We start from the raw sequence: 57,671 nt of genomic DNA, 5'->3' as shown, positions 1-57,671 counted from the left end.
CCGAATTCGGCTCTTGTCTGTGCAATTAACTCCTCCGTTATCGTCGGAACGCCTTGCGCATGCAGCACGACCTCCGCCGGTTCCAGTGGGGAGAGATTAATGAACGCAAAGGTCAAGAATGAAGTGACGATCAGAAGCGGAATTGCGAGCAGAAGTCGTTTCCATATATATCCTCTCATAAGCTATTCCATGTACATACTCTCGAAAGGCAGTTCGAATTGCGTCTGTTTAAAGGTTATATTTTGCAGCCCGCTTGCAGCGACCACGGTTACACTCCCGTTCGTGATAGGAATAAACACGGCCTCCTCGTGCACAATGCTCAAGATGTTGGCGTACATCTCATTCCGCTTCTCTTCGTCTGTAGACACCATGACGTCTTCTATGTTTTGGTACAGCTCGTCGGCATTCGCAATTCCCCTTGTCGTATGCAAGTAAGAGGATTCCGATGCGAAAGCTGCAATCGTGCTCTGCGGGTCGTAAGCCAGCCCCCATGTCTGGTTGAACAGAAGATCGTATTCACCCGTGGCCCGGCGGTTGGCAATCGAAGAAGACTCTTCTCCCGTAATGGCGATCTCGATGCCGATTTCTTTCAATGCACTCTGCAGGTATTCCGCCTGCGTCTTCTGCGAAGCCGAGGCGACATCGTAATAAAGCTCCATAGACAGCGATTGGCCTTGCTTGCTCCGCACAACAGCTCCCTCCTGCAGCAGCCAGCCCGCTTCCTCCAGCAGAGCTCTTGCCTTGTCCGGATCGTAGTCTCTTCCGGCAAGCTCCACATTCGCATAGTTGACATTGGAGGAGAATAGCGTATGAGCGGGAGTCTCTGTCCCGTCGAAAATCTGTTCGCTAATCGTTGTGCGGTCGATCGCATGCCATATCGCTTGCCGCACCGGTTTCTCGCTAACCGCGTTATCCGAACGGCTGCTGTTGGCTACGATCATTTTCGTATTTATAGGATCGCTTCGCTCAATCCGGAACTTGCCTGAAGCGGCCAGTCGCTCCATGGCATCTACATCGAGACTGTCGGCGCCGCGATCATCCGTGAACACCATGTTTACCTCTCCTGTTTGCAGAGCGAGGAACGTCGTCTCTCCTGCAGGCAGCACTTTCGCCACTATTTGCTGAATGGCGGGTGCGCCTCCCCAATAGTCCTTGTTGGCTTGGAACACCGCGTACTCATCCGTTTTATGCTCTGCCAGCTTATACGGACCTGTTCCGTGGTAACCCTGAACGCCATCCTTCGTTCCTCCGTCGATGAAGTCGGCGGGCGATAGAAATACGTAGGGGCGTGTCATGGACAGCTCCACCAATGCGGGGTAATACGGCTCTGACAGCTTAAGCTCGAAGGTGTCCTCATCGATAGCCGTCATGCCGACAATTTTGGAGGACAATTTAATCCAGGAGTGTTTTTTCGCATTCTCCTGCACCGCCTCCATATTTCGCTTCACCGCTTCGGCGTTGAATGGGCTGCCGTCATGGAAGGTGACATTGTTGCGCAGCTGGAATGTATATGTCATGCCGTCCTCCGAGATGTCCCACGATTCGGCTAGCAGCGGCTTAATGCCCTCTGCCGTATTTTCCACGAGAGATTCGTAGACCATGCCTTGCGCGTGCATGGAGCCGGTATAGAGGTGGGGATTCATATCGTTAATATCCTTGGATACGGCATAAATGATTTCTTGTTTTTTGTCCGCTTGCGAAGCGTTTCCAGCGTTTCCTGTTGCCTGGCTTCCGCTCTGCTCGCTGCTGCAGCCGGCAGACATCGCCATGATGAACAGGCATGCCAGCAATAACGTAGTTGACGCTATCGATTTCACTTTTACTTTCACTTTAGGTCCTCCTAGGTAGGGATAGATGGTAATTTAACGGCGCAGCCGCCATTATCGAATTCGGAGCAGATCATGTCAATATGCTCCTTGTAGCTTCGTACCGCGAAGGCGTCCGACAGCCTCTTGTCCAGCTGTCGCTTGGTAGTCTCACGAATTTTGCACTCATACCGTTGGATAAACGTGTCAGTCGTCGGACATTTCACCCCCCAGTAACGCGCGATGCCCTGAATCACTTTTATGCGGTAATAGTCCTCTTTCGGCATTCTGGGGATATCCAGCTCCTGTTCCCGATTTGGAAATACTGTGCGAATAGGTACGGCTGAGAAATCAAAATATCTTCCTGCCTCATCCGGCTGGGAGAAGGGATCGATCAATAGCGAGGCATACCTCACATACAACAAATATTGCTGATGAATGGCGTCCAGCTCCGGAAATCTCTCGATATCCTGAGGAGACAGGCTTTCTTCCCTAACGGGATAATTGTCGGCAGTCATGAATTGGAGCAGGTTTATTTCCTTGATTCCCAATTGCTTCAATACCAGCATGACCTCCCGCCAATATGCCAGCATTTCGCCGATTAGCCGCTGCGTTATCGGCCCTTCGGGGAACAGCTTATACACGTACTTCGCATTTGAACTCTCGTCAAAAACAGCTCCTAGCGAATAGTCGTTCATAAACAGCGGAGGATGCACATAAAGCGATATGTTGCGTGACTCCGTCTCGATCGGCGCGTCCAACACTTCAAGCGCAATACCCAGTGTCGCGCACATCTTCCCTATCGCTTCAACGGCTTGCGACGGGGAATGAGTAGACCCCATGTACAACTTGCGCTTGACCGCTGTAGTAAGAATACGGTTGACAGGCTTCCCCTCTGCCCAGCGCGTGTCGCCTAAATAGGTAGAAAAGCTGATGACTTCACATACGGGCTGGATGGAACGGAGGTAATGACGCACCAAGCTGTTGGAGCCAAGCGTAGGCGAGAGCAATATCACCCGCTTGAGCAGGTGAAGCAGGCGCTCATCCAATTGCTTCAATACATCGATATAAGCATCCGTCGTAACTGCCAATACAAGCGTATCCCAATCGCCCTTCACATCTTCGTAGCCATGGAACAGCTCATCGATATGGCATTCTCCTGCCATGCTTCCATGCTTCTCATTCTGAACGGCGGCGTATATGCGTCGGTCATTCCGCTCCATAGCTGAGAAGAATAGTGCCGATCTCGCCGACCTTCTTCCCGCAATGCCGATACGACTATTGCAATGTCTCTTGAAAAGCAAAGCCAGCTGCAATGCGGCTGGGCCAGTGCCCAATAACAATACTCGTTGAAACAGCGTCATATCAGCATCAGCCTCCCTTTCCATACTTGATTCCAGATGTGGCGAATCGATCTTCTCCGTCTCATACGCGTCTATAATAGATAATGTCGAAAACTAGCTCCTGCTGCAGATGAGTCCCTTCTACCTTCCACTTGCGCTTATCCACATCTTCAGACGGATAGTTGAAAATGGACTTCAGACGATCGCCGAAGCGCATAGCTACAGCAACCTCTCCTCTCGTCAGATCATATAGCCGATCCAGGATGCGGTACTTCTCCTTCACAGTAGAGCTGAAGACAACATGTGTTATCGTATCCATGCCATCGAGTTCCTCTATCGTTGCCCGTTCCAGACGAATGGACAATTCCGGTCCTAGTCTGGCCACGACCTGCCTCCCCAGCGAGACAGCTTCGTCATCAATGTCGATGCCTACAACCGAAGCTCCCGTCTGTCTTGCAATATGCAGCGGCGTCATCGGGAAGGCTCCCGAGCCTACGAGCAGTACGTTGGATTCCGCGGTTACATTGAAGTGTCGGAACTCTTGCAGAATGCACGCTTCGATATTTTGGAAGTAGGAGCTCTTAGCGTCGGCTTCATCCAGAAGCTTAATCGCCCGATTTTTTTCCATGATTGCTACGCAGCGCGCGGAATCGGTGCGAAGTGCATGTAGAATGGTCTGGAAGCTATCGGAGTCGAGCTCTTCAAACCCGTTCCATGCTTCCTTATTGCTCTGATTCGTAACGAAGCCGGAATAATCGCTTATGACGGCTTCCAGTTCCTCAATATGGGAAGCACTGCCCTGCTCAGCCAGCCTGGATAATCTTTTCGAATATTCCACCAACTCGTGGCGTATGTCATGCAATACTTTCATTAACATCCCCCTGCTTCCTAATAGTCGTCCAGATCAACATAAGCTTTGCCATGAGCCACAATTTCAACGACGCCTTTAATGGTCATTTCACTTGGAGCACCGTCATGCCAATCCGCCTTCACCTGGATGATTCCTCCCGGTTGCTTCACCTCTGCGGCAATTCGTCCTTTCTGCCTCCAGGCCAGACAAGCGCCGATGGACGCCGTTCCCGAGCCGCAGCCCCGCTCCCATACCAGGCTGTTCAGTCCCGGAACATAGATGAGCGGCGCAAGCTCCGCATGATTCGGACAGTACAGCATGATGCCAATCAGGTCCGTGTCTAGCGTGGCACCCAGCAGCTTGGCTATCGCCTCGGCCTGATCACGCAACCGCTGGTGAATGCAATCCGTCTCGATGATCAGATGAATGCACGATTCATATCGAACGATAACGATGTCCAGTTGCTCGCTTTCGTATGTAATGACTTTCTGCTCAATCGACTTAGGCATCGGCATTCCCGCTTCACACACATACTTGTCGTTCACTCTCGTTACGTGGCATGTAATAAGCGCTTCTGTCCCTGATGCTTCCAGCACGATAGGCACTGTGCTTTCCGATGGCAGATCCAGCTCGGTTGCCAGATGTACAGCCAGCGCCATACAGGCGTTGCCGCAATACTCGCCGCCCGCCATATACAGCTGCGCCGCTGCTTGTTGGCTGCGGGGTTCAAGGATAAAGCCGACTTGCTCTGCATGGATACTGCCGTAATTCATCATCTGCGAAGCTATGACGCCATATTGACTGGCTGGGTGCTTGGTTTTCACGAGAATCGTCATATTTTGAGTAGGGCTGCATTTTACAAATTCGACCACCTGCCGCATTCTTCACCTCTTTACTCGCTGACTATTCCGCGATCATCATACCGTTTTATTAATCGTAATAATAACGATTACTATTTACAAATCCAGTATAGCGTTATTTTGGAAGCTGTCAACAGCAATTTCAATGTGAAATACGCCTGACGGCGTCCTTCTCGCTTCCTGCACATGACCTAATGGAGCTCTAGTGCAGGATTATGCACTATTTCGGCTCACACGCCCCTTTTCGGCGCTCCAGTGTAGGATTCATACACTATTTCGGCACGCACGCCCCTTTTCGGCGCTCCAGTGTAGGATTCATACACTATTTCGGCTCACATGCCCCTTTTCGGCGCTCCAGTGTAGGATTCATACACTATTTCGGCTCACACGCCCCTCTTCGGCGCCACAGTGTAATTCTTTCCTACACTGAGGTAAAAATAGAGGCGACGAGCATGCTGCTGCTCGTCGCCTCTTGCATTGGCGCTATATGCTGTATTATTCCGCTTCAGCTTCCCCCATCTGCTCCTCATACCAGTCCCATCCGACGCCTACATGCTCCGGCTTGTGGGAGTCGGAGCCGTATACGCAGGAGATACCCATCGTGCGACACTCTGCGAGGAACCACTCCGGCACATAAGGCTTCCCGCATGTCGGTACACGCAAGCCTGCCGTATTCACATCTATGCCGACACCCGACTTCGCAAGCAGGGGCAGAATGCGCTCCAGCCGCTGCCGGACAAGCGTTTCGTCAATCGGCGGCAGCTCGCGGCGGAACTTCTCAATCAGGTTGATATGGCCAAGCCGCTTCCTCATCGGCAGTTCGGCTGCGAAGGCAATAGCCTCCTCCACATGGTCGTAGTACGCATTCACCACATTGTCCATGCTGCCGTAATGGGCGAGCAGATTGACGCGGAAGTCCTCTGGCGTGAAGTCTATACAGCGCATGCCGCCCACACCCGGCAGGTAGTGAACCGAATAGACGACATCCTCCAGCTCATGCTGCCACTGCTCGACGATCGCTTCCGTGTAATCGAGACCGCCCTGCAAGTAATCCAGCTCCAGGCCTACCGTAACCTCCAGCTTCCCTTCATAACGCTGCTTCATAGCCTTCGCGTAGTCCATATAGAGCGGAAGCTCATCCTGTGGCATCGCCAGCTCTTTCCATAACGGCAGATCCACGATCCAGCCCTCTGGCAGAGGAGGATGCTCGCTGATCGTATAACGCTGGAATCCCAGCTCTATAGCGCGATCCAGGTACAGCTCCTGCTCCGCATCGCTACCATGATAACAAAATTTCGTATGTGTATGTCCATCCCATTTCATGCTCTGTCGCATCCCTTCTCGCTCGTAAGTACAGTCAATCGCAACTGTATCACTCCTAAGTTTAATGTACCATTATTCCGCCAATATTTCACCGGAATGAAGGAAAATGCGGGTTATTGTCGAATAGTTATGAGTTGGAAATTGGAAAAAACCTGAAAAATGCTCATCAATCAAGGAGGAAATGCATGAATTGGATGTCGAAACACTTCACCTTCGTCATCATACCGGAAGGCAATCAATCGGTTAGACGATACCGGTTGAACCGCATGATGCTGGTCCTCACCGTATCCTGCATCCTTCTGCTTGCGATATGCTCCGCATTATTCATCTACTTGTTCTGGGATCGATCCGATCGCATTCAGAAGCTTGAAATCCAGCTGACGGCGACCGAAGCGGATTACGAGCAGCAACTTCAATCCAAGAGAACTCACATTACAGCCCTGCAGGGCAATGTCTTGCAACTAACGCAGCAAGCGCAAAGCATCGAGCGGCAAATGTCCGAGATCAAGCAGCTGGAATCGCAGCTGAAGGAAATCGCCGGCATTAAAGAGCCTGCCGTGCGCATCTCATCAAGCGCTTACAATGCCGAGACGAGCGGACAAGGCGGAGAAGAAGTGCCTGTTCCTGTGCCGGCAGCTGCCAGTGATGCCGGTGATGCCGTAGCCGCCAAGACGATGGACAGCTACTCCGATATTCAAGCCAATATGGAGGAGCTTGGCCCCAGCTTGAAATCTACCATTAGCGCTCTGCTGAAGCACCAGCATACGATGAGGATTACGCCGACGATATGGCCCGCCGATTCGCGCAAGATGACGTCCCAGTTCGGTTACCGCAGGGACCCCATCTCCGGCAGATCTTCGCTGCATAACGGCCTGGACATCGGCGGCCGTCGAGGCGATCCCGTCTACGCGACCGCCGACGGAACCGTTACCTTGTCGGAGCGTTCCTATCCGCATGGCAACAACATTCTGATTGATCACGGCAAAGGCATCGAGACCCGCTATCTTCATCTGAACGCAAGAAATGTAGAGGTAGGCGATCAAGTCGTGAAGGGGCAGCAGATCGGCGAGCTAGGTAATACAGGACGAAGCACAGGTCCTCATCTGCATTACGAGGTCATCGTGAACGGGAGCCATGTGAACCCTCTGCCTTATATCCAGGATGCCAGTAAAGATGTAAGCGAAGGAGAAGATGAACATGTTCAAAACTAAAAGCGGCAAAGTCAATCCGGATACGACCGACACATTAATCGGTGCGGGAACCGTGCTGGAGGGTACACTGAAGTCCCAAGCGGGAATCCGCATCGAGGGCACCGTCATCGGCGATATCGTATCCAGCGGCGACGTTATTATCGGCGAAGGCGGCCGGGCGCAGTCCAATATAACCGCACGGGATCTGATGCTTGCCGGACAGCTGGACGGCAACGCTGAAGTGTCCGGCAAGCTGACGATATGCGCGACCGGGGTATTGAACGGCAACATTTCCGCGGGTTCGCTTATTATCGAAGCAGGCGGCGCCTTCAACGGAAGCAGCAAGATGGCTGCCGCAATGAATCAAGATACGAAGGCAGTCAAGCAAGAAAAATCCGCTAGTTGAACAACTTTTAACATCGCGCTTACATTGCACATACAATCTTTGTCTATACTAGGGCTATATCCCTCAGGAGGTATAGACAATGAATGGATGGCAGCGCAATATTGCGTTAATGATAATGGCAACTCTCACCTTGCTCGGCTCCCTAGTAAGCAAGCCGGTGGCGAATGCCGCTAGCGAAAGTCTCGCGCAATCAAGACAGAAGATAGAAGCAGTATCGAATGAGAATATGACTCCGGAGCATGAGCGTATCGTACTGAAGGATGCGAGTTTGCGCGGCAAGCAGCCCTATATCGCGCTTGATGCGCTTGTGAAGCAGACGGACGGCTTCATCTCTTACAACAAAGAGAACGACACCGTCGACATCGTCATTAACGATATTCCGTTCTCCCTGCTGCTCAGGGAGCAGTCCATAATGAGCAACGGCTATGAAATTTCCGGCGACTTTTATATCACCGACAACGGCGACGTGTACTTGTCCGTGGAGCAAGCCGCCAAGCTGAGCAAGCTGGAGTTTGCGCTGGAGTAAGGGGCGGAGCTTCTGGAGCTAGGAGCCGATTTTGAGACGGGGCTTGCGGTGAAGCTAAACCGGGGATGGACCCATTGCTGACAACTGTTAGCGACTTATCGAGAAGCCGCATTTCGCTAACGGGTGCCAAGGACGCTATTGGGGCGAATTTTGCAACATTGGTATTTTAACGGTTGTCACCGCGGCTAAATGGACTATTCATGCTCAAAGTAGTTGATTCCATGCCTATTAAGCTCCACTACACCCGTTACAATTTACTCCACCCTCCCTCCAACCAGTTAAGCTCGCTCGCAACCGTTAGCGACTTGATGACAAAAAAACCATGACTGGCGAGTAATGCAGCAGCATTAGCCCCGGTCATGGTTTTTACTATTACGGCAATGCCTCTATGAAGGGGATAGTCAGTTCCTTATCACAAGTCTTCCGCGTTCTTCAGCGCGTGATCCCAGCTGGGAAAGTAGAACAGCGCGTTTTTCATTAGCTCGGGATCGTACTGCTTGACATATTTTTTGCTAAGCGATCCTCCGGCAGTACGCATTTTATTAATGCGCCGCAAGACCTCATCCGGACCAAGAGTGTTTTCCATCGCTATGACTCCTTTCCTTAGATGGTGTCCTCAACAGTCTTTCTTTATCCTGCGACAATATACCTCTACCTGGAGTAACGATGAAAAAATACTGTTGACGGGTTGAAGCTGTTATTGGTGCATAATCCGGCAATGTCCTGAGGCATTAAACCAGTTCGGTAGAAGAAGCAGCAGCCAGCAGTCGCATAACAAACGCCAATCCGAATAAAAAATCAGCCCGCCCCTTCAAGAGGACGAGCTGATGTCTTGCTTCTCTTATTGCATGAGCTAGCCAATCAGCATGCCTCCGGCGGCTCCCGCCAGCACAACGGCCCATGGCGGAAGCTTCCAGTAGACCAGCAGCAAGAATAGCGCAAGTGCCATAACGAAGTCCACAGCTGTCGTCACCGAGCTCGTCCAGATCGGGTCATAGAATGCCGCCAGCAAAATGCCGACGACCGCAGCGTTCACGCCCTTCAGCACGCCTTGCACCTTAGGCAAGCCGCGCAGCGCGTTCCAGAACGGCAACGTGCCGACGACGAGCAGGAACGCCGGAAGAAATATCGCGACGGTGGCAATAAGCACGCCCCACCATCCGCCGGCAACGGCGCCGATATATGCCGCGAATGTAAACAGCGGGCCGGGAACCGCCTGCGCAGCGCCATATCCGGCCAGGAACTGCTCTTCCGTCACCCAGCCGGCAGGAATCGCTTCCCGCTCCAGCAGCGGCAAGACGACATGACCGCCCCCGAATACGAGCGAGCCAGAACGATAGAAGCCTTCGAACATCGCCAGCCAGCCACTGTCCGGCGCCCATGCTCTGGCCAATGGAAGAACGATCAACAGCAGAGCGAATACGAGCAGCGCAATAACGGCAGCACTTCGCGTAACCGGGACGGCAGTCCCAGGAGCCGCAGCAGACCCAGATGCCCCAACAGCAGCAGGCTCTCCCTTCTGTCCCCGGTACAGCCATAGTCCGATCAATCCCGCTGCCGCAATGACAGCAATCTGGGTAACTGCCGTCTGCCATAGCAAGGCTGCCGATGCTGCCATGACCGCTATCGTCATCCGGCTTCGGTCCGGCGTCAGCTTCTGCCCCATTCCCCATATCGCTTGCGCTACGATTGCGACCGCCACCAGCTTCAAGCCATGCAGCCAGCCTGCGTGCTGAAGATCCAGCCCTTCTACAAGCAAAGCGAACAGCGCCAATGCAAGCACAGACGGGAGCGTGAAGCCCACAAAGGCAAGCAGCCCGCCCAGCATTCCGCCGCGCATAAGCCCGATGCCAATGCCGACCTGGCTGCTGGCCGGTCCGGGCAGGAATTGACAGAGCGCTACCAGATCGGCATAGCTTCGTTCATCCAGCCACTTGCGACGCTTCACATACTCCTCATGAAAGTAGCCCAGATGGGCGATAGGTCCTCCGAAGGAGGTCAACCCTAGCTTCAATGACACTCCGACGATCTCCAACAACCGCCTGCCAATCGCATTTCCCAAAACTTTCTTCCCCCAATCTATCCCCATAGTAAAGAGGATGCCCGCATTCGGCGGTCATCCTCCTTATAATCAACAGCTATATCCTATTGTAGCTCAAATACACTCGGCATGAAAAGTAAACGTTCCGTAAATGCTCGCACTTGAAACAGCAGATTCATCCGCATCAGCAGGGAGCACTGTTACTGTCGTTTTGCTGCGGTCGAAATCTAACATCCATCTCCCCGGCTTATATTGCATGCACTATCTTCTGTGCACTTCTGCTATCGTCTTCACCCACAGCTCCAGAGCGTCCGTGCATATCAATGCGTCGGGATACGCCAGAGCCAACTTTCGCATCGTCACTTCATCGTTCACCGTCCACAGAATCGGCTGTATGTCCTCCGCCCTGCATTGCTCCATGAACGCATCTGTCACATAGCTGTGACAGACGGACAGATATCTCGCTCCAATCTCCTTCATGAACGGGAACACGGATCGGCTCGCTCCCTCAATGACGAGGCCGAGCGCAATGGCAGGGTCCAGATGGCGCACTCGTTCTATCGCATAATGGTCGAAGGAAGAGAGGAACACTTCCTGCATCATGTCGGTCGAGCGCACGATATCGAGCACCCGTTCCTCCAGGTTGGGATACAGCCTGCCGAACTGCTTCAATTCGATCATGACCATTGCCCGGCTCTTCAGCAGCAGCAGCACTTCCTCCAGCGTCGGAATCTTCTCCTCCTCCGCAATGCGCAGCTGTCCCAGCTCCCGCAACGTATAATCGCGAATAACCCCGTGCCCATTCGTCATTCGGTCAACCGTTGGATCGTGCATGACGACAGGAATGTCATCCCTCGTCAGATGGACGTCCAGCTCGATATGGCTGAAGCCGCACTGCAACGAAGCCTCGAATGCGGCGATCGTATTCTCCGGATATTGGATGGAGTACCCCCGATGAGCCATTCCTCTGATCATATACTAATCCCCGCCTTTATCCCACTTGGGACCTTCAGATTCATATACTTGCCATTCATGCGTTCCCTTCACTTCCTCATCATCCACTTCATCATTCACTTCGCCGTTCATCATGCAATCACAAGCCGCAAAATCTCTCCATCGCTTCCACGACGCCGTCTCCATAGCTGCTGCTGCATATATAGTCGGCATGCCGCTTCAATTCGTCGGGGCTATTGGCTACCGCCACGCCAATTCCCGCGTAATGCAGCATGTCCAGATCGTTCATCTGATTGCCCAGCGCCATAATCTCCTCGCGCCGGATGCCCATCCGCTCCGCCAGCTTGCGAAGCGCCGCCCCTTTGCTCTGGCTGCCGGGAATGATCTCCCAATAATTGCTTTCCGACTGCAGGCCCGTGAAGGTCCCATTGAAGTCCGGAACATGTCTGTCCCACAGCCTTCGGCTAATGGAGACATCTCCCATCAGAATGACCTTCTGCAGGTCAAGCGCCTTCCACTCCTCCAAGCCGCGGTCCAGCATGCGGCAGGCGGTGCTCTCCTTCCTCTCGAACGTGCGCACCCCTTCCGTTACCCGGAATACGGACACTTGCTTCTCCTGGAAGAGCAGCACATCCAGTCCCGCTTCATCGGCTTCCTCCAATAGCGGCAGCAGATCGCCGCCCTGGAAAATATGGCTTTCGATCATCTCGCCCTTCTGCGCGATGATAGAGCCATTGCACAATATGTAGGGGAGTCCCAGCTTAAGCTCCAGTTCATAGTCCGCCGCTGTCAGGAACGGCCTACCTGTCGCGAAGGTGAATAGTCCGCCCTTCTCTACGAATTGCCGGACCGTCCGCTTCACCGATGGCGACAAGGTATGGTCCTCGGACAGCAGAGTCCCGTCCAAATCACTAACAACGAGTCGAATTGCACACATCTCCATGTTTCTCCCCTCTATACAACAAAAGACGAGAACGCCTCGGCAAATACAATGCAGCTTATGCGGCATTGTATGGCTTACCAAGGTTTTCTCGTCGTCTCCACCATGGATTTGAATTTAGTTGTTCCAGAACTTCGGATGCCCGATGGACACATAGTCCGCGCCGCTGTTCAGCGCTTGCTGAATTTCCTCCTCGTAGCGGATCAGCCCGCCTACGATAAGCGGCTTGTTCACCTTCGCCTTCACTTCGCGGATAACGCGCGGCATCAGACCCGGCATCAGCTCCACCTCATCCGGCTTGCTGGTGCTGATCATGCGGGCTGCCGTCTCAATCGCTGCGGAGTCGATCGCGAATACGCGCTGAATGCTGCGGATGCCCGCCTGACGCGCAGCGGCGATCGCGTTGCTCTTCGTCGTCACGATGCCGTCCACGCCGAATTGCTTCGCAATGAAGCTGACAGCCGACGCATCCCTGCCAAGACCGCTTACCATCTCCATGTGGACGAACACTTGCTTGCCGGCCTCGTGCAGCTGCCGCACCACTGCGCCCAGTGTCGTAATATCGCCGCACATCAGGTTCACTCGGGTAACCGCGCTGTCCATCACTTTGGACAGCTGCTCTTCATTCGTGATCGATGCTATTATGGGACGTTTCATTGCAATTGCCTCCCCATCTGGAATTATTTAATGCCGGAATGAATAAAGCTGCTCATGAACTGGCGCTGGAACACCATAAAGCCCAGCAGCAGCGGCAACGTCACGATCATCGTGGCTGCCGTTACCTCGCTCCATTGCGCTCCCGTCTCGAACGATTGGGCGAATATCGCAAGTCCTACAGTTAGAGGCCGATTCTCCACCGAATTCGTCACGATCAGAGGCCACAGGAAGTTGTTCCAATGGTAGCTTACCGATACGAGACCGAACGAGACATACACCGGGCGGGACAACGGCACATAGATGCGCCATAGGATTTGCCACAGATTGCACCCCTCCATCCTTGCCGCTTCGTCCAGCTCGAACGGAATCGACTTGAACATCTGCCTGAGCAGAAATACCCCGAAGGCGGATGCGAAGTACGGAATCATAATGCCGACCTTGGAGTCCAGCAAGGACAAGTCGCGAAGAATTGTATAGTTCGGGAAGATCAGCACGTCCGCCGGAATCATAATTTGCGCCAGGAACAGCATGAACACGATGCCCTTGCCCCAGAACTCCAGCCTTGCGAAGGCGAACGCCGCCATCGTCGCGGTGAAGAACTGAATCGCGAATATGCCGATGACGATGAACAGGGTGTTGCCGTAATACGTCGCGAACGGCGCCGCTTGCCAGACATGGCTGAAGTTCGCCAGCGTAAAGTCGAATGTGATCGAAGATGACAGCGCCAGTCCCTTCGGACGAAATGACGTCCAAACCGTCCAGATGAGCGGAATAAGCCACACTGCCGCCAATATATACATGAAGCCATAGCTAATTTTCTTAGTCATCTTGCACTCCTCCTAACGATAGTGAATTTTGCGGTCAAAGCCAAAGAACTGCAGTGCCGCTATAATCAGCAGGAGAGCAATCATGACGGTCGTAAGCGCGGAAGCCATGCCCTGATCCCAGAAGCTGAATGCTGTCTCGTAAATATAGAACAGGAGCAGGTTGCTGGCATTCTCCGGACCGCCTTTGGTCATAATCCACAAATGATCCACGAGCTTGAAGGAATTCGTAAGTGCGATAATGGATACGAACAGCGTCGTCGGCATAAGCAGCGGGAACGTAATGCGCCAGAACACGTTCCATGCCGGGATGCCATCCACCTTCGCAGATTCATACAGCTCTTCCGATATATTCTGCAGGCCGGCCAGATAGAAGATCATGAAGTAGCCCGCTTCCTTCCACAATACCATGATAATCATGGCCCACATGACGAGGCCCGGCGAGCCCAGCCAGTTCTGACCTTCCAGTCCGATATTCTCCAGGAACCGGGTCAGCAGTCCGTAATCGGGCGTGTAAATAAACAGCCAGATGTTGCCTATTGCAATCATCGGGATAACGGTGGGATAGAAAAAAGCCGTTCTTACCAGCCCTTTGGCACGCATCACCTTATTGGCGAACAGCGCCATCAAGAGCGATAACAGGATGCTTGTCGGCACCGTTCCGATCGCAAACCAAATATTATTGACCATAACCTTCCAGAATACTTCATCTTCCGCCATGCGTACGTAGTTATCTAACCCTATGAAGTATGGCTCCGGGGTGCCCAAGTCAGCCTGATACAGGCTGAGCTTGAGCGATCCCGCAACCGGGTAGAGCGTGAACAACAGCAGGAAGATGAGAGAGGGGCATAGAAGCAGCCAGGCGAACAGATTCCTCTTCCAGGCTTTGCGTCGTTTTCCCACGTTAATTCCTCCCTCATCCGATACTTAATGAATTACTTGTTGAACGGTTCCAGCGCCTTGTCCGCTTCCTCTTGCGCCTTTTTCAGCGCAGCAGCGGGATCGGCAGAGCCGGTAAGCACCGATTGAATCGCATCGTTGAAAATTTTCGTAACTTTGCCGTTGTTATGCGTAGACAGCTCGGCAGACGCATATTCCAATTGATCGCGAGCAACGAGTGCGGATGGGAACTCCGCCGTGTAAGCTTTCATCGCTTCTGTCTCGTAAGCGGATTTGCGAGGCGCGACATAGCCGGTCTCGATGCTCCAGTTCGCAATGTTCTCAGACGATGTCATGAACTTGACGAATTTCCAGGCCGCTTCCTGCTTCGCTTTGTCGATGCCTTTGAAGATATAGAAGTTGCCGCCGCCTGTCGGCGTGCCGTATTGCTTGTTCTTCGGCAGCATGCTGACGCCGAAGTCGAACTTCGCATTGTTCTTCACATTCGTCAGATTGCCCGTCGTATGATACATCATCGCTGTCTTGCCTTCGATGAAGTCGGACGGAACAGTTCCCCATTCAATCGCACCTTCCGGCATCGCCTTATTCACCTTCGCCAGATCGGCCCAGTATTGCAAAGCCTCTACGTTCTCAGGCGTATCGAAGAATACCTTTTTGCCGTCCTGGCTCATCACGTTGTCGCCGTTCTGCAGAGCAAGCGTCTGGAACATCCAGTACTGGAAGCCCGTCGAAGGAATCTCCAGTCCCCACTGACCGTCCTTCGTCAGCTTGGTTGCATATTCGGCCAGTTCGTCCCATGTGCCCGGAGCCTTCTCCGGATCAAGTCCCGCTTCCTTGAACATTTCCTTGTTATAGTAGAGGACGATTGTGCTGCGCTGGAACGGAATGCCCCAGATCTTGTCGTCCGTGATCGTATTCTCCATGAATGCCGGGTAGAAGTCGTTAACATACTCGTCTCCGCCGTCTGCAGCAATCATCTCGTCAAGCGGCTCGATCGCATTCATATCCAGCAGCGTGAACAGCTCCGTGCTCAATAGAACGGCTACGTCAGGAGGCGATCCGCCTTGTACGGCCGCTTGCGTCTTGATCATCGTATCCGCGTAGCTGCCCGTATAGATCGGCTTCACCGTAATATTAGGATTTTCATCCATGAACGCATTCGTCATGCTCTCCACGACTTTTGTAATCGGACCGCCTACGGCAACCGGGTAGTAGAAGTTCAATTCCACTTTTTCATCGCTGGTTTTATTGTTGGCTGGTGATTCCGTTGCTTGTGACTTTCCATTCGCATTACCGTTTGTGTTAGTTGAATTCGTTGCGCCAGGCGCTCCCCCGTTGTTTCCCGAGCATCCCGCCATGACCATTGAACAAGCACCGATTAACAGCAAGGATTTCATCATTGAACGCATTGGATATAGCCTCTCCTTTTTAAGTAGCTTTTTGAATATATAACATGGCATCCGACTCGCTTGATCGTCAGCGCGCTATCCTATCTACGGACAAGGCAGCCCATACCAGTGTTAACCTAATGAATGCAAAATACGGGACGACAAAAAGAGAAAACACCTTGTTGGAGCAGATGAAATCCGAGACAATCCGCAGCTTGAAGGCATGCGAATGCCGCATATCGATCTCTTTCCAGACAAGGGTTTTCTCATATTCTCAACCCGCAAGCTTATTCGTATTTCGTACCTTTACTATATCGCGACACTGTTACTGCAATATCAACGAATTGTAAGACGAGTGTTAAATATTCAATTTCACAACAAGATTGTATAGCGCTTGAGCACTCTCCGCACGTGTGGAGATGCCTTGAGGCGCCAGCTTGTTCTCCGAACGGCCATTGATCAGTTGAAGCGCCACGGCTTTGTTCAGCTCGGCTTCGGCCCAGCCGCTGATCTCGTCGCTGTCGGTGAACATCGTGCTTGCTCCGTCACCGGAAGCCTTGCCTGCGAGATGCTCGTATGCCCGCACCAGCAGCACCGCCATCTGCTCTCTCGTCAGTATCTCCTCCGGCTTGAACTGATCCGGCGTCAATCCCTGGATCAGCCCGGCTTCATAGGCAGCCGCAATCGCATCCGCATGCCAGTCGTCTGCCGCCACATCCCGGAACGGCGCTTGCCCTTCCGCTTGAAGCCCCAGCATTCTTGTCAGCAGCGCTGCGAATTCCGCTCTCGTGATGGCATCCTGCGGCTTGAACGCATGCTCGCTCTTGCCGGTGACGATATGCTTCGCGCTTAATCGCCGAATCGTCTCGTGCGCCCAGTGCGATTGCGGCACATCGCGATAAGCTTTGTCATACGCCAGCACCGCGTAACGTCCCAGCTCGGCGACTCGTACTGTGATGCCGCCGTCAGACAGCTTGCCTTGCAGGTACGTGTAAGACCCATCTTCTTGAATACGATAGACACCCGCAAGCCAAGGATCGATATCGGACTGCAGGGACAAGCGCAGCTCCACCAAGGCGGCATCGCTCAGCGCATCCAGCTTCGTACGCTCCCCTTCCCCATCGACCAGTGCCAGACCAAGCTCTATCGCCTCTCCTGCCGCTGACACATGGATGGAAGAATGAGTATGAAGTCCTTGTGCCGCTTCCTCCGCCGGTATCGTCCGATAAGCGAGCTCGAAGCGTCCCTTCTTCCTCTGCTCCTCTGTCAGCTCCGATACTGCATCGTGCAGCAAGTCAGCCGGCAGAGTCGCTTCCCAACCGTTACCCAGCAGCTTCAACTGCTTCAGGGATAGCCATGCGGCTGTATCGGCAGACAGCATCAGGACAGTCTTGTCTTCCTGCAGCTCAAGCTTTCCGTCAGAATCTTTCAGCTGTTGAAGCGTTGGCTCGTAACGTTCGGAATCCTTCTCCCCGTCCGACCCGCCCGTTCCGCCGCCAGTCGAAGGCGTCTCCGGCTGCTCCGGCTCCGGTTGTTCGGGCTCCGGCTGTTCATAGTCGCCCTGGAACACCGGCTGACCTGCCTGGAAGTCCGCCGAAGCGTCTCCCGTATGAGCAATCCGCTGAATGCTGTTGCCGTCCCCATCCGCTGCAACCGTGACTCCTTTGTAATATACACCCCTGTAAGTAACGTCTTTCAGATAGGGAACGAAATCCACAACGTCGCCTTCCGCGTTCATCAGCAGCAGCTCGTCGCCGCCATTGGCCAACTGCACCATGCCGGTCGACCAATCGCTATTCAGCATATCCGGAACGGACGCATCGTCCTCCAAGCTGAATCCGCCATACCACGGGAATTCGAATTGCGCAGACTCTCCGTAAGCTTCCTTGAATGCAGCTGCGGATTGACTGACAATCAGCTCCTGTCCCGGCCCAATGACTGTCCCGGCAGGGAATTCCGCCATGCCTTCGCCTCCGTCTTGCTGAATGCCGTCTCCGAGCCGGTATCCGCCGATATCGATAGCCGTATCGCCGTAATTGCGGATGACGATATATTCCTTGCCGTCGTCAGAGCCCGGCGCGTTGTACATGAACTGCGAGATGCGCACGTTCGGCACATCCTTGCCCGGCTGCTCCGGTTCACGACCGTCCCAAGCGAGCGTATCCAGCTTCAGCAAGCGGTCTACGATGAACGATGTCGTGTAGCGGTATTTGTTCGCCCCGGATTCCAGCAGCAGATACAGCTCATCCCCTGCCAACGCGATGCCCTCCGCCATCGGCACCGTCACCAGAATCGCATTGTCCGCCTTCGCCGATTGTCCGTCCAGGAACCATAGCGGCACCGATTGTCCGTTCACCTCTACCGTCGCATGAGGCTCTTCCTGCAGCGGATTGTCATACCGGTACAAGACGCTGTCATTGCCACGGCCATAAGACGTACTCAGGTAGATCGTCGACTCGCCAATCGCCGCTCCCTGCACCTTGCCCGTAATGGACATCAAGTATTGAGGTGTAGCTGCAGCCTCGGAATCGCCGTTCCGGCTATCGGCGGACAGCTCGCCTGTCGTCTCATCCACGCGATACCCCGCCATCCATGCGTACTGCGTCTCGTTATCCCGATTCGTCAGGTGGTGAGAAGGATCAGTCGGATATGCCTTCGCTTCATAGAATTCGCCAGCCCACAGCACGCCGTCCTTATAGGTGACGAATGCGGCCTGCACCGGCAGCGGAATGCGCTCCTGGAACTTCACTTTTCCTCCGTGCATAGCTGCCTCGACATCCGACATGAGCATCCGGTACAGATACGTCTCGGACGCCATCCACAGCGATTCTCCGGTAACGGCAATGCCTCCGGCATGTCCCAGGTAAGGCGAACTGTCTTCCTCATACAGCGACAGCGACTTCACGAGCTGCTCCGTGGATGCATTCAGCACCGCCAGCGATCCCGGCCGTCCGTCATCCAGATAAGACACCGTCAGCAGCCAATCGCGGCCTTCATCGTATGCGATGCCTTGCGGTACGACCCACTCCTCCAGCCCGGGAATGACAGGGCCGGGTTCGCTTATCGCCCAAGTGGACGCATACTGCTCAGGCTCGGTCCATAAGGCCCGCTCGCTAACGGTAAGCTTCTCGTGTCCGGGAGTAACGATGAGCGGAGCCGTAAGCTCAGACTCCTTATCCGACGTATTCACGGCGCTTACCTGAAAGCCGTAGTCGACGCCGCCTGTCAGAGCGTAAGCCGTGTAGGAGTAGGTGGACGCCGCAACAGTCGTGGCAAGCTGCCCGTTCTTATAAATATTGTAATGGTCAATATCACCTTCCGCATTCCCCTTCCAGCTGATGCTTGCCGTACCATCGCCCGCGAAGGCGACCGCATCCTCCGGAGTCGCCGGCGGCATCGGATTAAGGACATCTCTGGCAGGCGCCTGTCCCGGAACCAAGCTACCCGGCGTCGCCGGCTGGAGGCCGTTCATGAGCCGCATCTCCACGCTTCCCTCTTCAGGATACTGATAGACGATCGTCTTGCCGTCCGCCACAAGCTCAGCGCTATACTCCGCCACCGCGACGTCTTCGCCGGATGCGTCCGTCACGCGCACCGTCTGCGTGCCGCTATTCACCAGTCCACCGATATTCCCGAAGATTTGGAGCTCGCTGTCCTCCAAGTACTCGCTCTTGTGAGAAGTGAAATAATAGCTGTTGAAGGCATCCTTCCCCAGAGGCGCAACCTCCGCCCTTCTCGTCCAGAATACCATCGTCTCCCAAGGTGCCATCAGGAGCGGCTGCTCGATCTTCACACTCCAGCTGCCGGAGCTGACGGTGAACCCTTGCAAGTTGACCGGCGTACTCTCCGCATTGTAAAGCTCGACATATTCGAATGCATCAAGACCTGCGTAATTCGCCGTATTGGGAATAAGCTCGGTAATAAGCAGCATCGGCGGTTCTGCCGGCTCTACCGGGGGATCGACGGGAGGATCGATCGGCGGGTCAGTGGGATCGGCCGGCAGTTGACCTTCAATGAGCGCACCCGGAGTCGGAAGCTCGTTATTGCGAAGCCTCGTCACCTCCGCCGACTCGCTCGCCGTATAGATTACGCTGCGATCGGCGATGCCGTCCGCTTCTCCATCGTTAATGAATGCAGCGCTGACGACCGTTCCGTCCGGTCCAGCTATCGCTACTTTCCGCATGCTGCTATCGTGCAGCCCTTGCTTGGAAGTCGTCAGCATCACCTGGAACACTTCATCCGGCGCCAGATTGACGCTGTAGTGGCTATTGAAGTCAGGCAGCGTCACATCTGCGTAATCTTTCTTGATCAACCACAGCACCATCGCATCGCCCGCCGGAACAGTCACATTGGCAATGCCCCATTCATTGGCTGGCTGCTCCATGCTGCTGGTGTAATATTGAAGCTTGTAATTGTTCAGGGAGATGTCGCCGCCCGTCGTATTGTAGATTTCCACATACTCATAAGGCTGACCCTGACCGCTTGAAGCTGGAACAATCTCGGTAATCATCAATTCAGTGGCTGACTGAGCTGCAGTTGCATTTGCCGTAGCGGCATACGCTTGGCCCTCAAGCCCGATTGCCGTCAGCTGCGTCGTCGCCATTGCTGCAAGAAGCATGCGCACTGTCCATTTCTTTACCTTTGCAGACACTACTTTCCCTCCCGGTCTCGACACTACTTTCCCTCCCGGTCTCGACACTTCTTTCCCTCTCGATCTAGACACTTCTTCCCCTCCCGATTGCGCTGTAATGAACGGATAACTGCGAAGCGAACTTGCCGGTTCCAGCTTGCGAGTCAACAAAAAAAAAGAAAACCCTGATTGAACGAGCAGCTATAGCGCGAATGAAGGCGCCGCTTTCGTATCAAACAGGGTTTTCTCATCGTCTCGACCCGATTGTCCGATGCAGTTGTTACTACAACTGTAACCGGTGAATGTCATGACTGTGTAAACGGAATATGGAGAACTTGTAAAGACGCTTCGTCCCTATTGGCTCAAAACACCCCTGACTCCCCCTTGCGAAGCAGCGGCTTGAACAGAATGAGTATGCTACAATGGGCATAGAGTAGACTGGAGGATTCAGCCTTCTCGGCAGATGGCCGGCGCTCCAGTGTTGGCAGCATACACTAGTTTGGCTCGCGCGCACAATTTCGGCGCTTCAACTCACTTTACTCCAATTGGAAGGGGAGAACGATTATGACGAATAGCATACATACAGACCGCACTCTTGAGAGAGATCGCTCATTCACCATTGAAGTTACGGGGGAAGGAATTGCTTCTGCAGCTCCCGACAGAGCCGTCATCGTGCTAGGTACCGTCACAGAAGGCGATTCACTCAAAGAACTGCAAGAGAAAAACGATGCCGCTATTGCGGCGATTCAACAGGGATTGCAAGCACAGCACATACCGCAAGAACAAATTCAGACGGTTACTTACTCCATCCAGCCTCAATACGACTACAAGGATGGACAGCAAATATTCACAGGCTACAAAGTAACGCATCTGTTGCGCATTACACTGGATGATCTGGAACAGATAGGACGTGTCATTGACGAGGCTGTTACCAATGGAGCAAACTCTGTATCCGACATTACGTTCGTCAACCGCGATACCGAGCAAGTGCAGCAAAGCGCCCTTGCGGCAGCTATGAAAAATGCAGAAGCGAAAGCAATGACGATTGCGGAGTCGCAAGGCTTGTCATTATCCTCCATCCCCTGCCAAATTCAGGAGCTAACGGACTCTGCGCCTCCCGTCCTCTTCAAAGCCAGTATGGCTATGGAAGGTGCCGGCCCCTCCATTCAACCGGGCCAGCTAACCTACAATGCCGCCGTTCGTGTATGGTACGTATATGCTTAATTGCAGCCAGGGGCGATATTTCGCCCTTTTCAAGCTATTTTCGGTTCGCGATTATGGGTAGGAATCGTACAATGTGAACAAAGCGCTAAGCTGTTAAGCCGCCTATTTGCGCAAGGGCCATTTGTCGCCTTGGCAGCTTACAGATGGAGCATTGCCTTTGGCAGTACTCTCGGCCATTTTGTTGTCATCGTAGAAGATGCGGCAGGTAATGAAACTGGCCGAAGCGGATGCTGCCGCTGAAATTTCAGCGGACTTGAAGTTGAATGGTTTATTATAGTTAACCGGGAGCTCAAGAATATAGGGAAGCGCTATGTCGGCTTCTTCTCGCGAGTCAGTACCGTCACGTGTTGTCAATTTGACAGAGACACGTTCCGCAGTAGGTGCATCACTCTCAATGACGTACTTCACGGTACCGCTTTTGGTCGCGGAGCTGCTCCTGTCCCCTGGCCAACCGCTGCATCCAAGCAGTGAGATCGCCATCATAATCGTAATACTCCACCTTGCCGCATAGCCAATCCTATACATCGCTTTAGTCATACACGCTGAATTTCTCATAAAATCAGTCCTTTCAGGAAATAATCGGCTAGTCGATATCGCATCTATTCCCTTCAGGTAATTTGTGATGGACCACTATTAAGTGTCAGCAGTCATCCGTTTTCAATGGACAGGCGCTTTTTTGGGCCAAATAAAATAGGCGATGGCGATTAACAGATCGATGCCCAATATCCGTGTCCACCAGTGTATCGTACTCGTTAGCGCTGCACTTCTTTCCGGCTCCTGAACGAGGTATGTGAGTCCGAACAGACAGGCTATGCCAATTGCGTAGGCAAGAACATGCTTAAGCCAGCTCTTCAAATATTGCCGCGCATAGTCATAGCCATATCGTCTCATCGGTTTATCGCCTTGCTTGACGATATAGTAGCGGAATCGTTCATCTGCCCACGCAATTATGCTCTTGCCGAACACGATGGATACACCGATATATACAGCAGAAATCGCATGCGCGGATGTTGCAACAGCACCACGATACAGGTCAAGGCCTGTAATGGCAAGCAAGACTACATCAATTAGTGGAGTAAGCGCAAGCAGAAGGAATCCTAATCGTTCCTTGCGCAGCAGGTACCGTGTTATCAAACCTGTTACGATAACAACCCAGAAAGCAATCTCGCATGCGACAATCATCCAGGCAACAAAATTCATAAGACCCCCCATAATACAGCTGTATTATTTTAATCGAGAAAAGTATATCACCTGCGCCAATATAATACAACTGTATTATCTCATTGTGTGCAAGGGGAAGCTTTGCTACAATGGAAACATGACGAAAATCGTAGATCATGATCAAAGAAGATTACTTATTGCCGAGGCGGCTTTACGTGTCATAAGACAGATGGGCATGAAAGGAGCGACCGTTCGAAATGTTGCCCGTGAATCGGGATTGTCGCTTGGCGCTTTGCGACATTATTTCTCAACGCAAGATGACCTGATCGACTACTCTATGAGGCTGGTCAAGGAGCGAGCGACTGCCCGTGTTACGGAGCTGATCAACTTAGACATACCGCTGTTTCAAAAGGTGCTGCGAATATTGCTGGAGCTATTGCCTACAGATGACAACAAGCTGGCGGAAATGGAGGTGTGGTTCGCATTCACAGCCCATTATAGAAGCAACGGCACTGTATTTGACGCGCAGCACGATGGTATTCTGGATCTGGTGGGACGTATGGTTCGCAGCATGAAGGAGTCAGGAGTACTACGACCTGAGCTTGACTGTGAACTGGAGATAGAACGGTTATACGCTCTCATTGATGGCATAGCGCTGCACGCATTTCTGGATACGAAACGAGTAAGTTATGAGCAAATTGAAAACTTGGTTGCTTATCATATGAAATCTATCTGTACGGAAGAGTCCTTCTCATAATGGATTAAGAAAAACGCCTAGCGGCGTCCCGCTCTCTTGCTGCGCACGCCCCCTTTTCGGCACTCTAGTGTAGGATTCCTACACTATTTCAGCTCGCAAGCCCCTTCTCGGCACTCTAGTGTAGGATTCCTACACTATTTCAGCTCGCAAGCCCCTTCTCGGCACTCTAGTGTAGGATTCCTACACTATTTCAGCTCGCAAGCCCCTTTTCGGCGCTCCAGTGTAGGATTCATACACTATTTCAGCTCGCAAGCCCCTTTTCGGCACTCTAGTGTAGGATTCCTACACTATTTCAGCTCGCACAAGTCGTTCCTCTTGCTTCTGTTATTCAACTTGAACTTTATAATTTATATCATTAAAAATAAAAACCCTGCCCGGATGAAGAGACGAAACGCCTCCTTCATCCGGCAGGGTCTATGTGCAGCCTTAGAACTGCCAATGCGAATCTGAAGCAGCTTACTTAAAGTACTTCACGCGATCTTCAAGCGGCTTGAATTCCTTCACGCCAGCTGGCGCTACCGGCTTGCCGAAAGGCATTTGCGCGATCAGCTTCCAGTTGGCCGGGATGCTCCATTCCGCTTTCACCGCATCGTCAATGAGTGGATTATAGTGCTGCAGCGTTGCGCCGTAGCCCTCCAGCTCCAGAGCCGTCCACACCACGAATTGATGCATGCCGCTGGATTGCTGCGACCAGATCGGGAAGTTGTCGGCATAGAGAGCGAACTGCTCCTGCAATCCCTTCACGACATCCTCGTCCTCGAAGAACAGCACTGTGCCGTATCCCGCACCGAACATATCCATCTTCTGCTGTGTCGATTCGAAATTATCCGCAGGCACAATTGCCTTCAACGCATCCGTTGTCATGCTCCACAACTTCTTGTGATGGTCGCCCAGCAGAACTACGACGCGAGCGGTCTGCGAGTTGAACGCAGATGGCGTATGCTTGACGGCATGATTAATGATTTCATGAAGCTTCTCATCCGAGATAACCTGCTCATTGCTAATCGCGTATATCGAACGTCTTCCTTCTACCGCTGTGTAAAAATCTTTTTGCTTCTCCATTACTAAAAATCCCTCCATCAAAATGTATTATTGTACGGATAACTTGATCGCGATACGCCATGGGCTGCTTGCCATCCAACCGTCCCCGTCCCCGAACGGCTCCACATGGACATCCATGCGCTGCAACCGCTCGACGGTTTCCTTCAGCGCCGCATCATCCGGGAACAAAATCGTAAAGGAAGAAATGCCCGTCGCATGGTCCGGAACAGGCGGTGCATGCACGCCTGCCCAAATATTCAATCCGAGATGGTGATGGTAGCCGCCCGCCGCAACGAACAGAGCACCCATGCTTCTCATCATGTCCGCTTCTACGGAAAAGCCAACTGCGTCACAGAAGTAGCGTCGCGCCTCAGCCATATCTCCCACATGAAGATGGACATGGCCGATCGTCGTGCCGGAAGGAAGTCCTTCCCACTGTTGCCCATTCGCCTCTTCCAATAAGCTTTCCCAATGAATCGGATCCGTACCCATCTTCAGACCGCCTTGATCGTCATATTTCCATTCGGATCTCGGCCTGTCGCGATAAATTTCAATGCCGTTGTGATCCGGGTCCGACAAGTACAGCGCCTCGCTAACGGCATGATCCGCCTGGCCAATGGCGACGCCTCGCTCCATCAGATGCCGCGCCGTCACCGCGAGATGCTTCCGGTCAGGCAGCAATATGGCGAAGTGATACAAGCCGCTGAACGATCTGGGAGGCGTTACGGTTGCGTTCGGAACGGCTTGCAATACGACTAACGTTTTCCGGCCATCTGCCGTCAGCCGGACACTGTCCGCATCCTGTTGCAACACCTGAAGACCGATAATGTCCTTATAGAATTGAATTGAGCGCTGCAGATCGCTTACCCTCAGTTCAACCTCGCCCAACGCAATTCCGGGATGCAGCTTAGCCGACACGATTCATCACCTCAAACCTAAATTTAATGTTACTTACTATTTGTAATTAAGTATATATTCAAATACAACTATCGTCAAGTATGTTGTTGAACTTTTTTAAAAAGAAAAAAAGCGCCACACCGCATCATGCGATTAGACGCTTCACATCTAGCATGCTCTGAATTGAAATCCATCATGCAACGCTAACTTTCTCCACTATATTCCCTTCCTTCACCTCAGACATATGATCCTGCTAATCACATTTAAGGTTGCAGGGTAACAGGCTTCCCCGTTCACGTTTCGGCCATTACGTTCGCCGTTCGATTTCGGATGCTCCATTCGATTTCGGATGCTCCATTCGATTTCGAATGCTCCGTTTGCCGCTTTTACGGTTGTCATCGAGCTTATTGCAGCTCAAATCCCACTTTTTTGCTGTAACGGGCGCCATGAAGCCTATTTCTCGCCGTGATGCCCGACAGTGCATTTTCCGGGCTTCATAAGCTCCAAGGCACCCGTTAGCCAGTAAATACGCCCATTTCGAGCCAATTAAGCGCTGTGGCAACCGTTCCGCCCCTGCGCCACTTCCCATTCCACCTTAGTTGCCTACAGTTGGGACTAGAGCAGCATTTCCATAACAATAAAAAAAACGCCAAGCCCCCGAATCGAAAGGGCTTAGCGTTGAAATATGCTTTGCTACTATAACAAAAGACCTATCCCGACGCAATGACCATCTGCGACACTTGCTTCTCCCATGAATCGGAACCGCTCAGCTCGACCTTCAAGTAGCCGCTCCCTGCCGGCAGCAGGTGCTGAGGCGCGTATATCTTCCTGTACCACTGGCTGCCCATATGAACGCCGGGCGTACTCACATGCGTGACGGGCGTCCAACTCACTCCGTCCGGCGACGTATAGAACGCGACTCCATTCCAGTTGTTGTAATGATATAATGTTGCGCGGAAGTCTCGCATATCGGGTATCGCATAGATGAAGCTCTCCGTTCCGGAAGCCGACCGCTTCACTCTCGAAGTATCCCCGCTGAAGTATTGGCTGTTCGTGGCATCCAGCATAAGACCGCTAGTATGCGAGCTTGTATAATTCCAGTTATCCAGCGGATCGGTCAGCGTCGTGAGCGGAGCAGGGGCGGGGGAGCCGTTCTGGCCGACAAATGTCACTACGCTGCGCGGAGGAATCAGCGTCTCGAAGCTGCCGCCGGACATCAGCACGGGGTTGCCTTCGGCAAGGCTTACGCTCGCATTCGTCGTATACGGGGTGAGACTGCCTGCCGCGAAGCCGCTTGGCGTCATGTTCAGCTCGGCTGTCGTATCGCTGTCATTGATGGCGACGATCGTGAATTCGCCTGTAGCCGGATTGCGGTAAGCCGAGGTGAACAGCCCGCTCTTGGGATTGGCCGGCATGCCGATGCGCTCATAACCCGGCCTGATGAACTTGCTGTAATTGCCGATTGCATAGAACCTCTTGGTCAAGTTGTATGTGCTGTCATTCAGATTCACATTAATAAGGCCCTCATCGTTGTCGCCCGGTATCGCGCCGGTCCAGTACAGCCACGCATTCACGCCTGTGCGGGTCAGGAACGTATGCATCTGACGGGCGAATTTCAGTCCGGAAGTGATGCCGGGGTCATAATTGTTCACATGGGACACTTCCGTCATCCATACCTTCTTGCCGTAGGAGACCGCTGTATCGAACGGATCAGGCGGCATCTCCACGTTCAGGATCGGAATCGGATAATTATGCCCTGCCACAATATCGATGCGCTCTTCCGAGCCGGTATCGTTCAGCGCATCCTTGATCAGATCCTCCGACCACCATGAGGACTCGCCGGCGATCACCTTCGTATCCTGAACGCCTTCTGCGATCATCGCTGCTTTCAGATGATTTTTAATAAAGACCATGAAGTGAGTCGAATTCCATTCGCTGGAGTCCCAGGACAGGAACGTCATGGAATTGGGCTCGTTCGCTATCGAGACGGCATACAGATCGATGCCGTATTGCTGCTCGTACTCCTTAATGAATTTCGCCATCAGCGCCGCATAATCGTCGTAATTCTCCGTCTTCAGGAATCCGCCGTTCGTGGTGGAATTATTCGTCTTCATCCAGGCGGGAGGACTCCACGTTGTCGTCATGATCTTATCTACTCCTCTGGCTGCGGCTTGCTGCATAATCCACACTTGATCGGGACGCGCACCGAAGTCGTACTGGCCTGGAGCCGGGTTGAATGCTGCGAACAATTCCCCTCTGAAGATCGACAGACCGATGCCGGTGTCCTCCCGGAACAAGTGATCCATCACCTCACTCCGCTCCGGTTCATTCAAGTCGTAGATCGCATTCGACCAATCCGCCTGCGACACGCCGAAGCCGTCAATCTCCTGCAACACATCGTTCCAATCGATTGTGACATTCGTTGCGGCATGCGCTTGCTGGCCCCCATGCGAGCCCATAAACAGCGCGCACGCAAGTACTCCTCCTGCCATTCCTCTTCTCAGCTTTGCTGTCAACACTGGCATTCCACCTTTCCCGTTCCATATTGGGATGTAGCCATGACAAAGTCTGAACCTGACCTATATGTACCATAGCGGGAAGAGAAGCGGTATAGAGACAATTGCATAGCTGAACCACATCGCGAGCGAGTACCAATGTGCAATGGACAATCATTATGAATAATTGTACATTGACAGCGATTGCCCTCCATTCGCTCGTCAGAAAGAGTCCCGCAACAGCAGAAAGCCGCCCTGCACATCGCCATAGCGATTATGACAGGACGGCTTCCATGAGAAGGACCGATTTACTCTGATAGTGACGAAATCCGCAGCCGGGTAGCTTCTACGAATTTGCATGCAAGCCGGGGAGCAAGCTTGGCCAATCCCGGAAGGAGCCGCGAAGCGGCCGGATGGCGCAGCATGCCTTCGACAGCCTTGCCCCACCTCAGCGGGCCGCTGAATTGCGAACTGATTGCCCGGGTATACGCCATGCGCCATTGCTCATACGTCCATTCCCCCGCCAGATAGCGATGAGCGTATGCAGCGCATAGCTGCGCCGATCGCAAGCCCATCGACATGCCGTCGCCGCATAGCGGAGGAATGCGTCCAATGGCGTCTCCAATATGGGGAATGTTGCGCCATGGCGCGGGATGCTTGCCAATCCGAACCGGGGCGACTGCCGCTTCCGTTCCCTGAACAAGCTGAGCGTCCCGCATTCGTCTCTGCAAAGCGGCATTCCGGCTTGCAGCCTCCTTAAGCATTCCCTCAACAGTAGTATGACTTCGCGGGATGTCCTCTCTGTCCAGCAGTGCCGCCACATTGCATCGTCCGCATTCGATTCCGTTAATGCCCAGATAGCCTCCCGGGAAGAAGTACAGCTCCACCGCATCACCCGGCGAGTCTGTACTTCGAGGCCATACAAAATGCGACTTCACCCCAACCGAGCTGCGTTCATGCGCCAAGACGGAACGCTGCTTGCGCCTGCCTCCGCCTTCGACTTGATTGTCATATCGCCCAAATAGACGCCCTTGTCCGCCAGCGCCCCAGGCAGCCACAACGATGCGGGCCGTGACCTCGATCACCTCTCCGCCTTGCCTCACATGAACAATATAGCCATGCTCATAGGGGATGACAGCCGTGACAGTCCCCCCTTGCAGAAGGAGTGCCCCTTCCGCAGCGGCATGTCGCTGCAGCGCTGCATCCAGTCTATGCCGGCTAACCCCGATAGCGGTTCCCGGCAGAGGCAGCTCAATCGGCCCGCCCCTGGCCAGAAATAATGAAATACGGGAGATGACATGCGGCTCAAGCGACTCCACCTTCTCCGTCAGCCCCATAGCCGACAGCATCAGCCGCGACTCCGGCGACAGAAATTCCCCGCATACCTTGTGCTTGGGGAAACGCTGCCTGTCCATTAGCGCCGTTGACCAGCCTTGAGCCGCGAGCATCGCCGCCATACTGCTGCCTGCTACGCCGGCGCCGAGCACCAAGGCGTCATAATCCGTCCGCATAACCGTCGCCGCCCTTCCGGATCATGACTGCGTAACGGAACAGGGGGCGCCAGCAATAGCGGAGTTCCCCTTCCCCAGCCGCATTCTCAAGAGAATGCCAGTCAGAGGAGCGGAAGCCCTTGGCCACCGATAGCGGGCCGTCATGACGAATGTAGCGGTTGCGCGACAGCAGGCGCGCAGCCAGCCATACGGCAATCCAAGCCAGCCAGTGCCGGTGAATATCGTTAATAACCACGCCATAACGCGATGCACGCACCATGCTGCCGACCACTTCATGAAGCCGCTCGCCCTGGAAGTGATGGAGGAACTGCGTACCGGTCACGATATCGGCACAGCCTCCAGGGAGCTTCAGCACATCGCCCCTTCTTACTTCCACACGAGGCTCGTCCTTGTAATACAGAGCGGCTTCCTCGCATGCCTCTTCCGTCACATCCAATAGCATAATGCGCATTCGTACCCCATGCTCGGCGCCCCAGCCCAGCAATCGCCGATTCACATCGCCCGATCCGGCGCCTACATCCAGTATGGACAGCTCGTCGGGACAGCCGGCTTTCCGCCATAGCCGATTCACGCCATACAGTGTAGGCGCTGATGCGGCGAACAGCTTGTTCAATCTGCGAAGATGAGCATGGGCCTCCCGCAGTTCCTCCCCCCCGCTTGCGAGATCATCCATCAGCTCATCGGCCTCGGCGCGATGGCGAAGCCATGGCCCCTCAAGCATAGCTGCCCTCCCGGCAATCGGCGGAGGCAGCAGCATTGCGATCAGCGGAAGCCGGAGCATATGAGATCTCCAGCAGCTCGGCCGTAATGCCGGGTCCGAAGGCGAGCGCCAGCCCGCTCCGCCGCTGCGGCGCGTCGTGCGACCGAAGCTGCCTTCTCATCTCGGCAAGCACGAACAGAATTGTAGCCGAAGACATATTGCCGTAATGACGCAGAATAGAGCGACTGGCAGAAGTCTGCTCGTCACTCAGTTGGAATACGTCCTGCAGGTTGTCCACGATTCCCTTCCCTCCCGGATGAATCGCCCACAGCTCGGGAAGGGCGGCGCCTTGAGCTTGCGCCCCGATCAGCCGCTCCACCTCGCCAGGAATAATCCGGCCAATCAGCCCCGGGATCGAGGGAGACAAGTAGAGATCGAAGCCGCGATCGCCTACTTCCCATACCATCTCGTCCCGGCAATCCGGCAGCAGCACGGTATGCTCCTTGCCCAGCAGGAAGCAATCCCCGCTCTCTGCATCCACTTCGCCCACTACGCAAGCGGAGGCGCCATCGCCGAAGAAGGAAGCGCCGTACAGCTCTTCCTTGCCGCCCGAAGGCTGGATGTGAAGCGTGCACAGCTCTACGCAGACGATTAAGGCATGTGCGTCCGATCGCCCTTCCATGAGTTGTCTGGCCACGCACACCGCCTTCAACCCCGCCGCACAGCCAAGGAATGTTAACGGAATTCTCGTCACATTCGTACTCAGCCCCAGCTCCCAGACGAGCGACGCATCGAGGCCGGGCAGGAACTGCCCCGTGCAGCTGACTGTAATCAGATGCGTAATATCGCCGGGAGCCAATCCGCTGTCCTGCAGAGCGGAACGCGCAGCTTCCACGCCTAACGGCACGGAAGCCTCCTTGTATAGCGACATGCGCTCGGCCGTCGTCGGCACAGTCCCCTGCGAATCCTTGCTGGGGAAGTAGCGGCAGGTCTCTGCCGGCTCCAACAGATTCGGCTCGCATGTATAACGGGTCTGAACCCCGCATTGCTTGAATATGCGCTTCGCCCAGCGCGCCGAATGCTGCTCGCCTGCGCGGGACAATGCTTCCGTCAATCTGGCGGAGGTGTCCTCCTGATCCATTCTGGCGAACGGCACTGCGGTGCCTATCCCCTTAATGGCCGTTCCCTTCATCCGCTCTTCCGTCAGTTTCCTCTCTATCATCGCCAGCATCCCTCTTCCTGCGAATTCTCGCTCAAGGCAAGATCGAGACAAGCCTCTAGCTACCACCAGTCTATTCGCGAGAAACTGGAATTATGAGCGCCTGCAACAGAAGAAAGCCGTCCTGCATCGCCATTGCGATCGTGACAGGACGGCTTCCCGATTATACATCCACGTAATCTACCTTGCGGAAGGAGAAATAAGTAAGCAATATACCCAATATACCCAGCGATAACGGCACCGCGATAATTTGGCTCAAGCTGAACCCGTTGCTGTTGGAGACGACAACTGCGACGATCAAGATGGACGAGACGACGGTCGTGGCCACCGATTTGGAACGCATGCCGAAGGCAAGCGGCAGCAAACTCATCCCTGCGGCGCCGAACGATTGCATCAGCACGTTCAAGCCCTGCTTCTGCAGCAGCTCGGTCGTCACCACATCGTCCACATAACCGACATTTGTGTTCACGGCGACGACCAGCGCTCCAAGCAACACATTGAGAATAATAAGATTCACGAACGTCCAGCTGAACACCATCGCCAGCTTCGCGAATATGATCTTTTTGCGGCTAATGGGATAAGCGAACATCAGCGTCATCGTCTTGTCCCGGAATTCGGAGATGATCAGCTTGGACAGCATGACGGAAGCGTACACGATGAACGTCGCACGCCCGATCGTATCGACGAGACTGAACATATCCCCATAGCTGGTAAATACCGGTTCATCCCCGCTGGGCGCCTCCACAAAGTACATCAAGAAGAAGAAGGCCGCAATGAGCGCGTAAGCGATGAGCGATCCCCACACATAACTGATCATCTTGCCCTTCTTAAGCTCCAGCTTGATAAGATGCAGCATGCTGATCGCCCCCTTTAATCAGAGAGATGAAGTATTCTTCCAACGTATGCGCCTTCCGGTCGATGGAAGTAATCGACACATCGTTCATGATGAGCGCCTTGGACAGCTCCTCCTGCGTCCCCTTCCAGTCATAGATGCGCAGCATGCGCTCGCCCATCACCTTGAAGTTGCGGATGCCGAGCGTTTCCTCCAATACATATACAGCCTTCCGCACGTCCGGCGTCGTCAGTTCCACATAATCGGGTCTCGATCCCCGAATCTCGTCCATCGTCACTTCCTTCACCAGCCGCCCGCGGTTAATGACCCCGATCTTGTCGGCCACCTGTTCAATCTCGGATAAAATATGGCTGGAAATGAGCAGCGTCATCCCGTATTCATCGCGCAGCCTGCGGAACAGTGTCCGCATCTCCGCAATGCCGGACGGGTCCAGACCGTTAATGGGCTCATCCAGCAGCAGCAGCTCCGGACGGGTCGATATCGCTCTGGCGATGCCCAGCCGCTGCTTCATCCCGAGCGAGAATTGCTTCACCGGCTTGTTCTCGACGCCATGGAGCTGTACCAGCTCCAGCGCTTCCTTCATCATCGCCTTATTGTAGCTGCCCATATACTCGCCGTGCAGCTCCAGATTCTGCTCCGCCGTCAACTTCTCATAGAAGATGGGATTCTCGATCATATGGCCGATCCGCTTCAACGGTTCAATGTCGCCGGGCAGCAGACGCTCCCCGAACAGCTCAATTTCACCGCCAGTTGGCTTTACCAGATTCAGAAGCATCTTCATAATCGTGGATTTGCCGGCGCCGTTAGGACCCAGGAATCCGTAGATTTCTCCGCTTTGTATATGCATCGTGACGTTGCTCACCACATCCGCCGATCCGTAGGTTTTACTTATCAGCCTCGTTCGAATGACATCCGACATGCTATGGCCTCCCTTTGTTTCATCGCTATATTGCCATTGTAAGGCCCACCGTTCTCTTTTTTGTTTCGGGAATCTTACTTATTTCTTAAGCAGCCCCTTCATCCGGGGAATAACGACGGTGAAGGTGGTCTGTACCCCCGGCTCGCTGGCCAGCTCGATGCATCCCTTCATCCGCTCCGCCAGCCGCTTCGTAATGGTCAGCCCCAGCCCGCTCCCCTGGAAATTGCGGTTGCGCGAATCGTCCAGCGTATACAACCGCTCGAACACCCGGTCCAGATCGGACTCCTGAATGCCTCTGCCGCGATCCGTCACCTCGATACGCACCTCTTCGCCCGTCAGCTTGACGAGCAGCCCGATATAGCTGCCGTCCGCACCGTATCGAACGGCATTGGAGATAAGATTGTCCAGAATGCGAAGCAGCGCTTCTTCATTGCCGTATACATAGGCCGCCTCATCCGGAATGCCGACATCGACGGTGAAGCCGCGCGACGTCAACAGCTCGTAATAAGCCAGTATGCTGCGCCGGCACAGCTCGGACACCTCCAGACGCTTCAGCTCCAGTACGCTGTCCTCCGCTTCCAGCTTGGCGAGATCGAAGAACTGCTCCATCAGCGTCAGCACTTCCAACGTCTTCTCATGCACCTTGCCAAGCAAGCGGCTGCGCTCCTCATCCGTCAGATTCGCCTGCTGATGCAGCATCTCCGCATACCCCATGACGACGGTTAGCGGCGTCTTCAGGTCGTGGGATACGTTCGCCAGCATTTTGCGCATCGCTTGCTCGGTCTTCCTGTAGTCCGATTGCGACCGCCTCGCTCTCTCCTGGAGCTCGTTGACCGCCCGCAGCAGCTCTCTCAGCTCCTTGTCGGATGCAATCAGTCGAAGCCTTTCCCCGGAGCCGTCCCCCCTCTTCGCAATCTCGTCAAGCTTCCCTGTCATATAAGTGACGCTTCGGCTTAGCCGGCGGTTGCGCAGCCATTCCCGCCCATAAAGAAACAGCAGTACAACACTTGGGCCAATCCATAGCCAAGTCATACTACTGTTCCCCCAATTTATAGCCAATGCCCCACAGTGTCTTGATATAACGGGGATTGGACGGATCATCCTCAATCTTCTCGCGCAGCCGTCTCATATGCACGTTAATGACATTCTCATCGCCGTAGTAGGAATCTCCCCATACCAGCTCATAGAGCATCGCTTTCGTATAGACGCGCGTCGGATGCTGCACGAACAGCTTCAGAATGTTGAATTCCTTCGCCGTCAGCTTCAGCTCCTCGCCCCGCTTCTTCACGGAGAAATTAGGCGGATCGACATGAAGCTCGCCTACTACGAGCGCTTCCGTCTCTCCGCCTTCGCTCTCTCGGACCGCCGTCGCATCGGCCGCATATTGGGTCGCCCTGCGAATCGACGCCTCCACACGTGCGGCGAGCTCCAGCAGGGAGAACGGCTTGGCAATGTAATCGTCGGCGCCGAATCGCAGCCCAAGCGCCTTGTCCACCTCGCCATCCTTGGCGGACAGAATGAGGATCGGCACGCGGCTGGTGCTGCGGAACTGCTGAAGCAGCTCCAGCCCGCTTATGCCGGGAAGCATCAGATCCAGCAGCACCAGATCGTACGCGCCTTCGCGGAATCGCTCCAGCGCAGCCGTCCCGCTCTCCGCCAGCGTAATATGATAGCCTTCCTTCTGCAAGTAATCGGACACCATCTCGCTGATCGAGGCATCATCCTCGATCAGCAGTATGTTCCCCCGCATGGCCGTTATTCCCCCTGCTCCGTCGGTCTGGCCATCAGCAGCAGCACCGTTATCACAATAAAGCCGATCAGCGCCAGGAACGGTATAGTAATGAATCCCAGCCAGTTAATATAGGCGACATCGCAAGGAACGCCTTGCGCACATGGCTTAATGGCGGCAAAACCCGGTATTTTCTGCTCCATATAATGAAAGGTGGAGACGAAAATGCCCAGTATAGACAACGGCAGCGCATACTTGCGAATGGAGTGCTCGCCGTGGAAGGCGGCAATGCCCAATATGATGCTGAGCGGGTACATCAGAATGCGCTGATACCAGCACATCTCGCATGGAATAAACCCTCTGACCTCACTGAAATACAAGCTGCCAAGCGTGGCGACTACCGCCACCAGCCAAGCCAGATTCAATGCGTTCCTTCTCATTCGTTCGCTCCCCTACTTGAGCTCTGACTCGATAGCCGCCTGGATGGCCGCGTAGTCAAGCGGATTGGCAATCATCTTATCGTTCACCATAATCGTTGGCGTCAACTGCACATTGAATTTATTCACAAGCGAAATGTCCTGATTGACAGCGTCCGCCGTCGCATCCGCCTTGATTGTGTCGAGGAATTTCTGCTCGTCCAGCTCCGGTATGGCCGCCTTCGCAATCTCCAGCATGCTATCCTCGGATACCCATGTATCGTCATGATTCTGCGGCTGTGCGTCGTACAGCGCCTTGTGGAACGTCCAGTACTGGTCCGGATGCAGCTGCAGGATCGTCTCGCTGGCAAGCGAAGCCATGCGTGACTCTTCCCCGTGGAACAGCACGTTCACATGCGAGAATTTCACTTTGCCCGTATCAACGAACTCCTTCTTCAGCTCCGGCCACAGAGATTCGCCCCAAGCTTTGCATGTCGGGCACTTGAAGTCTCCGAATTCCACGACCGTCACAGCCGCATTCTCGTCTCCCATCACCGGCTGGCCTTCGATGGACGGCGCTTCGCCCATCTTCTTGTCGGTATTCTCCTTCTTCTCCTGAAGCTGGTTCACTGCGAATAATGCGACGATTAATGCGACTACTATCGCTGTATAGACAACGAAGGAGCGCGATCCTTTCTTCTTCTTGTTCATGATCCACCTCTTCAATAAAGTTAGTATCTGTACAAATCGTAACATATGACGACTCATTGCTCCATAGCCGCCTTGGGGGAAATCGCACAATTTGTTCAAAATTCACGATTAATTGAAGCCCCCCATCAAAATTGGGTTTGACATCCTGCGATAAAAAACATATTATATGAACAAATATTCATATGTTGGTAAGGAGTGACTGTCACCATGAGCGCCGACGTGAAGGAATATCGCGTGCAAGGATTGACGTGCGGGCACTGCGCAGGGAAGATGGAGCAGGAAATTAAGAAGCTTCCAGGCGGAGAAGACGCTCGACTTAGTTACAACAGCGGCATATTGTCCGTCCATTCAACCGTCTCGATGCCTGAGGTGGAGAAGATATTGAAAGAAGAAGGCGCCTCGCTCGACATGAGCGGCGAATCCGGCGAATCCGGACACGAGACACCCAGTACGGCAGACGGTGGAAGACATAGGCGAATGTTCGCTATCGTTGCCTTCTCCGCCGCGCTTTATGCGGCAGCTCTTCTATGGAGCGACGAATTGGCTCCTTGGGCCGGGCTGACGCTCTACCTCATCCCTATGGCGCTCAGCGGCTATGTAACGTTCATGAAGGGGCTTCGCAATATTTTCAAATGGAAATTTACGATGGATACGCTCATGACGGTTGCGCTGATCGGGGCTGTCGCGATAGGAGAATGGAAGGAAGCGACGCTGGTCGCCATCCTGTTCGGCTTGAACGAATGGCTGGAGGGGCAGGGCATGGAGAAGGCTCGCCGTTCTATGGAAGCCCTGCTGCAAGTCGCGCCGAAGGAAGCGGTCCGCCTGGTGAAGGGACAGGAAGTCGTGGTACCCATCGAGACGCTGCGGGCGGGAGATATCGTCGTCATCAAGCCCGGAACCAAGATCCCGTCCGACGGCACCATTATCGAGGGAAGGAGCTCCGTGAACGAAGCGGCGATTACCGGCGAATCGATGCCCGTCGACAAGGAGGAGGGCTCCTCTGTCTACGGAGGGAGCGTGAATAACGAGGGACTGCTGCACATTGAGATCGACAAGGCCTACAAGGATTCCTCCCTGGCGCGTATCCTCCATCTCGTGCGCGAAGCGCAGGAGACGAAGACGCCGACGGAGCTGTTCATCAACCGCTTCGCGCAATACTACACCCCTGTTATCATGGTTATCTCCGCCCTAGTTACGGTGCTGCCTCCCCTGCTGTTGCAGCAGGAGTGGCAGACGTGGCTGTATCAAGGGCTGGCGGTGCTCATCGTCGGCTGCCCCTGCGCGCTTATACTGGCCTCGCCGATCGCCATTGTATCCGGCATCTCGCGCAATGCGCGTGGCGGCATACTGGTGAAGGGCGGCGTCTATCTGGAGCAGCTCGGCAAGCTCGACACGCTGGCCTTCGACAAGACCGGCACGCTGACCAAGGGCGAGCCGCATGTCGCACAGCTCGAAATCTATGACGAAGAGCGCTTCTTGACCGCGGCGGGAGCGATGGAGCACGGCTCCTCCCACCCTCTGGCGAAGGCGATTATGAAGGAAGTGCTGAGCCGAGGCACAGCTGTGAAGAAGACGGATTCGCTGCAGACAGTAACAGGGAAAGGACTGGAAGCCCTGATCGACGGGCAGCGCTACTGGCTCGGCAATGAGTCTTGCATCGCTCATCTTGCCGTACCCGCCCATGTGCAGTCGCGGATCGACGAGATGAAGGCGGACGGTCTCACGATTGTCATTGGAGCCGATGAGCATAAGGTGCTTGGCTTATTCGGCATACAGGATGAAATAAGGGAAGAGAGCGCAGCCGTCATGTCCGCTCTGCACGCTCTGGGCATTAAGCGTACCGTCATGCTGACGGGCGACCACCCCCGAACGGCCGAGAAGGTGGCAGCCGCTGTCGGCGTATCCGCATTCGAAGGCGGACTGCTTCCGGAGGATAAAGTGCGCCGCGTGAAGGAGCTGACCGCAGACGGCCAAGTGGGCATGGTCGGCGACGGCATTAACGACGCGCCCGCGCTGGCGTCCGCCCAGCTTGGAATCGCCATGGGCAAGGGCACGGACAGCGCGATCGAGACTGCAGATATCGTGCTAATGCAGGATCATCTGGGCAAGCTGCCAAGCGCCATCCGAACGGCGCGCAGCGTGAACCGGATCATCCGCTTTAATATCTTCGTCGCTCTGGGCTTGAAGATTTTCGCGCTCCTGCTGACGATTCCCGGCTGGCTGACGTTATGGATCGCCATCCTGTCGGATATGGGCGCGACAGTATTCGTCACGCTCGTCAGCTTGACGCTGCTCCTGCCGCGCAAGGAGGAGGACTTAGCAGCGGCGCGCGCGAACTCGCCGATTCCTTCAACTAGTAAATAACTAATGCGGTGTATCATTAGCGACATGAAGGCGACCGGAGTCGGTCGCCTTCATGTCTTGCATTGTATGAACCCTCCTGCCCAAAACGAAATATCGTACAAAGCGTCCTCCCCGCGAGTCAAAGAGGCAACGTTTGTACGATTAATCGTATAAATCTCATGCTCACCGAGCGCTTCACGCCACTTTTATACGAAAAATCATACAAAACTCCTACTACCCGGGTGCTTCACGCCACTTTTATACGAAAAATCATACAAAACTCCTGCTACCCGGTGCTTCACGCCACTTTTATACGAAAAATCATACAAAACTCCTGCTACCTGGGTGCTTCACGCCACTTTTATACGAAAAATCATACAAAACTCCTGCTACCGGGGTGCTTCACGCCACTTTTATACGAAAAATCATACAAAACTCCTGCTACCCGGGTGCTTCTCGCCACTTTTATACGAAAAATCATACAAAACTCCTGCTACCCGGGTGCTTCTCGCCACTTTTATACGAAAAATCATACAAAACTCCTGCTACCCGGGTGCTTCTCGCCACTTTTTATACGAAAAATCATACAAAACTCCTGCTACCTGGGCGCTTCACGCCACTTTTATACGAAAAATCATACAAAACTCCTGCTACCCGGGTGCTTCACGCCACTTTTATACGAAAACAACCATGACCTACAAAGGCACTCGGTTCTACCGGTTCTCTCGCTTCTCGCTAATCTGAGCTAGAAGAAGCCGGCGCGAGCTATGCCCGCGCCGACTATTCACCCTATTCCGCCAGTCCGCTGAGATAACGATAGCTGATGGCCAGACTTTCGAACGGATCGCCGGGACATACGTCCTGCTCGACGACATACCACTCCACTCCCGTCTCGCGGCAAGCCTTCAGAATCTCACGGAAATTCATGTTCCCTTCACCAATCTCAGCGAACACCTGCTTATTATCGACAATGGCCATATCCTTCAGATGAATGACGCCCATGCGCCCTTTCACCCCATAGATTGCTTCAACGGGATTGGCGCCGCCCGCCTGCACCCAATACGTGTCCAGCTCAAACCCGAAGGCGCCGGGATCGCTCTCTTCACGGAGAATATCCATCGCCGTTCTCCCCGCATACTTTTGATATTCAAATGCATGATTGTGATAAATAAACTGCAAGCCTTGCTCCTTCAGCTTCCTTGCCTGCTCGCTTGCCTCGTGCGCGAACCTGACATAACCCTCTTCCCCTTCGCGATATGGCACCGGTATGCCGCCTATACCTACGTAGCTGCACCCCCACAGCTTATGCTTTTCCACTGTTGCCTCGAAGCTGTCCCGAATCTCATCGAAGCTGACATGGGTAGCGCATATGCTGACTCCCGCATCATCTGCGGCACGCTTCACCACCTCGGGTGCAATGGGGCCAATTCCCGATACCTGTACCGTCTCGTATCCGATTTCCCTTACTTTATGAAGCGTTCGCTTCAACCCCTCTTCATCCTTGCAATAATCTCTAAGCGTGTACAATTGAGCGCCGATCGTCGATTTTTCCATCGTTTCCCGCCTCGCTTCTCACATAATTAGTAGATAGCATTTAACCTCCCAAGTATAGCAAATGACGCTGTAGGCAACTTGTCTGTCGTTTGCAAATATGTTTCTTTGTTTAACTCGTATTGCGATATTCTCCGACCAGGGTCACATCGCCTGCAGCTCATCATTCGTACACTTTTCTACCTCCAACCGAGGTCACATCGCTTGCAGCCAACTATTCGCACACTTTGCTACCTCCAACCGAGGCTACATCGCTTGCAGCCAACCATTCGCACACTTTGCTACCTCCAACCGAGGTCACATCGCCTACAGCTCACCATTCGCACACTTTTCTACCTCCAACCGAGGTTACATCGCCTGCAGCCCGCCATTCACACACTTTCCTACTCCCAACCGAGGCTACTTCGCCTACAGCCCGCCGTTGTTTATTAATCGAATTTTCTTATTGCTATATTGTCGAAAATTGAAAGGCAGCTTAGAGCCAGGAGTATTCTCTATGTTTGCAATAAAAAAATACGCAAGCATCCCCGGCCGCCGCCAGGAACACTTGCGTATCTCGATCTTTGTCCTTGTCCTAATCAGCTGTGGAAATCCAGCCCGGATTCCACGGCTTTAACATAGCCCGCTCGAATAACAAAATCGCCGAAATGCTCGCCTTGCTCCCGCTCTGACGCATAGTGCTTAATAATCGGAGACAGCGTATCTATAATGTCTTCCTCGCCGATGTTCTCGCGGTACAGCTTGCTCAGCCGATTCCCGGAGAAGCCGGCTCCCATATACATATTGTACTTGCCCGGCGACTTGCCGATGAACGCAATCTCGCCAAGCGCAGGCCGCGCGCAGCCGTTCGGGCAGCCTGTCATGCGGATGTTGATCTCTTCATCGCGCAAGCCCGCCTCCTCCAGCACCGGCTCCAGCTTGCCGATGAGATCCGGCAAGTAACGCTCCGCCTCCGCCATCGCAAGACCGCATGTCGGCAGAGCGACGCAGGACAAGGAGCTGCGGCGAAGGGCCGAATGATGGCTTCCTTCAGAGATGCCGTATTGCTCCAGCAGCTCTTCGATCTTCGCCTTCTTCTTGCTGCTTACGCCGGCTATCATCAGATTCTGATTGGCCGTCAAGCGGAAATCGCCCGTATGCAACTTCGCGATTTCCCGCAGCCCTGTCATCAACAGCCGATTGTCCTGATCGACGATGCGCCCGCTGGAGACGTACATGGTGAAATGCCACTTGCCGTTCTTCCCTTTCACCCAGCCATAACGGTCTCCCGTGTTGTCGAAGTGATACGGACGGGCCTCTTCCAGCTTCCACCCCAGACGCTCATGCAGTTCTTCTACGAACCAATCCAGCCCATGGCGGTCGATCGTATATTTGAACCGGGCATACTTCCGTACGGAGCGATTGCCGTAATCGCGCTGAATGGTGACGGCCTTCTCTGCCACGTCCAGAATACGGTCAGGCTCGCAGAAGCCAATCACTCTTGCAAGCTGAGGGTATGTCGCGGTATCGCCGTGCGTCATCCCCATGCCGCCTCCGACAGCTACATTGAAGCCGATCAGCTTTCCCTTCTCCACAATTGCGATAAATCCAACATCCTGGGAGAACACATCCACATCATTGGATGGCGGCACAGCGATGCCAATCTTGAACTTGCGCGGCAGATAGACTCTCCCATAGATCGGTTCCACCTCCGTAGCGGAAGTATCCGTGACGGCAGTCTCCTTATCCTCCGAAGCAAGGAATTCATTCATATTCACCTTCTCGCCGTCCAGCCATATCTCGTGATAGGCGGGCGTACGAGGCGCAAGATGCTTCGTCAGCTGCTGCGACCATTGGAATACTTCGCCATGTATATCGGACTGATGGGGATTGGGATTGCACATCACATTCCGGCTGACGTCCCCGCACGCCGCCAGTGTCGTGAGCATGGCATCGTTAATCGTCTTGATCGTTTCTTTCAAATTCCATTTCAGCACGCCATGCAGCTGGAACGCCTGTCTAGTCGTCAGCTTGATGCTGCCGTTCCCATACTTCTGGGCAAGCTTGTCGATCTCCAGCCATTGCTCCGGAGTCGCCACGCCGCCCGGCGTGACCACGCGCAGCATGAATTGATATGCGGGCTCCAGCTTCTGCTTCTGACGCTCATTGCGAACGTCCCTGTCATCCTGCATATAGCTGCCGTGGAACTTCATCAGCCGATTGTCCAGCTCCGACATGCCGCCTGTAATCCGGTTGGCCAGCGTCTCTACAAGCGATCCCCGCAAGTAATTGCTCTCCAGCTTCAATATTTCCACATCGCTCGGCGGTCCGCCCACCGGTTCAACCTTTCTGTCCTTCGCCATTATCGTCCAGCCCCTCTCCTTGACTTCCGCCTGCGGCTATCCGCTCAATTGTATTCAATACACGTCTCGCTGATAACGATTGTGCGCAATGAGTTCGTTCACATACTCTGCGGCTTCTTCCCGGCTTCTTCCGCCCTGCTCTTGGACAATGGTCAGTAGCGCATCATGCACATCATGAGCCATATGCTTCTCGTCGCCGCATACATAGATATGGGCGCCTTCCTGGAGCCAGCCGTACAGCTCCACAGCATGCTCCAGCATCCGATGCTGCACATACACCTTCTCCTCTGTATCCCGCGAGAAGGCGACTTCCAGCTTCGTCAACACGCCATCCTTAAGCATCCGCTGCCAATCCGTCTGGTACAGGAAGTCGGTGACAAAGCGGCGATCACCGTAGAACAGCCAGCTCTTCCCTTCCGCTCCCAGCTCTTCTCTCTCCTCCAGGAACGCCCGGAATGGCGCCACCCCCGTACCCGGCCCGACCATAATAATCGGAGTATCCGGATTGGTCGGAAGCTTGAAGCCCGGATTATGCTGGATGAAGATCGGAAGCGTCTCTCCTTCCTCGAGACGCTCTGACACATGAACGGAGCATACGCCGTCCCGCTTGCGGCCGTGCGCATCGTATTGCACCTTGCGGATCGTCACATGCACCTCGTCCGGATTGGCCCGATTGCTGCATGCGATGGAGTAGAGACGCGGCGGCAGCTTCCGGAGCAACGCAACGAATTCTGCTGCCGTCAGTCGCCAAGGAGCGAAGTCCGTCAGCAGGTCCAGCACGTCCCGCCCTTTCACATAGCTTCTCAGCTCATTCTTGTTCTCAGCCTGCAGCAACTGGGCCAGATCGCCACATTCGGAGTATGTCTGAGCCTTCTCAAGCAGCGGCTTGGTCAATACCGTGATCTCCACATGCTTCAGCAGAGCATCGTACAAGTCGACTTCCTCTCCCGCCTTGCCTACGACAACGGGATCGTACGCATTCCAGTTCATCTTGTTCAGAATCGCTGTCACCAGCTCGGGACTATTCTGCGGATAGATACCCACGCAATCGCCCGGCTCATACGTTAGTCCGGAGTCCTCAAGCGACAACTCCAGATGTCTCGTCTCCCGGTCCGAGCCGCGGCCATTCAGATTCAGATTCGTCAACACTTCGGCCTGGAAAGGCGTGGTACGGGAATATGTCGTCTCCTGATCTACAGGGGAAGTAGCGCCACTGACATTCGCTAACGGAGCCGCGCTTCCCTCTGTCTGCTGTGCAGCTGCTCCGTCTCCTTGAAGCGCATTCACGACATTCGTCATCCAGTCCGCGGCAGGCTCCTCGAAGTCAAGGTCGCAATCGACGCGATCGGTCAGCCGCTTCGCTCCCAATTCCTCAAGACGCTGATCGAAGTCCTGTCCCGTCTTGCAGAAGAACTCATACGAGCTGTCTCCCAACGACAATACCGCATATTGCAGCTCGGTCAGCTTAGGCGCCCGCTTGCTGTACAGGAATTCGTGGAAGGTAAGCGCATTATCCGGCGGATCGCCTTCCCCGTGCGTACTGGCCACAATAAAAAGATGCGTCGCCTTCTTCAAGCCATTCGTCTTATAAGCGTTCATCGCCGACAACGTAACCGCAATGCCCAGTTCCTTCAGCTTATCCGCCAGCTTGCCAGCAAGCCGTTGGGAATTGCCCGTCTGCGAGCCGAATAACACTGTTGCCTCGGCAGGCAGTTGCTGCTGTACAGCGTCACTTACCGCTGGCTCAATCGCTACTGCGGCCGCCTGCTGCGAAGCGCCCTCCGCCAGTGATTCCGCCTGCGCCGCCCTTCCCCGATAGAAGCTCAAATAACCATTAAGCCAATAAATTTGCGTCTCCGTCAATGTAGGCAGCAGCTGGTTAATCAGCTCTGCCTGCTTTTCCGTAAACGGACTGTTCGTCACTTCAAGTCGCATCCGTCTCCACCCCATCCTATGAGCAATCAGTTCAATTCCTAGTTTTCCACCCTGATTTAAGTTACTGTTAATAAAACTACCACAGTACCCTTCCATGGTCAATAAATATAGTCATTTTTTGTCTATAAGGATAATTGAACGGTAACCGGCAATTCGCTTATAAGCGCATAAAATAACCCCACAAAGTGGGGCTTCTCTTCGAAGCTTACCCAATTACTTTGCGGGGACCCCGGAACTTATAAATTCTAATAATGTAAAAAAACTGCCCCTTCTCAATAGAAAGAGCAGCCCGTCATCCTTTATTTTTTGGCAGCCAGCCAATTGGTCAGCGCATCGATCTCATCCTTGCTTAGCTGATCCTTGTAAGCAGGCATACCGCCACCGCCGTTGCTGATTCGGGTATGAATTTGCTCGGTCGTCAGCTTTGCGCCGACCTTCTGCAAGTTCGGCCCCGCTTTGCCGGCCAAATCGACCGCATGGCAGCCAACGCAATTTTGCTTGTAGACCGCTTCCGCTTCGGCCGCATCCACGGCGGCGCCGTTCTGTTCTCCGGTATTGGTTCCCGCGCCGTTATTTGCCTTATTGTTGCCTCCGCAGGCAGCGATTGCAAGCAAGAGCGAGAGTATGGCAATGGCCCAGACCACTTTGGACACTTTCATTCCTGCACCTCCTTCCTTGGTAGAAAAGCACTCCTTTATACCTTTCCCGGGGCGCTGTCACCCTATGCAGCCTGACAATCCAAAAGAGCTCCCTGCGATTATAGAGCTCTTGTTACATGCGATCGATTATGCGTAATCGATCGCTATCTCGCGAATGCAATCGGGAGATTCATATTGATCGTTGCGCACTTGATTCGTCACAGGATAGGAACGCATCAGATGTCCGTCCAGCCCTTCCAAATGTCTTCGCAGCACGGTTACCTCCGTCACTGCAGAATCAAGCCATGCCTCTACGCCTTCTTCGTCCAGCACGATCGGTACCCGGGACTGCCAAGTCGACATGGCTCCGGAAGCCGCTGCAGTAAGCATAGTGAAGGCTCTCACCTCCTGGCCGCTGGCGTTGCGCCAGCAGTCATAGATGCCGGCTACGCCGAACAGCGGTCTGCCTTTCACGATCGTATGCATTGCCCGGGGGTCCCGCTCCTGGCCGAATTGCTTCTGACCATAGAAACCGCTGCAAGGCACGATGCAGCGCTGCCGCTTCAGCATCCGGTGAAGGAATGGCTTCTCCCCCAGCCTCTCATGATCCGCATTGACAGAATCCTTCGCCCAGAACGGGAAGAGGCCCCATCTGGATTCTGCGACCACCCGCACATTGTGCCGGTCGTTCATGACGATCGACAAGCTTTGCGTCGGCGCTATATTATACCGGTTGGCATAACCGTCCATCACTTTTCGTACATCGAACTTTTCCATAATCTGTCCAATCTCCGCCGTTAACGAAAACCGTTCAATCATCGCTGTCGCTCCTTTGCATTAGCTTGCGCAATTGAATCCAGTTTTTGTTAGTTGGCGAAAAAATATGCACGAAAAAGTGAAAAAGCTTAAGTCGATCGGATGAACCGGAGGAACGATTACAAATTCGAACCGAAGATTACGTTGTAAACCGCTTGCGGAACTTCAGAGGCGGCATGCCGGTATGCGACGCGAACAGCCTGGAGAAATGGGGCGTCTGACGAAATCCCGTCTCTTCCGCAATGCGCGCGATATTCCAATCGGTCTTGATCAGCAGCAACTTCGCCTGATCCAATCGATAATAGAGCAGGTATTGCTGCGGCGTGCAGCCGAATACTTCCGTCATGCAGCGGGTAATGTAATTAATATGAAGCTCCAGCACGTCGCTAAGCATGGAATTGGTAATAACGCTGCGGTAATTCAGCTTCAAGTAAGCGGCAGCACGTTCCGCTACCGATACGGAAGCTTTCGCCGCATCCGATCGCCATCCTTCATCCAGCATTTGCAACAAGTGCAGAAATCGTTGCTGACGATCCCAGAAGGCGCCATGCGAGCAGTTCTTCGCCGCTTCATGCAGCTGTGAGAAGATCTGCTTCGCCTCATCGGGATAAGTTAGCCTCATGCGCTTGGGGAGGCGGATCGCATAGGTGTAATAGTCCCCCCGCAGCGTGCCTTGCTGTTGATTCTCCGTCTCTTCCCAAGCGCCTACCGTCTGGAAGTGAAGCCAATCGAACACGGTCTCCTCCGTGCAGGGCTGATACGCATAATGCCAGCGGTCCGGCCTTAGAATAAGCACGTCTCCCGGCTCCAGCGCCCATCGGTGGTTATCTTCCGCTACATACAGCGTTCCCTCATTCACGAATAGCAGATCGAATACGCCGAGATTGGTCCGGTTCGGATGCTCTTCCCCCGGCTTGTAGGTGATTCTGTTAGACTCGACAAAGAATGGCAATGGCGGTGAACGAAATGTGAGCAATAATTCGTCTGACAAGCTGATCTCTCCTCGATATATAGCCTCCACACAGGGTTGCTATCAATCAGTTAAAGACATGTTACTTGATTGCCCATTCTTTGTCTATTGGAAATATTGAAGGCTTACAGAGATGAGAGTTCCATTCTCTGAATGCCTTGAAACAATGTGGCCATATAAAGCTGACCGTCCATAATGTCAACGTCGGTGACAGGAAAGCCAAGCTTTATAGATAGCAGTGTCAAATGATTCACCACATAGGCTAGACGGTACAACCCGCGATCTGTGCAGACATAAATGTCCTTGTCTATGGCAACGACGGAGAAAATGTGCATTCCTCCATATGCAATCCGTTGAAACTTCCCTCTCTTGTCGCCAACCAACAGTTCTCCCCGATCACTTGCCCCAATCAGATGACCTCTGAACACCGTTAAGCTTGTAACGGCTCTGTTCAATTCGAACTCGCTCCACTCGTCCATGAACCGGTCGTAAATCGATACTCCGGTGTTATGCGCCACAATGACATATTGAGGCAGATTGATGAAGTCGTAGATGCACTTGCCCGCACATGCGAGAAGATTCCAATTGCTGCCCGTCTTCATCCACAATCCGTCGCTGGTCGATGCATAGCTGCTCCCCCCGATTCTTCGGTATTGATGGCACGGCAATGTAATACCGGCTTCTTCCCAACGATTGTCTTTCCATTGAAATAAACCTTTACTGCTGCACGCATGCAAGTGGTCGTGCTGCAACTGAAGCCGATAGATATTCGTTCCGTCCGGCATGCCTTCATTCAGCTTGCCCCAGTTGGCATTGCTATCCATCTCGTATACTCCGTATCCGTAGGATGCGGCGAATAAGCCGCTGTCGCCGGCTTTCACTGAAGAGAATGGAAACAAGAGCCAATTCCAAGGCTTTTTCGTCTCCGTTCGCATGACAAGTCACCTTTCTTTCTATATAAATGAATTCCTCCAACAAGCCTCTCTCGTCGTTCGATCAGGTTAGGGATATGTGAAAATGATTCTCAACTACTCATTAATGATAACCATTCTCATTTCAAGTGTCAACACGGAACCATCGCCCATTTTGTATAAAATGGGGCTTTGCCCACCCAATAACCCCTGCCGCACCCAGTCAGGACGGAACATTCGCCCGTATGATATAGAAATTATGGAGGAGGTGCCTAGTTTGGTTAAGTCCAACCGTCGTCGGAAGCATGGCCGCACAATTCGCAGCCGCCCTGTTTCCATCAAAGCATTCAAACCTGCGTCATCCCGTCGGAAACGGTCCCCTGCCAAAAAAGAGCGCATTATCGTCGAATCATCTCGCAACCGATCATTCGATTCATTTACAGAGGATATCCTCGGTCCAGTTGGCCCGGCCGGTCCCGAGGGAGTTACAGGTGCAACTGGCGAGCGTGGAAAGCGCGGCGATCGCGGCAAGAGAGGCCGGAGAGGCGAGCCTGGATCCACTGGCGCGACCGGTGCAACTGGTTCAACCGGTGCAACTGGCTCAACTGGTGCAACTGGTGCAACCGGAGCCCCTGGTGCGACTGGAGTAACTGGGGTGACCGGTCCTTCCGGAGGCCCTCCTGGCCCTGCCGGGCCGCAGGGACCGCAAGGGCCTCAAGGCTTTCCCGGCCTCCCCGGCCCTCCCGGACCGCCGGGACAAATAGGACCACAGGGACCGCAAGGCGTACAGGGGCCGGAAGGTCCTCAAGGACCAGCAGGCGCACAGGGACCGGTTGGACCGGCTGGACCTCAAGGGATTCAGGGAGAATCCGGACCTCAGGGAGATATAGGCCCCGCCGGACCGCAAGGTCCAGCGGGACCGCAAGGCTCCCAGGGTCCGCAAGGGCCGCAAGGCGCCAGAGGACCGCAAGGAACGACAGGCCCGACTGGAGCGACTGGCGAGACTGGCACGCAAGGACCTGAAGGCCCTCAAGGACCTGTAGGTCCGCAAGGCGCGCAAGGCGAAGCCGGGATGCAGGGGCCCCCGGGTCTGCAAGGGCCGCAGGGACCGCAAGGCGCGCAGGGACCTCAGGGTGTAATTGGCGAGACTGGCGAGACTGGCTCTCCTGGACCGACAGGACCAATGGGGCCGACTGGCGCAACTGGTGCGACTGGTGCCACCGGTTCGCCTCCAGCAGCGGTTGCTGCGCATTTCAGCCATACGGGAGACAGCTCGCTTGCCTCTCTCCAGCCGATACCCTTCATTAACGATTTTATGGAGCCGGTTGCTTCATTCACCAATGCAAACGGCGTAATTACAATTCAGCAAGCCGGAGTTTACTCCATCTCTTATGTGGTCATTACAGGCGGCGGACAGAGCGCTAACTTCGGCATTCGATTGAACAGCGGACCGCTCATTGCCGGCTCTACTGCCGGCACGATCAATACGGATGCAGGACCGCAGTCCTCTTCAGGTTTCACGATTAGAAGATTCAATGCCGGAGATACCTTCGCAGTAATTAATAACGGTATGACGACCACCACCCTGTCCCCTGCCATCGACGGATCGTTGGTGAACAGCAGTTCTCTTATAGTGAACAGATTAGGAGTATGAGCATTCGTACAGTGTTTGTTCCATGAATGACAGTTGACACCCTTCATTCGCACAGTCCCTTCTCATTTTGCGCTCGTATAATAAAGCAGCACGAATAAGGAGGTGTTCCATATTGGGAAATAACAAGAGGAAGAAACGGATCGTTCGCATACTGTACAAAAAATCGTCGAAGAGAAGGGCCTGTGTCGTCAAGCGGGCTCACGTTCGCACCAAAAAAAATACAGCACGGACACGTAAGATTAAGGTAATTCACCGGCGGCGCTGCGGATGTCATGGTCCATGCAGATGCAGAAAGCCCTTGTGTCCTCCGGCTTGTATTGGCCCGACCGGACCTACCGGGGCTACAGGAGCAACTGGACCACAGGGAAAACAAGGAAAACGGGGAAAACGGGGAAAACGAGGTCATGAAGGGGAAGAAGGGCCGACTGGAGCTACAGGGGCAGCAGGACCTGTTGGACCTCAAGGGCCTGCTGGCGCAGACGGTTCGACCGGCGCTCAAGGACCTGCCGGACCTCAAGGGCCTGCCGGCATAGACGGCGCTACTGGACCTCAGGGACCTGCTGGCGCGGACGGCGCTACCGGCGCTCAAGGACCTGCCGGACCTCAAGGGCCTGCCGGCATAGACGGCGCTACTGGACCTCAGGGACCTGCTGGCGCGGACGGCGCTACCGGCGCTCAGGGACCTGCTGGGACCGACGGGGCCACTGGACCTCAGGGACCTGCTGGTGCGGACGGCGCTACCGGCGCTCAGGGACCTGCTGGGGCCGACGGGGCCACTGGACCTCAGGGACCTGCTGGTGCGGATGGCGCGACTGGACCTCAGGGACCCGCTGGCGCGGATGGCGCGACTGGACCTCAAGGACCGACTGGACCTTCCGGAGGACCTCCCGGGCCGACCGGACCTCAAGGACCGACTGGACCTCAAGGGCCTGCCGGCGCGGACGGAGCCACTGGACCTCAGGGACCTGCCGGGGCCGACGGCGCCACTGGACCTCAAGGACCTGCCGGGGCTGATGGGGCCACTGGACCTCAAGGACCTGCTGGCGCGGATGGTGCTACCGGCGCTCAAGGACCTGCCGGGGCCGACGGCGCCACTGGACCTCAGGGACCTGCCGGGGCCGACGGGGCCACTGGACCTCAAGGGCCTGCCGGCACGGACGGAGCCACTGGACCTCAAGGGCCTGCCGGGGCTGACGGTGCTACCGGACCTCAAGGACCTGCCGGGGCCGACGGTGCTACCGGACCTCAAGGACCTGCAGGGGCTGACGGTGCTACCGGACCTCAAGGGCCTGCCGGGGCTGACGGTGCTACCGGACCTCAAGGACCTGCCGGGGCCGACGGAGCTACCGGACCTCAAGGACCTGCCGGCGCGGACGGCGCGACTGGACCTCAAGGGCCTGCTGGCGCGGACGGCGCGACTGGACCCCAAGGGCCTGCCGGCGCGGACGGCGCGACTGGACCTCAAGGGCCTGCTGGCGCGGACGGCGCGACTGGACCCCAAGGGCCTGCCGGCGCGGACGGCGCGACTGGACCTCAAGGGCCTGCTGGCGCGGATGGCGCGGACGGTGCTACCGGACCTCAAGGACCTGCCGGGGCCGACGGTGCTACCGGACCTCAGGGACCTGCCGGGGCCGACGGCGCGACTGGACCTCAAGGACCTGCAGGGGCCGACGGCGCGACTGGACCTCAAGGACCTGCAGGGGTTGACGGCGCGACTGGACCTCAAGGACCTGCAGGGGCTGACGGTGCTACCGGACCTCAAGGGCCTGCCGGGGCGGACGGCGCGACTGGACCTCAAGGTCCTGCCGGTGCCGACGGCGCGACTGGACCTCAAGGACCTGCAGGGGCCGACGGCGCGACTGGACCTCAAGGACCTGCAGGGGCCGACGGCGCGACTGGACCTCAGGGACCTGCCGGGGCTGACGGTGCTACCGGACCTCAGGGACCGACAGGACCTACCGGAGCGGCAGGAGCTGGAGCAGTCATTCCTTTCTCATCCGGTCTACCAGTATCAATCACAACAATAGCTGGCGGGCTGGCGGGAACGGCAGGATTAGTCGGTTTCGGAATGAGTGGACCAACACTGGGCGTACTGGGCGCTTCAATTGACCTTACTGGTGCTGCAGGAACACTGCTGAACTTTGCATTCTCCGTTCCTCGTGACGGCACAATCACTTCAATAGCCGCTTACTTCAGTACAACTGCAGCTTTAGCACTTGTAGGATCGACCCTCACAATTACTGCACAATTATATAGCTCGACTACACCAGACAATACGTTCACCCCGATTGCAGGTACAGCTGTATCTCTGGCTCCTCCTTTAACTGGAGTGCTGGCTATAGGCGCTATAAGCGACAATATACTGTCAGGACTTTCCATTCCAGTGACGGCGGGTACACGATTGCTCATGGTGTTCTCGTCCACAGCAACAGGCGTCTCACTAATAAATGTAATAGAAGGATACGCCAGTGCGGGAATTACAATTGATTAACAACCAAAGTCTATAATGCCAAGCAGATTAGGTCACTCGCCTAATCTGCTTCTTTCCGCTTGTTTAGATGAAGACATAATAGGGAGATGTACATTTTTGTTGAAATACTCAGCCACCTACCAAACACACATACAAGAAAAAATAGATTCTCGTAGTATATATGAGTTTTCAATAAGGAGGTGCTTCCACTGGGTAACCACTCTAGTAAAAAGAAACAAAAGAAAATGCTGCTAAAAAAATCAGCAAAAAAGCAGAAATCTACCCACTCGCCGAAATCCCCCCATCACAAGCCATGTAAAAAAACACCGCGCAAATCTCCATCCAGTTCCAAACCGAATCATTCATATTACCATTCTTGCGGCTGTAAAGACATTTGCTACTGTAAAGGTCCAACAGGATCAACGGGACCTGCTGGCGCGACTGGACCTCAAGGTGAAGACGGAGATAGAGGCCGGAGAGGTCGAAGCGGCGCTACAGGAGCGACTGGCGCTACAGGAGCCACCGGTGCGACTGGAACATTCGATGGCGGGATGTTGTTTAATGTTGTAGGAGATTCTGGCTCTGCTCCAATTTATCTAGGTGACGACCTAATCTTTGAATCTCAGACGCTTGACATTGAAGTTACTGAAGGCAGCGCAATCGTAAGTATTGAACTTTCCGATGACTTAATAGGACCTACTGGACCTACTGGACCTACGGGTGCTACGGGTGCTACGGGGGAAGACGGCGCTACAGGACCTCAAGGACCTGCCGGGGCCGACGGCGCCACTGGACCTCAAGGACCTGCCGGGGCCGACGGCGCTACAGGACCTCAAGGGCCTGCCGGGGCCGACGGCGCTACAGGACCTCAAGGGCCTGCCGGGGCCGACGGCGCCACTGGACCTCAAGGACCTGCCGGGGCCGACGGCGCTACCGGACCTCAAGGGCCTGCCGGGGCCGACGGCGCTACTGGACCTCAAGGACCTGCCGGGGCCGATGGCGCTACCGGACCTCAAGGGCCTGCCGGCGCTGATGGCGCGACTGGACCTCAAGGACCTGCCGGGGCCGACGGCGCCACTGGACCTCAAGGACCGGCTGGCGCAAACGGCGCGACCGGACCTCAGGGGCCTGCTGGCGCCGATGGTGCGACCGGACCTCAAGGACCTGCTGGCGCGGATGGCGCGACCGGACCTCAAGGACCGACGGGCTCCGATGGCGCTACTGGACCTCAAGGGCCTGCTGGCGCGGACGGCGCGACCGGACCTCAAGGACCTGCTGGCGCGGATGGCGCGACCGGACCTCAAGGGCCTGCTGGCGCCGATGGTGCGACCGGACCTCAGGGGCCTGCTGGATCGACTGGTGCGGATGGTGCTACCGGACCTCAAGGGCCTGCTGGCGCGGACGGCGCGACCGGACCTCAAGGACCGGCTGGCGCGGACGGCGCGACCGGACCTCAAGGACCGGCTGGCGCGGATGGAGCTACCGGGCCTCAAGGACCGGCTGGCACAGATGGTGCGACCGGACCTCAAGGACCGACTGGATCGACTGGTGCGGATGGCGCTACTGGACCTCAAGGGCCTGCTGGCGCGGATGGCGCGACCGGACCTCAAGGGCCTGCTGGCGCCGATGGTGCGACCGGACCTCAAGGACCGGCTGGATCGACTGGTGCGGATGGCGCTACTGGACCTCAAGGGCCTGCTGGCGCGGATGGCGCGACCGGACCTCAGGGGCCTGCTGGATCGACTGGCGCGGATGGCGCGACCGGACCTCAAGGGCCTGCTGGCGCGGACGGCGCGACCGGACCTCAAGGACCTACTGGCGCGGACGGCGCGACCGGACCGCAGGGACCAACGGGTGCCGATGGTGCAACTGGACCGCAGGGGCCTGCTGGTGCTGACGGGGCTACTGGACCGCAAGGTGCAACGGGCGCTGATGGCACTACCGGACCTCAAGGGCCTGCTGGCGCGGACGGCGCGACCGGACCTCAGGGACCAACGGGTGCCGATGGTGCAACTGGACCGCAGGGGCCTGCTGGTGCTGACGGGGCTACTGGACCGCAAGGTGCAACGGGCGCGGACGGCGCGACCGGACCGCAGGGACCAACGGGTGCCGATGGTGCAACTGGACCGCAGGGGCCTGCTGGTGCTGACGGGGCTACTGGACCGCAAGGGGCTACGGGCGTGGACGGTGCCACCGGACCGCAAGGACCGACAGGCGCCGATGGCGCTACAGGACCGCAAGGACCGACAGGGCCTACTGGACCTCAAGGGGCTACGGGCGCGGATGGCGCTACTGGACCGCAAGGTGCAACGGGCGCGGACGGTGCTACTGGACCGCAAGGTGCAACGGGCGCGGACGGTGCTACTGGACCGCAAGGGCCGACCGGCGCGGATGGCGCTACTGGACCGCAAGGTGCAACGGGTGCGGACGGTGCTACTGGACCTCAAGGACCGACAGGCGCCGATGGCGCTACAGGACCGCAAGGACCGACAGGCGCCGATGGCGCTACAGGACCGCAAGGACCGACAGGCGCCGATGGCGCTACAGGACCGCAAGGACCGACAGGGCCTACTGGACCAACGGGGCCAAACTTTGCTGACGAAGGATTCTCAGGTTTTACAACAGCACTAGGAGTAGCAGCATCACAACAAATAACTAACTGGGCTGTAACTGCTCCTTATTTTGGAAGTCCAAACTTTAATGCTGTGACTGGGGTTTATACCGTCCCAACAACTGGAAGATACTCTATATCAGCAACAATTAACTACCAAACGCTTGCAGCAATTACTATCTCCTTAGGTGCTGGCATTGATCCTGCATTTACAGTAGAACGAATTGCACCCGGTGCTATCGATCTTATTACTGGTTTATTCCCTGTTCTTGATGTAAATGTAGCATTAGTTCTCACTTTAAGAGCAATTCTAGGAAATGGCACTATAACTTTAGCTGGCGATGTTGATCTTGATGCAGGTGATACTATTGCAATGTTTTACAATGCAAATGGTTTAACAGTCGCACTTGATCTAGGCGGAGCAACTGGTCAAGGAATTGTTTGGTCAGTGCATCAAATTGCTTAAATTCAAACACAACTAAAACGATCACTAAAACCAAAGTTAATATTATTTAATCCACTATAACCGTGTCTCTTCTTAAACGTACTAATGAAGACTATCAATTAGTTTGATATAAATGTCTCCAATTTCACACAATTGTGTGTTTTTGGAGCATTTTTTTGGTAATGGCATTATTTACACATAGTATTTTAACTACATCTTCTAACAGAAGTCTAGCGTTATATCCATTATTTTTCGGCTTGTTTTCGTTGTCGGCCCTTTGGACGTCCAGCACGGCTTTTTCTTGAGTTGTAGGAGCCACTTCCCATACGATTGCCATAACAACTCGGTTAGCCAGCGTGTAAGCTGCAACAAGCTATGCTTGACCTTCGTTTCCAACTTCACCAGCGCGAGCAAGCAGAACGCAATGAGGGGATATCCAGACTTGGTTCGGTACCGCTTGTTCTCTTGTGCCGCAGAGATGCTTGATCTGCAAGTGCTGTTTCATCCACTTGAAGAAGATCTCAATAGCCCAGCAACTGCGGTGCATCTCACTGACTTCATCGCAGGTTAAGTCGAAGCGGTTGGTCGCCAGGAAGAGCAGATTACCTGCTGAATCTTGCGTCTGGATCATGCGCAGCTCATGCTTCATTTTCTTCTGCTACGAGCCGATTCGCACTCGCCAATCGGCCTGAACCAGACTGCCCTCAGAGACTTCGTATTCCTCCAGCGGTTCGATAGGCGTGTTGCTTTTCAAGCGCCATTAGAACCAGATCTTGTTACCTTTCCTATCTATTGCAAAGGATTTTTTTATGTTCAAATTTATATATGACAGAAAGTTATGAAGATACAGAGAGCATTAATCCAACGCTAGTGAACAGACGTACAAGTTAGTTTATTCCTCCCCCTTTACTCTCCTCGAGAGATATACTTTTTTCGAAAGTAAACTTCTTACTGCTGACCATCATTCATAAAATATTGAAATGAACTTCGGCTAAGGGAGGAAGGCTTCTTGAGTGATCACTGGGATAAATCCAAAAACAAAAACAACCCTTCTATAGATCAAGAACACTCCCTGCAAATAAAAAAGAAAAAAAGACAAGCTTTAAAAAAGAAAATGAACTGCAATCATACAAAATATTTTCCAGAATCCTGTTCGTCTATCGGACCAACAGGACCACCCGGAAAAGATGGGAAAAGAGGAAAACGAGGGCGAAAAGGCGCTACTGGACCTCAAGGGCCAACTGGACCAACCGGCGCAGACGGCGCCACCGGACCGACTGGAGCAACTGGCGCGGTTGGCGCTACCGGAACTCAAGGAGCGACTGGATCTACTGGTGCCGACGGCGCTGCCGGACCTCAAGGAGCGACCGGAGCGACTGGCATCGACGGCGCTACAGGACCTCAAGGGCCGACCGGAGCGACTGGCATCGACGGCGCTACCGGAACCCAAGGGCCAACTGGACCAACCGGCGTGGACGGGGTCACTGGACCCCAAGGGCCAACTGGACCAACCGGCGCGGACGGCGTCACCGGACCCCAAGGGCCGACTGGACCAACCGGCGCTGATGGTGCAACCGGTCCGCAAGGTGCAACAGGAGCGGACGGGGTCACTGGACCTCAAGGACCAACGGGACCAACCGGCGCAGACGGCGCCACCGGAACCCAAGGACCGACTGGAGCAACTGGTACGGATGGGGCGACGGGACCTCAAGGTGCAACTGGAGCAACTGGCATCGATGGCGCCACTGGACCTCAAGGGCCGACTGGAGCAACTGGCATCGATGGCGCCACTGGACCTCAAGGGCCGACTGGAGCAACTGGCGCGGACGGCGCTACTGGACCTCAAGGAGCCACTGGACCTACTGGCGCGGATGGCGCCACTGGACCTCAAGGGCCAACTGGACCAACCGGCGTGGACGGGGTCACTGGACCCCAAGGACCGACTGGACCAACGGGCGCCGATGGCGTCACCGGATCTCAAGGACCAACGGGACCTCAAGGGCCGACAGGGCCAACTGGTACGGATGGGGCGACGGGACCTCAAGGTGCAACTGGAGCAACTGGCGCCGATGGCACTACCGGACCCCAAGGACCGACTGGACCAACCGGAGTCGATGGTGCAACTGGACCCCAAGGGTCGACGGGGCCAACCGGCACCAATGGCGCTACCGGACCTCAAGGGCCAACTGGACCAACCGGAGCGGACGGGGTCACTGGACCTCAAGGACCAACGGGACCAACTGGCGCAGACGGTGCTACCGGACCTCAAGGAGCGACCGGGTCAACTGGCGCTGATGGCGCCACCGGACCCCAAGGGCCGACTGGAACAACGGGCGCGGACGGCCCTACAGGACCTCAAGGGCCGACTGGACCAACGGGCGCCGATGGCGCCACCGGACCCCAAGGGCCGACTGGACCAACGGGCGCTGATGGCGCTACCGGACCTCAAGGGCCGACTGGACCAACGGGCGCTGACGGCGCCACCGGACCTCAAGGGCCGACGGGATCAACTGGCGCGGACGGGGTCACTGGACCTCAAGGACCGACCGGATCAACTGGCGCGGATGGCGCCACTGGACCTCAAGGGCCAACTGGACCAACCGGCGTGGACGGCGCTACTGGACCTCAAGGAGCGACCGGATCAACTGGCGCGGACGGCGCTACCGGACCTCAAGGAACGACTGGACCAACAGGAGTCGATGGTGCCATTGGACC

The 57,671-nt window shown here is 54.8% G+C and carries 46 protein-coding genes and 1 pseudogene (1 of these 47 running past the window's edge); 10 read left to right on the top strand and 37 right to left on the bottom strand.

The genetic code is table 11. The features are described 5' to 3' along the window. The 6 genes from opp1B to hisJ form a co-directional block, all read right to left on the bottom strand. Positions 1-179, bottom strand: partial view of a nickel/cobalt ABC transporter permease gene (gene opp1B / locus M6D81_RS23795; RefSeq protein WP_262679658.1) — the beginning only. Its footprint begins 754 nt before the window's first position; the window shows 179 of its 933 coding nt (coding positions 1-179); its start codon is at positions 177-179; its stop codon lies beyond the left edge, outside the window. 3 nt (positions 180-182) lie between these two features. Continuing rightward, positions 183-1,829 (bottom strand): staphylopine-dependent metal ABC transporter substrate-binding lipoprotein, encoded by a 1,647-nt coding sequence (gene cntA, locus M6D81_RS23790; RefSeq protein ID WP_410795785.1) that lies wholly within the window; start codon positions 1,827-1,829, stop codon positions 183-185. An 11-nt stretch (positions 1,830-1,840) separates the two neighbouring features. Beyond that, a complete protein-coding gene (locus M6D81_RS23785; RefSeq protein WP_262679657.1) occupies positions 1,841-3,169 on the bottom strand; it encodes an opine metallophore biosynthesis dehydrogenase in 1,329 nt (442 codons plus the stop codon). Positions 3,170-3,230: 61 nt separating this feature from the next. Beyond that, the gene (locus M6D81_RS23780; RefSeq protein WP_262679656.1) at positions 3,231-4,019 is read right to left on the bottom strand and encodes a class I SAM-dependent methyltransferase; all 789 of its coding nucleotides are present in this window, start codon (positions 4,017-4,019) and stop codon (positions 3,231-3,233) included. Between the two features lie 17 nt (positions 4,020-4,036). Next, positions 4,037-4,879, bottom strand: a complete 843-nt coding sequence (locus M6D81_RS23775) for a histidine racemase CntK family protein (protein ID WP_262679655.1) — start codon at positions 4,877-4,879, stop codon at positions 4,037-4,039. 474 nt (positions 4,880-5,353) lie between these two features. After that, entirely contained in the window at positions 5,354-6,181 is an 828-nt protein-coding gene (gene hisJ / locus M6D81_RS23770; protein WP_262679654.1) for a histidinol-phosphatase HisJ, read from the bottom strand. Between the two features lie 185 nt (positions 6,182-6,366). Between hisJ and M6D81_RS23765 the strand changes: the two genes are divergently transcribed. The 3 genes from M6D81_RS23765 (at position 6,367) to M6D81_RS23755 (ending at position 8,303) form a co-directional block, all read left to right on the top strand. Next, a complete protein-coding gene (locus M6D81_RS23765) occupies positions 6,367-7,392 on the top strand; it encodes a M23 family metallopeptidase (RefSeq protein ID WP_262679653.1) in 1,026 nt (341 codons plus the stop codon). Then, positions 7,379-7,777, top strand: a complete 399-nt coding sequence (locus M6D81_RS23760) for a bactofilin family protein (protein ID WP_262679652.1) — start codon at positions 7,379-7,381, stop codon at positions 7,775-7,777. The genes M6D81_RS23765 and M6D81_RS23760 overlap by 14 nt, the downstream gene beginning before the upstream one ends. 79 nt (positions 7,778-7,856) lie before the next feature. Further along, the gene (locus M6D81_RS23755; protein ID WP_262679651.1) at positions 7,857-8,303 is read left to right on the top strand and encodes a hypothetical protein; all 447 of its coding nucleotides are present in this window, start codon (positions 7,857-7,859) and stop codon (positions 8,301-8,303) included. Positions 8,304-8,715: 412 nt separating this feature from the next. Here the strand turns inward: M6D81_RS23755 and M6D81_RS23750 are convergent, their stop codons facing one another. From M6D81_RS23750 to M6D81_RS23710, 9 genes are all read right to left on the bottom strand, one after another. Continuing rightward, positions 8,716-8,889 carry a hypothetical protein gene (locus M6D81_RS23750; protein WP_262679650.1) on the bottom strand — a complete coding sequence of 58 codons (174 nt, stop codon included), beginning with the start codon at positions 8,887-8,889 and terminating at the stop codon, positions 8,716-8,718. 267 nt (positions 8,890-9,156) lie between these two features. Continuing rightward, positions 9,157-10,365, bottom strand: coding sequence for a chromate efflux transporter (gene chrA, locus M6D81_RS23745; protein ID WP_262679648.1), 1,209 nt, complete (start codon positions 10,363-10,365; stop codon positions 9,157-9,159). 240 nt (positions 10,366-10,605) lie between these two features. Further along, complete coding sequence (locus M6D81_RS23740) at positions 10,606-11,319, bottom strand: glycerophosphodiester phosphodiesterase (RefSeq protein ID WP_262679646.1); 714 nt, start codon at positions 11,317-11,319, stop codon at positions 10,606-10,608. A gap of 118 nt (positions 11,320-11,437) precedes the next feature. Beyond that, on the bottom strand, positions 11,438-12,235 hold the full coding sequence (locus M6D81_RS23735) for an HAD family hydrolase (protein WP_262679644.1): 798 nt from the start codon (positions 12,233-12,235) through the stop codon (positions 11,438-11,440). 120 nt (positions 12,236-12,355) lie between these two features. Further along, entirely contained in the window at positions 12,356-12,895 is a 540-nt protein-coding gene (locus M6D81_RS23730) for a glycerol-3-phosphate responsive antiterminator (protein WP_262679642.1), read from the bottom strand. A 23-nt stretch (positions 12,896-12,918) separates the two neighbouring features. Continuing rightward, positions 12,919-13,722, bottom strand: coding sequence for a carbohydrate ABC transporter permease (locus M6D81_RS23725; protein WP_262679640.1), 804 nt, complete (start codon positions 13,720-13,722; stop codon positions 12,919-12,921). A 12-nt stretch (positions 13,723-13,734) separates the two neighbouring features. Continuing rightward, entirely contained in the window at positions 13,735-14,622 is an 888-nt protein-coding gene (locus tag M6D81_RS23720; protein ID WP_262679636.1) for a carbohydrate ABC transporter permease, read from the bottom strand. A gap of 32 nt (positions 14,623-14,654) precedes the next feature. Then, entirely contained in the window at positions 14,655-16,028 is a 1,374-nt protein-coding gene (locus tag M6D81_RS23715) for an ABC transporter substrate-binding protein (protein ID WP_262679634.1), read from the bottom strand. 337 nt (positions 16,029-16,365) lie between these two features. Continuing rightward, the gene (locus M6D81_RS23710; protein ID WP_262679633.1) at positions 16,366-20,730 is read right to left on the bottom strand and encodes a lamin tail domain-containing protein; all 4,365 of its coding nucleotides are present in this window, start codon (positions 20,728-20,730) and stop codon (positions 16,366-16,368) included. Between the two features lie 471 nt (positions 20,731-21,201). Here M6D81_RS23710 and M6D81_RS23705 point away from each other — a divergent pair, with 471 nt between their 5' ends. Further along, the gene (locus M6D81_RS23705) at positions 21,202-21,861 is read left to right on the top strand and encodes an SIMPL domain-containing protein (protein WP_262679631.1); all 660 of its coding nucleotides are present in this window, start codon (positions 21,202-21,204) and stop codon (positions 21,859-21,861) included. Between the two features lie 102 nt (positions 21,862-21,963). On the opposite strand, the gene M6D81_RS23700 is transcribed toward M6D81_RS23705, so the two are convergent. Continuing rightward, the gene (locus M6D81_RS23700) at positions 21,964-22,398 is read right to left on the bottom strand and encodes a hypothetical protein (protein ID WP_262679629.1); all 435 of its coding nucleotides are present in this window, start codon (positions 22,396-22,398) and stop codon (positions 21,964-21,966) included. 120 nt (positions 22,399-22,518) lie between these two features. Then, a complete protein-coding gene (locus M6D81_RS23695) occupies positions 22,519-23,061 on the bottom strand; it encodes a hypothetical protein (RefSeq protein ID WP_262679628.1) in 543 nt (180 codons plus the stop codon). A gap of 118 nt (positions 23,062-23,179) precedes the next feature. Between M6D81_RS23695 and M6D81_RS23690 the strand changes: the two genes are divergently transcribed. Further along, positions 23,180-23,779: a TetR/AcrR family transcriptional regulator gene (locus tag M6D81_RS23690; protein WP_262679627.1), complete on the top strand. Its 600-nt coding sequence runs from the start codon at positions 23,180-23,182 to the stop codon at positions 23,777-23,779. A gap of 456 nt (positions 23,780-24,235) precedes the next feature. Here M6D81_RS23690 and M6D81_RS23685 read toward each other — a convergent pair whose 3' ends face one another. The 12 genes from M6D81_RS23685 to M6D81_RS23630 all read right to left on the bottom strand — a co-directional run bounded on the left by M6D81_RS23685 (position 24,236) and on the right by M6D81_RS23630 (position 36,270). Beyond that, the gene (locus tag M6D81_RS23685) at positions 24,236-24,859 is read right to left on the bottom strand and encodes a nitroreductase family protein (RefSeq protein WP_262679626.1); all 624 of its coding nucleotides are present in this window, start codon (positions 24,857-24,859) and stop codon (positions 24,236-24,238) included. A gap of 9 nt (positions 24,860-24,868) precedes the next feature. Further along, positions 24,869-25,738, bottom strand: coding sequence for a VOC family protein (locus M6D81_RS23680; RefSeq protein WP_262679625.1), 870 nt, complete (start codon positions 25,736-25,738; stop codon positions 24,869-24,871). A gap of 689 nt (positions 25,739-26,427) precedes the next feature. Further along, entirely contained in the window at positions 26,428-28,236 is a 1,809-nt protein-coding gene (locus tag M6D81_RS23675) for a glycoside hydrolase family 30 protein (RefSeq protein ID WP_262679624.1), read from the bottom strand. Between the two features lie 284 nt (positions 28,237-28,520). Then, the gene (locus M6D81_RS23670; RefSeq protein WP_262679623.1) at positions 28,521-29,723 is read right to left on the bottom strand and encodes an NAD(P)/FAD-dependent oxidoreductase; all 1,203 of its coding nucleotides are present in this window, start codon (positions 29,721-29,723) and stop codon (positions 28,521-28,523) included. Continuing rightward, positions 29,707-30,444 carry a methyltransferase domain-containing protein gene (locus tag M6D81_RS23665; RefSeq protein ID WP_262679622.1) on the bottom strand — a complete coding sequence of 246 codons (738 nt, stop codon included), beginning with the start codon at positions 30,442-30,444 and terminating at the stop codon, positions 29,707-29,709. The genes M6D81_RS23670 and M6D81_RS23665 overlap by 17 nt, the downstream gene beginning before the upstream one ends. Next, positions 30,437-31,645, bottom strand: a complete 1,209-nt coding sequence (locus M6D81_RS23660) for a type III polyketide synthase (RefSeq protein WP_262679621.1) — start codon at positions 31,643-31,645, stop codon at positions 30,437-30,439. The genes M6D81_RS23665 and M6D81_RS23660 overlap by 8 nt, the downstream gene beginning before the upstream one ends. Before the next feature lie 160 nt (positions 31,646-31,805). Next, complete coding sequence (locus M6D81_RS23655) at positions 31,806-32,498, bottom strand: ABC transporter permease (protein ID WP_262679620.1); 693 nt, start codon at positions 32,496-32,498, stop codon at positions 31,806-31,808. Then, the gene (locus M6D81_RS23650) at positions 32,470-33,414 is read right to left on the bottom strand and encodes an ABC transporter ATP-binding protein (RefSeq protein ID WP_262679619.1); all 945 of its coding nucleotides are present in this window, start codon (positions 33,412-33,414) and stop codon (positions 32,470-32,472) included. Before M6D81_RS23650 ends, M6D81_RS23655 begins: the two co-directional genes overlap by 29 nt. A 78-nt stretch (positions 33,415-33,492) precedes the next feature. After that, positions 33,493-34,446 carry a sensor histidine kinase gene (locus tag M6D81_RS23645; RefSeq protein ID WP_262679618.1) on the bottom strand — a complete coding sequence of 318 codons (954 nt, stop codon included), beginning with the start codon at positions 34,444-34,446 and terminating at the stop codon, positions 33,493-33,495. A gap of 1 nt (position 34,447) precedes the next feature. Next, on the bottom strand, positions 34,448-35,164 hold the full coding sequence (locus tag M6D81_RS23640; protein WP_317259163.1) for a winged helix-turn-helix domain-containing protein: 717 nt from the start codon (positions 35,162-35,164) through the stop codon (positions 34,448-34,450). A 5-nt stretch (positions 35,165-35,169) separates the two neighbouring features. Continuing rightward, a complete protein-coding gene (locus M6D81_RS23635) occupies positions 35,170-35,583 on the bottom strand; it encodes a disulfide oxidoreductase (RefSeq protein WP_262679617.1) in 414 nt (137 codons plus the stop codon). Positions 35,584-35,595: 12 nt separating this feature from the next. After that, a complete protein-coding gene (locus M6D81_RS23630; RefSeq protein WP_262679616.1) occupies positions 35,596-36,270 on the bottom strand; it encodes a thioredoxin domain-containing protein in 675 nt (224 codons plus the stop codon). A 207-nt stretch (positions 36,271-36,477) separates the two neighbouring features. On the opposite strand from M6D81_RS23630, the gene M6D81_RS23625 reads away from it, so the two are divergent. Beyond that, positions 36,478-38,634, top strand: coding sequence for a heavy metal translocating P-type ATPase (locus tag M6D81_RS23625; RefSeq protein ID WP_262679615.1), 2,157 nt, complete (start codon positions 36,478-36,480; stop codon positions 38,632-38,634). Between the two features lie 768 nt (positions 38,635-39,402). On the opposite strand, the gene M6D81_RS23620 is transcribed toward M6D81_RS23625, so the two are convergent. The 7 genes from M6D81_RS23620 to M6D81_RS23590 all read right to left on the bottom strand — a co-directional run bounded on the left by M6D81_RS23620 (position 39,403) and on the right by M6D81_RS23590 (position 47,800). Continuing rightward, a complete protein-coding gene (locus M6D81_RS23620; protein ID WP_262679614.1) occupies positions 39,403-40,167 on the bottom strand; it encodes a sugar phosphate isomerase/epimerase family protein in 765 nt (254 codons plus the stop codon). Between the two features lie 575 nt (positions 40,168-40,742). Continuing rightward, entirely contained in the window at positions 40,743-42,506 is a 1,764-nt protein-coding gene (gene cysI / locus M6D81_RS23615) for an assimilatory sulfite reductase (NADPH) hemoprotein subunit (protein WP_262679613.1), read from the bottom strand. A gap of 54 nt (positions 42,507-42,560) precedes the next feature. Beyond that, positions 42,561-44,441: an assimilatory sulfite reductase (NADPH) flavoprotein subunit gene (locus M6D81_RS23610; protein ID WP_262679612.1), complete on the bottom strand. Its 1,881-nt coding sequence runs from the start codon at positions 44,439-44,441 to the stop codon at positions 42,561-42,563. A gap of 299 nt (positions 44,442-44,740) precedes the next feature. Continuing rightward, on the bottom strand, positions 44,741-45,100 hold the full coding sequence (locus tag M6D81_RS23605; RefSeq protein ID WP_262679611.1) for a c-type cytochrome: 360 nt from the start codon (positions 45,098-45,100) through the stop codon (positions 44,741-44,743). Between the two features lie 126 nt (positions 45,101-45,226). Beyond that, positions 45,227-45,898, bottom strand: coding sequence for an SOS response-associated peptidase (locus M6D81_RS23600; protein ID WP_262679610.1), 672 nt, complete (start codon positions 45,896-45,898; stop codon positions 45,227-45,229). 136 nt (positions 45,899-46,034) lie between these two features. Next, the gene (locus M6D81_RS23595; protein WP_262679609.1) at positions 46,035-46,886 is read right to left on the bottom strand and encodes a helix-turn-helix transcriptional regulator; all 852 of its coding nucleotides are present in this window, start codon (positions 46,884-46,886) and stop codon (positions 46,035-46,037) included. A gap of 104 nt (positions 46,887-46,990) precedes the next feature. Then, positions 46,991-47,800, bottom strand: coding sequence for a hypothetical protein (locus M6D81_RS23590; RefSeq protein ID WP_262679608.1), 810 nt, complete (start codon positions 47,798-47,800; stop codon positions 46,991-46,993). Positions 47,801-48,230: 430 nt separating this feature from the next. Between M6D81_RS23590 and M6D81_RS32000 the strand changes: the two are divergent. From M6D81_RS32000 to M6D81_RS23575, 3 genes and pseudogenes are all read left to right on the top strand, one after another. Further along, positions 48,231-49,052: pseudogene (locus M6D81_RS32000) on the top strand (collagen-like protein); the annotation flags it as partial. Positions 49,053-49,542: 490 nt separating this feature from the next. Further along, on the top strand, positions 49,543-51,921 hold the full coding sequence (locus M6D81_RS23580; RefSeq protein ID WP_262679606.1) for an exosporium glycoprotein BclB-related protein: 2,379 nt from the start codon (positions 49,543-49,545) through the stop codon (positions 51,919-51,921). A 530-nt stretch (positions 51,922-52,451) separates the two neighbouring features. Continuing rightward, entirely contained in the window at positions 52,452-54,977 is a 2,526-nt protein-coding gene (locus tag M6D81_RS23575; RefSeq protein WP_410795784.1) for a collagen-like domain-containing protein, read from the top strand. Positions 54,978-55,329: 352 nt separating this feature from the next. Here M6D81_RS23575 and M6D81_RS23570 read toward each other — a convergent pair whose 3' ends face one another. Then, complete coding sequence (locus tag M6D81_RS23570) at positions 55,330-55,605, bottom strand: transposase (RefSeq protein ID WP_262679605.1); 276 nt, start codon at positions 55,603-55,605, stop codon at positions 55,330-55,332. 360 nt (positions 55,606-55,965) lie between these two features. On the opposite strand from M6D81_RS23570, the gene M6D81_RS23565 reads away from it, so the two are divergent. Continuing rightward, a partial coding sequence (locus M6D81_RS23565) for a collagen-like domain-containing protein (protein WP_486187838.1) occupies positions 55,966-57,671 on the top strand: 1,706 nt, incomplete at its 3' end.

The organism is Paenibacillus sp. J5C2022 (assembly GCF_025567625.1).
GTDB lineage: Bacteria > Bacillota > Bacilli > Paenibacillales > Paenibacillaceae > Pristimantibacillus.
This window is presented reverse-complemented; position numbering and strand designations above follow the sequence as displayed.

Bases quoted from the DNA above. Each gene is read 5' to 3' on its own strand.
- M6D81_RS23785 (WP_262679657.1), bottom strand. From the start codon at position 3,169: ATGACGCTGTTTCAACGAGTATTGTTATTGGGCACTGGCCCAGCCGCA.
- M6D81_RS23780 (WP_262679656.1), bottom strand. From the start codon at position 4,019: ATGAAAGTATTGCATGACATACGCCACGAGTTGGTGGAATATTCGAAA.
- M6D81_RS23775 (WP_262679655.1), bottom strand. From the start codon at position 4,879: ATGCGGCAGGTGGTCGAATTTGTAAAATGCAGCCCTACTCAAAATATG.
- hisJ (WP_262679654.1), bottom strand. From the start codon at position 6,181: ATGAAATGGGATGGACATACACATACGAAATTTTGTTATCATGGTAGC.
- M6D81_RS23765 (WP_262679653.1), top strand. From the start codon at position 6,367: ATGAATTGGATGTCGAAACACTTCACCTTCGTCATCATACCGGAAGGC.
- M6D81_RS23760 (WP_262679652.1), top strand. From the start codon at position 7,379: ATGTTCAAAACTAAAAGCGGCAAAGTCAATCCGGATACGACCGACACA.
- M6D81_RS23755 (WP_262679651.1), top strand. From the start codon at position 7,857: ATGAATGGATGGCAGCGCAATATTGCGTTAATGATAATGGCAACTCTC.
- M6D81_RS23750 (WP_262679650.1), bottom strand. From the start codon at position 8,889: ATGGAAAACACTCTTGGTCCGGATGAGGTCTTGCGGCGCATTAATAAA.
- M6D81_RS23740 (WP_262679646.1), bottom strand. From the start codon at position 11,319: ATGATCAGAGGAATGGCTCATCGGGGGTACTCCATCCAATATCCGGAG.
- M6D81_RS23735 (WP_262679644.1), bottom strand. From the start codon at position 12,235: ATGTGTGCAATTCGACTCGTTGTTAGTGATTTGGACGGGACTCTGCTG.
- M6D81_RS23730 (WP_262679642.1), bottom strand. From the start codon at position 12,895: ATGAAACGTCCCATAATAGCATCGATCACGAATGAAGAGCAGCTGTCC.
- M6D81_RS23725 (WP_262679640.1), bottom strand. From the start codon at position 13,722: ATGACTAAGAAAATTAGCTATGGCTTCATGTATATATTGGCGGCAGTG.
- M6D81_RS23715 (WP_262679634.1), bottom strand. From the start codon at position 16,028: ATGCGTTCAATGATGAAATCCTTGCTGTTAATCGGTGCTTGTTCAATG.
- M6D81_RS23705 (WP_262679631.1), top strand. From the start codon at position 21,202: ATGACGAATAGCATACATACAGACCGCACTCTTGAGAGAGATCGCTCA.
- M6D81_RS23700 (WP_262679629.1), bottom strand. From the start codon at position 22,398: ATGACTAAAGCGATGTATAGGATTGGCTATGCGGCAAGGTGGAGTATT.
- M6D81_RS23695 (WP_262679628.1), bottom strand. From the start codon at position 23,061: ATGAATTTTGTTGCCTGGATGATTGTCGCATGCGAGATTGCTTTCTGG.
- M6D81_RS23690 (WP_262679627.1), top strand. From the start codon at position 23,180: ATGACGAAAATCGTAGATCATGATCAAAGAAGATTACTTATTGCCGAG.
- M6D81_RS23685 (WP_262679626.1), bottom strand. From the start codon at position 24,859: ATGGAGGGATTTTTAGTAATGGAGAAGCAAAAAGATTTTTACACAGCG.
- M6D81_RS23670 (WP_262679623.1), bottom strand. From the start codon at position 29,723: ATGCGGACGGATTATGACGCCTTGGTGCTCGGCGCCGGCGTAGCAGGC.
- M6D81_RS23665 (WP_262679622.1), bottom strand. From the start codon at position 30,444: ATGCTTGAGGGGCCATGGCTTCGCCATCGCGCCGAGGCCGATGAGCTG.
- M6D81_RS23660 (WP_262679621.1), bottom strand. From the start codon at position 31,645: ATGATAGAGAGGAAACTGACGGAAGAGCGGATGAAGGGAACGGCCATT.
- M6D81_RS23655 (WP_262679620.1), bottom strand. From the start codon at position 32,498: ATGCTGCATCTTATCAAGCTGGAGCTTAAGAAGGGCAAGATGATCAGT.
- M6D81_RS23650 (WP_262679619.1), bottom strand. From the start codon at position 33,414: ATGTCGGATGTCATTCGAACGAGGCTGATAAGTAAAACCTACGGATCG.
- M6D81_RS23645 (WP_262679618.1), bottom strand. From the start codon at position 34,446: ATGACTTGGCTATGGATTGGCCCAAGTGTTGTACTGCTGTTTCTTTAT.
- M6D81_RS23640 (WP_317259163.1), bottom strand. From the start codon at position 35,164: ATGCGGGGGAACATACTGCTGATCGAGGATGATGCCTCGATCAGCGAG.
- M6D81_RS23635 (WP_262679617.1), bottom strand. From the start codon at position 35,583: ATGAGAAGGAACGCATTGAATCTGGCTTGGCTGGTGGCGGTAGTCGCC.
- M6D81_RS23630 (WP_262679616.1), bottom strand. From the start codon at position 36,270: ATGAACAAGAAGAAGAAAGGATCGCGCTCCTTCGTTGTCTATACAGCG.
- M6D81_RS23625 (WP_262679615.1), top strand. From the start codon at position 36,478: ATGAGCGCCGACGTGAAGGAATATCGCGTGCAAGGATTGACGTGCGGG.
- M6D81_RS23620 (WP_262679614.1), bottom strand. From the start codon at position 40,167: ATGGAAAAATCGACGATCGGCGCTCAATTGTACACGCTTAGAGATTAT.
- cysI (WP_262679613.1), bottom strand. From the start codon at position 42,506: ATGGCGAAGGACAGAAAGGTTGAACCGGTGGGCGGACCGCCGAGCGAT.
- M6D81_RS23610 (WP_262679612.1), bottom strand. From the start codon at position 44,441: ATGCGACTTGAAGTGACGAACAGTCCGTTTACGGAAAAGCAGGCAGAG.
- M6D81_RS23605 (WP_262679611.1), bottom strand. From the start codon at position 45,100: ATGAAAGTGTCCAAAGTGGTCTGGGCCATTGCCATACTCTCGCTCTTG.
- M6D81_RS23600 (WP_262679610.1), bottom strand. From the start codon at position 45,898: ATGATTGAACGGTTTTCGTTAACGGCGGAGATTGGACAGATTATGGAA.
- M6D81_RS23590 (WP_262679608.1), bottom strand. From the start codon at position 47,800: ATGCGAACGGAGACGAAAAAGCCTTGGAATTGGCTCTTGTTTCCATTC.
- M6D81_RS23575 (WP_410795784.1), top strand. From the start codon at position 52,452: ATGTTGTTTAATGTTGTAGGAGATTCTGGCTCTGCTCCAATTTATCTA.
- M6D81_RS23570 (WP_262679605.1), bottom strand. From the start codon at position 55,605: ATGAAGCATGAGCTGCGCATGATCCAGACGCAAGATTCAGCAGGTAAT.